Annotated in this window: 53 protein-coding genes (2 of these 53 only partly in view); 25 read left to right on the top strand and 28 right to left on the bottom strand. The window is 50.1% G+C overall.

Features of this window, described 5'->3' with window-relative positions:
* On the top strand, window positions 1-464 hold the 3' end of the coding sequence (locus tag AB4876_RS10050; RefSeq protein WP_368381525.1) for an aminotransferase class V-fold PLP-dependent enzyme. The gene continues 2,011 nt to the left of window position 1, outside the view; 464 of the gene's 2,475 nt are visible here — the last part of the coding sequence; the start codon falls outside the window, past its left edge; its stop codon occupies window positions 462-464.
* 141 nt (window positions 465-605) lie between these two features.
* Window positions 606-1,271 (top strand): nitroreductase, encoded by a 666-nt coding sequence (locus tag AB4876_RS10045; protein WP_368381524.1) that lies wholly within the window; start codon window positions 606-608, stop codon window positions 1,269-1,271.
* A gap of 21 nt (window positions 1,272-1,292) precedes the next feature.
* Here the strand turns inward: AB4876_RS10045 and AB4876_RS10040 are convergent, their stop codons facing one another.
* Both AB4876_RS10040 and AB4876_RS10035 read right to left on the bottom strand, forming a co-directional pair.
* Window positions 1,293-1,772 (bottom strand): response regulator, encoded by a 480-nt coding sequence (locus tag AB4876_RS10040; RefSeq protein ID WP_368381523.1) that lies wholly within the window; start codon window positions 1,770-1,772, stop codon window positions 1,293-1,295.
* Window positions 1,773-1,955: 183 nt separating this feature from the next.
* Window positions 1,956-3,242: an MFS transporter gene (locus tag AB4876_RS10035; RefSeq protein WP_368381522.1), complete on the bottom strand. Its 1,287-nt coding sequence runs from the start codon at window positions 3,240-3,242 to the stop codon at window positions 1,956-1,958.
* Between the two features lie 336 nt (window positions 3,243-3,578).
* Between AB4876_RS10035 and AB4876_RS10030 the strand changes: the two genes are divergently transcribed.
* Together AB4876_RS10030 and AB4876_RS10025 are read left to right on the top strand one after the other, a co-directional pair.
* A complete protein-coding gene (locus AB4876_RS10030) occupies window positions 3,579-5,435 on the top strand; it encodes an autotransporter assembly complex protein TamA (protein ID WP_368381521.1) in 1,857 nt (618 codons plus the stop codon).
* Window positions 5,432-9,286: a translocation/assembly module TamB domain-containing protein gene (locus tag AB4876_RS10025; RefSeq protein WP_368381520.1), complete on the top strand. Its 3,855-nt coding sequence runs from the start codon at window positions 5,432-5,434 to the stop codon at window positions 9,284-9,286. The genes AB4876_RS10030 and AB4876_RS10025 overlap by 4 nt, the downstream gene beginning before the upstream one ends.
* A gap of 6 nt (window positions 9,287-9,292) precedes the next feature.
* On the opposite strand, the gene AB4876_RS10020 is transcribed toward AB4876_RS10025, so the two are convergent.
* Complete coding sequence (locus AB4876_RS10020) at window positions 9,293-10,084, bottom strand: SDR family oxidoreductase (RefSeq protein ID WP_368381519.1); 792 nt, start codon at window positions 10,082-10,084, stop codon at window positions 9,293-9,295.
* 283 nt (window positions 10,085-10,367) lie between these two features.
* Between AB4876_RS10020 and AB4876_RS10015 the strand changes: the two genes are divergently transcribed.
* Window positions 10,368-11,027, top strand: coding sequence for a TetR/AcrR family transcriptional regulator (locus AB4876_RS10015; protein ID WP_368381518.1), 660 nt, complete (start codon window positions 10,368-10,370; stop codon window positions 11,025-11,027).
* 9 nt (window positions 11,028-11,036) lie between these two features.
* On the opposite strand, the gene AB4876_RS10010 is transcribed toward AB4876_RS10015, so the two are convergent.
* Both AB4876_RS10010 and AB4876_RS10005 read right to left on the bottom strand, forming a co-directional pair.
* The gene (locus AB4876_RS10010) at window positions 11,037-13,535 is read right to left on the bottom strand and encodes an ABC transporter permease (protein WP_368381517.1); all 2,499 of its coding nucleotides are present in this window, start codon (window positions 13,533-13,535) and stop codon (window positions 11,037-11,039) included.
* Window positions 13,526-14,263 (bottom strand): ABC transporter ATP-binding protein, encoded by a 738-nt coding sequence (locus AB4876_RS10005; protein WP_301029653.1) that lies wholly within the window; start codon window positions 14,261-14,263, stop codon window positions 13,526-13,528. Before AB4876_RS10005 ends, AB4876_RS10010 begins: the two co-directional genes overlap by 10 nt.
* An 88-nt stretch (window positions 14,264-14,351) precedes the next feature.
* Between AB4876_RS10005 and AB4876_RS10000 the strand changes: the two genes are divergently transcribed.
* Both AB4876_RS10000 and AB4876_RS09995 read left to right on the top strand, forming a co-directional pair.
* Window positions 14,352-14,930, top strand: a complete 579-nt coding sequence (locus AB4876_RS10000; protein WP_368381516.1) for an arylesterase — start codon at window positions 14,352-14,354, stop codon at window positions 14,928-14,930.
* Between the two features lie 43 nt (window positions 14,931-14,973).
* Entirely contained in the window at window positions 14,974-15,453 is a 480-nt protein-coding gene (locus AB4876_RS09995; RefSeq protein ID WP_368381515.1) for a thiol-disulfide oxidoreductase DCC family protein, read from the top strand.
* A 142-nt stretch (window positions 15,454-15,595) separates the two neighbouring features.
* On the opposite strand, the gene AB4876_RS09990 is transcribed toward AB4876_RS09995, so the two are convergent.
* From AB4876_RS09990 to AB4876_RS09980, 3 genes are all read right to left on the bottom strand, one after another.
* Window positions 15,596-15,934 (bottom strand): hypothetical protein, encoded by a 339-nt coding sequence (locus AB4876_RS09990; RefSeq protein ID WP_368381514.1) that lies wholly within the window; start codon window positions 15,932-15,934, stop codon window positions 15,596-15,598.
* Window positions 15,927-16,301, bottom strand: coding sequence for a hypothetical protein (locus tag AB4876_RS09985; RefSeq protein WP_368381513.1), 375 nt, complete (start codon window positions 16,299-16,301; stop codon window positions 15,927-15,929). The genes AB4876_RS09990 and AB4876_RS09985 overlap by 8 nt, the downstream gene beginning before the upstream one ends.
* 487 nt (window positions 16,302-16,788) lie before the next feature.
* On the bottom strand, window positions 16,789-18,153 hold the full coding sequence (locus tag AB4876_RS09980) for a class II fumarate hydratase (protein WP_368381512.1): 1,365 nt from the start codon (window positions 18,151-18,153) through the stop codon (window positions 16,789-16,791).
* Between the two features lie 160 nt (window positions 18,154-18,313).
* Here AB4876_RS09980 and bioA point away from each other — a divergent pair, with 160 nt between their 5' ends.
* Window positions 18,314-19,618 (top strand): adenosylmethionine--8-amino-7-oxononanoate transaminase, encoded by a 1,305-nt coding sequence (bioA, locus tag AB4876_RS09975; protein ID WP_368381511.1) that lies wholly within the window; start codon window positions 18,314-18,316, stop codon window positions 19,616-19,618.
* A 6-nt stretch (window positions 19,619-19,624) separates the two neighbouring features.
* Window positions 19,625-20,443: an ion transporter gene (locus AB4876_RS09970; RefSeq protein ID WP_368381510.1), complete on the top strand. Its 819-nt coding sequence runs from the start codon at window positions 19,625-19,627 to the stop codon at window positions 20,441-20,443.
* A 185-nt stretch (window positions 20,444-20,628) separates the two neighbouring features.
* On the opposite strand, the gene AB4876_RS09965 is transcribed toward AB4876_RS09970, so the two are convergent.
* Window positions 20,629-21,204, bottom strand: a complete 576-nt coding sequence (locus tag AB4876_RS09965; RefSeq protein ID WP_368381509.1) for an outer membrane beta-barrel protein — start codon at window positions 21,202-21,204, stop codon at window positions 20,629-20,631.
* Between the two features lie 73 nt (window positions 21,205-21,277).
* The gene (locus tag AB4876_RS09960) at window positions 21,278-21,694 is read right to left on the bottom strand and encodes an EF-hand domain-containing protein (RefSeq protein ID WP_368381508.1); all 417 of its coding nucleotides are present in this window, start codon (window positions 21,692-21,694) and stop codon (window positions 21,278-21,280) included.
* Between the two features lie 324 nt (window positions 21,695-22,018).
* Here AB4876_RS09960 and AB4876_RS09955 point away from each other — a divergent pair, with 324 nt between their 5' ends.
* From AB4876_RS09955 to AB4876_RS09945, 3 genes are read left to right on the top strand one after another with little or no spacing between them, the layout of a single operon-like run.
* A complete protein-coding gene (locus tag AB4876_RS09955) occupies window positions 22,019-23,485 on the top strand; it encodes a HAMP domain-containing sensor histidine kinase (protein ID WP_368381507.1) in 1,467 nt (488 codons plus the stop codon).
* 14 nt (window positions 23,486-23,499) lie between these two features.
* Window positions 23,500-24,024: a hypothetical protein gene (locus AB4876_RS09950; protein WP_368381506.1), complete on the top strand. Its 525-nt coding sequence runs from the start codon at window positions 23,500-23,502 to the stop codon at window positions 24,022-24,024.
* Window positions 24,021-25,391, top strand: a complete 1,371-nt coding sequence (locus AB4876_RS09945) for a sigma-54-dependent transcriptional regulator (protein ID WP_368381505.1) — start codon at window positions 24,021-24,023, stop codon at window positions 25,389-25,391. The genes AB4876_RS09950 and AB4876_RS09945 overlap by 4 nt, the downstream gene beginning before the upstream one ends.
* A 2-nt stretch (window positions 25,392-25,393) precedes the next feature.
* Here AB4876_RS09945 and AB4876_RS09940 read toward each other — a convergent pair whose 3' ends face one another.
* Window positions 25,394-25,855 carry a hypothetical protein gene (locus AB4876_RS09940; RefSeq protein ID WP_368381504.1) on the bottom strand — a complete coding sequence of 154 codons (462 nt, stop codon included), beginning with the start codon at window positions 25,853-25,855 and terminating at the stop codon, window positions 25,394-25,396.
* 125 nt (window positions 25,856-25,980) lie between these two features.
* Window positions 25,981-26,316: an EthD family reductase gene (locus AB4876_RS09935; RefSeq protein WP_368381503.1), complete on the bottom strand. Its 336-nt coding sequence runs from the start codon at window positions 26,314-26,316 to the stop codon at window positions 25,981-25,983.
* A gap of 193 nt (window positions 26,317-26,509) precedes the next feature.
* Here AB4876_RS09935 and AB4876_RS09930 point away from each other — a divergent pair, with 193 nt between their 5' ends.
* From AB4876_RS09930 to AB4876_RS09920, 3 genes are all read left to right on the top strand, one after another.
* A complete protein-coding gene (locus tag AB4876_RS09930) occupies window positions 26,510-27,052 on the top strand; it encodes a DUF2058 domain-containing protein (RefSeq protein ID WP_368381502.1) in 543 nt (180 codons plus the stop codon).
* Between the two features lie 21 nt (window positions 27,053-27,073).
* Window positions 27,074-29,206, top strand: coding sequence for a DNA helicase RecQ (gene recQ / locus AB4876_RS09925; RefSeq protein WP_368381501.1), 2,133 nt, complete (start codon window positions 27,074-27,076; stop codon window positions 29,204-29,206).
* 105 nt (window positions 29,207-29,311) lie between these two features.
* Window positions 29,312-30,265 carry a GAF domain-containing protein gene (locus tag AB4876_RS09920; RefSeq protein WP_368381500.1) on the top strand — a complete coding sequence of 318 codons (954 nt, stop codon included), beginning with the start codon at window positions 29,312-29,314 and terminating at the stop codon, window positions 30,263-30,265.
* 69 nt (window positions 30,266-30,334) lie between these two features.
* Here the strand turns inward: AB4876_RS09920 and AB4876_RS09915 are convergent, their stop codons facing one another.
* Window positions 30,335-31,048: a YebC/PmpR family DNA-binding transcriptional regulator gene (locus AB4876_RS09915; RefSeq protein WP_368381499.1), complete on the bottom strand. Its 714-nt coding sequence runs from the start codon at window positions 31,046-31,048 to the stop codon at window positions 30,335-30,337.
* A gap of 214 nt (window positions 31,049-31,262) precedes the next feature.
* Window positions 31,263-31,565 (bottom strand): hypothetical protein, encoded by a 303-nt coding sequence (locus tag AB4876_RS09910; RefSeq protein ID WP_368381498.1) that lies wholly within the window; start codon window positions 31,563-31,565, stop codon window positions 31,263-31,265.
* A 513-nt stretch (window positions 31,566-32,078) separates the two neighbouring features.
* Between AB4876_RS09910 and AB4876_RS09905 the strand changes: the two genes are divergently transcribed.
* From AB4876_RS09905 to AB4876_RS09865, 9 genes are all read left to right on the top strand, one after another.
* Window positions 32,079-32,813: a twin-arginine translocation signal domain-containing protein gene (locus AB4876_RS09905; protein ID WP_368381496.1), complete on the top strand. Its 735-nt coding sequence runs from the start codon at window positions 32,079-32,081 to the stop codon at window positions 32,811-32,813.
* A gap of 95 nt (window positions 32,814-32,908) precedes the next feature.
* On the top strand, window positions 32,909-35,278 hold the full coding sequence (locus AB4876_RS09900; protein ID WP_368381495.1) for a TonB-dependent receptor: 2,370 nt from the start codon (window positions 32,909-32,911) through the stop codon (window positions 35,276-35,278).
* Between the two features lie 61 nt (window positions 35,279-35,339).
* Window positions 35,340-36,077, top strand: a complete 738-nt coding sequence (locus AB4876_RS09895; RefSeq protein WP_368381494.1) for a hypothetical protein — start codon at window positions 35,340-35,342, stop codon at window positions 36,075-36,077.
* Window positions 36,078-36,277: 200 nt separating this feature from the next.
* The gene (locus AB4876_RS09890) at window positions 36,278-36,793 is read left to right on the top strand and encodes a hypothetical protein (protein WP_368381493.1); all 516 of its coding nucleotides are present in this window, start codon (window positions 36,278-36,280) and stop codon (window positions 36,791-36,793) included.
* A gap of 431 nt (window positions 36,794-37,224) precedes the next feature.
* Entirely contained in the window at window positions 37,225-38,268 is a 1,044-nt protein-coding gene (locus AB4876_RS09885) for a ferritin family protein (RefSeq protein WP_368381492.1), read from the top strand.
* Window positions 38,265-38,555, top strand: a complete 291-nt coding sequence (locus AB4876_RS09880) for an MmoB/DmpM family protein (RefSeq protein WP_368381491.1) — start codon at window positions 38,265-38,267, stop codon at window positions 38,553-38,555. The genes AB4876_RS09885 and AB4876_RS09880 overlap by 4 nt, the downstream gene beginning before the upstream one ends.
* 23 nt (window positions 38,556-38,578) lie before the next feature.
* Window positions 38,579-40,090 carry a ferritin family protein gene (locus AB4876_RS09875; RefSeq protein WP_368381490.1) on the top strand — a complete coding sequence of 504 codons (1,512 nt, stop codon included), beginning with the start codon at window positions 38,579-38,581 and terminating at the stop codon, window positions 40,088-40,090.
* 29 nt (window positions 40,091-40,119) lie between these two features.
* Window positions 40,120-41,139, top strand: coding sequence for an FAD-binding oxidoreductase (locus AB4876_RS09870; protein WP_368381488.1), 1,020 nt, complete (start codon window positions 40,120-40,122; stop codon window positions 41,137-41,139).
* Window positions 41,140-41,296: 157 nt separating this feature from the next.
* Window positions 41,297-42,088: a hypothetical protein gene (locus AB4876_RS09865; RefSeq protein WP_368381487.1), complete on the top strand. Its 792-nt coding sequence runs from the start codon at window positions 41,297-41,299 to the stop codon at window positions 42,086-42,088.
* On the opposite strand, the gene AB4876_RS09860 is transcribed toward AB4876_RS09865, so the two are convergent.
* The 3 genes from AB4876_RS09860 to AB4876_RS09850 form a co-directional block, all read right to left on the bottom strand.
* Window positions 42,080-42,364 (bottom strand): hypothetical protein, encoded by a 285-nt coding sequence (locus tag AB4876_RS09860; protein WP_368381485.1) that lies wholly within the window; start codon window positions 42,362-42,364, stop codon window positions 42,080-42,082. The genes AB4876_RS09865 and AB4876_RS09860 overlap by 9 nt on opposite strands.
* 76 nt (window positions 42,365-42,440) lie before the next feature.
* The gene (locus AB4876_RS09855) at window positions 42,441-43,172 is read right to left on the bottom strand and encodes a hypothetical protein (protein ID WP_368381484.1); all 732 of its coding nucleotides are present in this window, start codon (window positions 43,170-43,172) and stop codon (window positions 42,441-42,443) included.
* A 151-nt stretch (window positions 43,173-43,323) separates the two neighbouring features.
* The gene (locus tag AB4876_RS09850; protein ID WP_368381483.1) at window positions 43,324-44,244 is read right to left on the bottom strand and encodes an alpha/beta hydrolase; all 921 of its coding nucleotides are present in this window, start codon (window positions 44,242-44,244) and stop codon (window positions 43,324-43,326) included.
* An 864-nt stretch (window positions 44,245-45,108) separates the two neighbouring features.
* On the opposite strand from AB4876_RS09850, the gene AB4876_RS09845 reads away from it, so the two are divergent.
* The gene (locus AB4876_RS09845) at window positions 45,109-46,029 is read left to right on the top strand and encodes a glutaminase (RefSeq protein WP_368381482.1); all 921 of its coding nucleotides are present in this window, start codon (window positions 45,109-45,111) and stop codon (window positions 46,027-46,029) included.
* A gap of 93 nt (window positions 46,030-46,122) precedes the next feature.
* On the opposite strand, the gene efp is transcribed toward AB4876_RS09845, so the two are convergent.
* From efp to AB4876_RS09790, 11 genes are all read right to left on the bottom strand, one after another.
* The gene (efp, locus tag AB4876_RS09840) at window positions 46,123-46,695 is read right to left on the bottom strand and encodes an elongation factor P (RefSeq protein WP_368381481.1); all 573 of its coding nucleotides are present in this window, start codon (window positions 46,693-46,695) and stop codon (window positions 46,123-46,125) included.
* Window positions 46,696-46,745: 50 nt separating this feature from the next.
* The gene (gene earP / locus AB4876_RS09835; RefSeq protein WP_368381480.1) at window positions 46,746-47,879 is read right to left on the bottom strand and encodes an elongation factor P maturation arginine rhamnosyltransferase EarP; all 1,134 of its coding nucleotides are present in this window, start codon (window positions 47,877-47,879) and stop codon (window positions 46,746-46,748) included.
* A 148-nt stretch (window positions 47,880-48,027) separates the two neighbouring features.
* On the bottom strand, window positions 48,028-48,717 hold the full coding sequence (locus AB4876_RS09830; protein WP_368381479.1) for an SCO family protein: 690 nt from the start codon (window positions 48,715-48,717) through the stop codon (window positions 48,028-48,030).
* Entirely contained in the window at window positions 48,714-49,058 is a 345-nt protein-coding gene (locus AB4876_RS09825; RefSeq protein WP_368381478.1) for a cytochrome C oxidase subunit IV family protein, read from the bottom strand. Before AB4876_RS09825 ends, AB4876_RS09830 begins: the two co-directional genes overlap by 4 nt.
* 10 nt (window positions 49,059-49,068) lie before the next feature.
* Window positions 49,069-49,746: a heme-copper oxidase subunit III family protein gene (locus tag AB4876_RS09820; RefSeq protein WP_368381477.1), complete on the bottom strand. Its 678-nt coding sequence runs from the start codon at window positions 49,744-49,746 to the stop codon at window positions 49,069-49,071.
* Window positions 49,747-49,750: 4 nt separating this feature from the next.
* Window positions 49,751-50,431 (bottom strand): cytochrome c oxidase subunit 3, encoded by a 681-nt coding sequence (locus tag AB4876_RS09815; protein ID WP_368381476.1) that lies wholly within the window; start codon window positions 50,429-50,431, stop codon window positions 49,751-49,753.
* Window positions 50,431-52,197 (bottom strand): cytochrome c oxidase subunit I, encoded by a 1,767-nt coding sequence (locus AB4876_RS09810; RefSeq protein ID WP_368381475.1) that lies wholly within the window; start codon window positions 52,195-52,197, stop codon window positions 50,431-50,433. Before AB4876_RS09810 ends, AB4876_RS09815 begins: the two co-directional genes overlap by 1 nt.
* A complete protein-coding gene (locus AB4876_RS09805) occupies window positions 52,194-53,612 on the bottom strand; it encodes a c-type cytochrome (RefSeq protein ID WP_368381474.1) in 1,419 nt (472 codons plus the stop codon). The genes AB4876_RS09810 and AB4876_RS09805 overlap by 4 nt, the downstream gene beginning before the upstream one ends.
* A 707-nt stretch (window positions 53,613-54,319) precedes the next feature.
* Window positions 54,320-55,966 (bottom strand): putative bifunctional diguanylate cyclase/phosphodiesterase, encoded by a 1,647-nt coding sequence (locus AB4876_RS09800; RefSeq protein WP_368381473.1) that lies wholly within the window; start codon window positions 55,964-55,966, stop codon window positions 54,320-54,322.
* Between the two features lie 9 nt (window positions 55,967-55,975).
* The gene (locus AB4876_RS09795) at window positions 55,976-57,205 is read right to left on the bottom strand and encodes a sensor histidine kinase (protein ID WP_368381472.1); all 1,230 of its coding nucleotides are present in this window, start codon (window positions 57,203-57,205) and stop codon (window positions 55,976-55,978) included.
* On the bottom strand, window positions 57,198-57,671 hold the final stretch of the coding sequence (locus AB4876_RS09790) for a DUF3369 domain-containing protein (protein ID WP_368381471.1). Its footprint extends 507 nt past the window's final position; only the last 474 of its 981 coding nucleotides appear in the window; its start codon lies beyond the right edge, outside the window — the gene reads right to left on this strand; it ends in the stop codon at window positions 57,198-57,200. The genes AB4876_RS09795 and AB4876_RS09790 overlap by 8 nt, the downstream gene beginning before the upstream one ends.

Here is a 57,671-nt window from a genome sequence, read left to right as displayed (position 1 = left end):
TTTCGCCCGCTGGCGGCATGGACTTTTCAATTTTTGCCGGGGTCGGTGCCGCACTAGACTTACACCGCAAAATTGGTGAAACCAGTATTCGACAGCGCTGCCGCTATCTGGCAAATAAACTTCAACAAGGCCTCGACGAACTACTGTCGAGCTACAATATTCAGCACCGCTTCTTGAGCAGTCAATATGCACTAAGCTGCGAAGCCGGTGTAATTACCGTGGCCTTCTCAGACTACGATCCCTATCCGCTCTACGATGCGATGAATCAGCGGGGTGTACATTGCAAGTGTATAAAAGACACCTGCAAACAAGGCGAGCCTCGCCGTCTGCTGCGCTTTGGCGTACCTTTTTACGAAACCGAAACACGGCTTGAGCATGCCCTGTCTGCAATGGACGAGTGTATCAAGTGGGTAAATATGGCGGGGGGCCGCGCATTGGCTAGCCAACATAGTCCTTCTGGCTAGCGCTTGTGTATAATCACTTCACATACACATAACAACCTGCAGCAGTTAAACTTGTGCCAAGATGACGTATCTTGGCACAGTTGTTTTCACTGCAAACTTTTGTCATTCTTCACCACTTTATTGACCACAGGGTAAACACCAATGAATGTCTCCGATGCCATCGCCGCACGTCGCTCGATTCGTGGCTTTAAACCAGAACCGATCGCGCCGGAATTGCTGGAAAAAATATTTGCCACCGCGAGCTTAGCCCCCTCCAACTGCAATACCCAGCCTTGGCATACCGTTGTGGTATCTGGCCAAGCCAGAGTAGATTTACAAGCCGCTATTATGGCCGAGATGAGTGCCGGTAAAGCACCCTCGCCCGCCTTTATTCCCGGCGACCAAAATTTAGCTGGCGTATACAAAGAGCGTCAGTACGAATGCGCGTTTGGCTATTACGGCACCATGGGTATTGAGCGTCACGAAAAAGACAAGCGCTTTGCATTGATGATGAAAAACTTTGAGTTTTTCGACGCCCCCCACGTCGCCTTTATCTCCATGCCCACCACCATGGGCCCCGTAAACGCGGTCGATATTGGTATTTACCTGCAAACCTTAATGCTGGTTTTAGTCGAGCATGGCTTAGCAAGCTGCCCCCAGGGTGCACTAGCACTGTACCCAGACGAAGTTCAAAAAATTGCCAACATCCCCGAAGGTAATGCCATTATCTGTGGATTGTCATTTGGCTATGAAGACGTCGGCGCCCGCATCAATGACGTTATAATGGACCGCGCGCCACTGGCTGAGACCGTGCAGTTTATTGGCTAAAACTAATGACGCAAGCGCGTTTTAGGCCTTTGGTGATACCCGAGTAAACCCTGCAGTCTGGTTTGGCGCAGCTTTACTCGGCTGCAGCCGCTGCAAGCTGCGAATGCCAGCTTGCAAGCGCACCCGCAACTCCTCGCGCCATGCTGGCTTAGTTATAAAATCATCAGCCCCAGAGTCCATTGCCGCAATTAAATCAGCGCCTGCACCTTGGGCCGTAAGCATTATAAAATATGGCTGGCCAAAAGCCGGATCTGCAGCAAGCCGCTGGCAAAAATCAAGCCCGTTTACACCGGGCATACGCCAATCGCTAAGAACAATATCTGCCCTATTTTTTCTGAGAAAACGCAGCGCCTCAGCCGCATTTTCTGCAGCGATAACCACCAAGCCCATACTCTGCAATACCATCTGCAAACGCATGCGCTCTAAGTCATTGTCTTCTACAACCAAGACCTTGACCGCTCGGTCACCGAGGTGCATCTTTGTTTTATCAAAAAATTCCATACATCACCTACCGCCTTAAGCTTACTAAACTGAACCTAGCTTAAGTAAAGCAAGCTCTACGCCACCGCGTAATTTACAGCTAAGCAACTGAATTAATAAGAAATATTCTCCGCCAGAATTTCGGAATGCAAATTACAAATCCGATGTGCATTGCAATTTGCAAAGCATATAGCAGGATCAAGGCTAAACTACTGGTCCGTCGGGAGGCATATCGCCACCGGAGTCGCCCTCTAAGTTTGCCAATGCATCTTCATCCATACGTGGGTCGAGTTCAAAAATTACCGGCGAGGTCACCGACACGGGGCGGAAAGGTTCCGTTTCATCCACAATCGGCATCTCGTGGGATTTACGACGAATCGCAATCCCCAAAGTAAAGCCAAGCAAGCTCAGAGCCGAAAACACAAACAAGCCCGGCGGACCAAGTAGCGACATCAGCAGCGACGCCAGTGGCGCTCCCAAGGCCGAGCTAACGCCAAAAATAAACAGAATCCCGCTACCGATCAGCACAAAGTCGCTGGGTTCGGCGTTGTCGGAGGTGTGGGCCAAACAGATCGAGTACATGGTCATTGCCGACGCGCCCCACAGCACGGCGAGCAGCAATAGGAAATTTCCACTCGCGGGAATAAAGGCCAGTGTCAACGACACCCCAGCGCCAAATATACTGGTAAAAAACAAAACTAAACGCCGATCGTAGTGATCCGAAAGACGCCCCAGCGGCAACTGAAATAAGGCCCCACCCAATACCGCGCCACTCATAAACAAGGTTAATTGTGAAGTATCTAAACCCAAACCCTGTGCATACACCGGCCCCAAGGCCCAAAACGCGCCAGTAATCAAACCGCTGCACACCGCGCCTTCCATGCCCACATGAGATAGCTGCCACAGCCGTTTAAAGTCCAGTTTCACTACTTGCATAGGTGCCGGCGCCAAGGTTAGCGTTAGCGACACTGGCACAATCGCCAGCGACAGCAGCACTGCAGCAAGGCCAAATAACATTGGCCCCGACGGATCAGCAAAGTTAATCATTTGCTGGCCCAAAATAATCATACTTAAATTAATTACCGTGTAGGTGGACAGCAAAGTGCCCCGGGTTTCGCGAGTAGCGCGGTCGTTCAGCCAGCTCTCAATGACCATGTATAAGCCCGAGATACAAAAGCCCAGCACAAAGCGCAAGGCCAGCCACACTTCAAACACCGGCAGGGCATGAAATAAGAACACAATAGCTGAGAAAACTGAGCCCAATACCGCAAAGCTACGAATATGACCAACTCGACGCACAATATGCGGGGTCATTAAGCTACTTACCACAAATCCAACAAAGTAGCAGGACGCGGTAAAACCGATTTCAGTTGGGCTAAATTGCTCAATCTCGGCCCGCAGTGGCAGCAGGGTTAGCATCATGCCGTGGGCGAGTAGCAACAAAGCGTCAGATAGCAGCAGTGCCGTCAAAGGCAGTAGTAAACGTCTCATCAATCGTCCATTTAGGGAACTACAACCGCGGTACTATATGGCGGCTCAGAGTTTCTATATGCTATAGCATGCACACTAAGTATTAACAGGTTTTAACTACTAATGCTCTTCCGGAATGAATACCTAGCAGTAGTCATCGACTAAGCAATAGTATGCGTATCACAAACGGCTGCAGCCCGATAAAATAACATAGCGACAAACTGTCAAATCTATATGCGGCTTTTAAAATTAACTGCCATAGTTAGCGTAGCGCAGTAATCTGCTTCAAACGCTGCACCACTACCAAAATAAACCCAACAACCATTGGGCAATACATAACAGGCAATATCAGTATTTATGTCAAGAGTCTTGGGTTTAAGCTTACAGTCACCGCCCTCTGCCATCACACTTTTCCTATTGCTACTGTGCTCGGTATTCGCAGCCGCACCGTCTTGGGCGGCTACAAACCAAGTCAGCTTAGAGATACGTGGCGGTAAAAGTGAGCTACAAGACAATATTCGCGCCCACCTCGACCTCAGCGATATTCACTGTAATAGCTCTGAGCTAAGATTGCGCAGCCGCCTGCGCGGCAGCGATCAAAAAATTTCCAACGCCATGCGAGCACTTGGCCACTACCACGGTAACTGGACACTCCTGCGCGAGCAGAGCGCGGTAAAAACCACCTTGCTCAAAAGTAATCCATTAAGCAAAGCCGTTAAAAAAATTGCTGGCAGCAAATCCGCCACCCCCGACACCGAACCCGAAAGCTGCTGGGTACTGACCCTAGAACTTACCCCTGGACCACAAACCCTGATTAGCCGGCTTGATGTGCGCATTATTGGCGAAGGCGAAAATGATCCAATTTTCACCAAATACCTCGCCAAGCTTCCGGTAGCAATTGGCGACCCTGTTCAGCACGATGTTTACGAAGCGATTAAAAATTCCATCAACCAGCGCGCCCGCAATGCCGGTTATATTGACGGCCAATTTCAAGAACATCGCATAGAAGTAAATACCGACACCCATAGCGCCACCATTGCGCTGGTTTTTAATAGCGGCAGTCGCTATCGCTTTGGCGAAGTGGCTTTTGGCCCCTCACTACTCAGCACTGAGCTTATGCGGCGCTACCTGCCCTTTCAAAGCGGCGACCCCTTTGACTCGAGCAAAGTCGTGCAATTACAAAACAATCTCATCAGCAGCAATTATTTTGCATCGGTCAATATTGACCAAGAAAACCCAAATGCCGAGCAGCAGCGCATCGACCTTAATGTCCAAACTGCAGAAAAGCGCAAATACGAAACCACTGCCGGTATTGGCGCCTCTACCGACACTGGACCACGTGTTAGCTACGGACTGCGCAATCGTCGCATCAACGACGCCGGCCATACCTACCAAATTGCCAGCCAGTACTCACCGGTACTCTCAAACCTCAGTTTTCAGTACACCATACCGGGCAGCAAACCCCTCACCGATAAAGTTCAGCTATCTACCGGTGTCGAACGCAAAGATACTGACACCACCGAGAGCCTGAGCTACCGCGCCGAAATCGCGCAAATATCCCTGCGCAGCAATAACTGGATTCAAACCCTGAGCCTGAAATTTTTGCGTGAAGACTACGACATTGCCGACGAGCGCAACACCTCCACCCTGCTAATGCCCGGTATCGCGTGGTCGCGCAGCGAGGCCAATGATCGCCGCTATCCCACTAGGGGTTGGCGCATCAATACTGCCGCTCGAGGCGCACTACAAGGCGTGGTATCCGACGTGAGCTTGGCGCAAATAGAGTTAGACAGTAAAGTGATCCTCCCGCTGTGGGGGGGGCGCGTAATTAGTCGCGGCGGCTTGGGCGCAACCATGTTAGATGACTTTTCAGAGCTACCTGCCTCCCTGCGATTTTTCGCGGGTGGCGACAATAGCGTGCGCGGCTATGGCTACGAAACCCTAGGCCCGGAAAATGCCGAAGGCGAAGTTGTCGGCGGCAAGCATCGCATCACCGGCAGCATCGAGTACGATCACCGCGTGTGGGGAGATTTTGCGCTGGCCACTTTTTTTGATGCCGGTAACGCCTTTGACACCGACACCTTCACCCTCTACGAAAGTGCCGGACTTGGCCTGCGCTGGCTATCACCCATTGGCCCAGTGCGGGTCGATTTTGCTTTTCCGTTAAAAGACGGCGGCTTCCAATTTCACTTATCGATGGGGCCTGACCTATGAAACGCCTCGCCCGCTTACTACTGCGCAGCGCAGTGCTACTCGCCGCGATCGCGGTGCTATGTGTAGCAAGTATCTATCTGATTCTCGACACCCAGCGCGGCAGCGACTGGCTGCTTAAGCAAAGTTTGGCCTTGGTATCTCCAACCGCCAGTTTCAACACTTACAGCGGCAGCTTCGCAAAAGGCGTACATATAGAAGGCTTAAAGTTGCCCATTGAAGGCCTCACCATTGAGCTGGAAAGCCTGCACAGCAGCTGGAATTTATGGGGTGTTTTAGGTGGCCGGCTAGCCATTGAAACGCTTCACCTTAAAGAACTGAGTATTCACATTGACCAAGCAAATGCGGCGGCACCAGATCCAAACACCGAAGCAGCTGGACCCTGGCCTCACTTAAGCCTACCAATCGCGATTAATCTTGCCGATCTGCGCATTGACGGCCTGCATATTATTAACGCCGATAGCCGTCAAGACATTGAGCGCATCCGCCTCAGCGGTAACCTCGGCCTAATTAATACCACTATCGAAAACTTCAGTGTTGATACCGCCAAGCAGCAGCTCAGCCTGGAAGGAAAAATCAGAAACCGGCCGCCCTACGCCATGAACATAGGGATTCGCTGGGCGGCTAGCCTAGACGACATGCCGCCACTGAGCGGTAACGCAAAGCTTAAAGGCAACCTCAAGGAACTGCGGCTAAAGCATCAATTAATACAACCCAGCGCAGTAGACACCCAGTTAAGCGTCAAGCTGCCCTTTGACCCAGAGCATCTAGAGATCGATGCCAAGGCCATTAGCCTGGCACTGAGCAGTCAGTGGCAGGATGTCATCATTCCACTGACCAGCAGCGAGTCAGGGCTTAAGCAAAGCCAAAGTGCGGCCTCAAACTCCAAACCGAGTGTGAACTTCCTCAGTTCAGGGACAATAAGACTCGATGGTAGCTGGCAAGACTACCGGCTCGCTTTAGACACCCAGCTCAGTGCGCCCACGAAAAACCCGGCAGACGCGCAAAAACCCCAAGTCCAAAGCCCTGCGCAAAGCCAAACACCGAGTGCGGAAAGCAACGACCCAGTCGAGATGTTAAGCACCCTGTTGGAACAGCCTGGCCACCTCAAAGCCAATATCAGTGGCAATCAATTAGACCTGCTTATAAAAAAGATCGCATTAAACACTGGCTCTGGCGCCCTTCTGCTGGCCGGCAAGGTAAATGCAAATAGCTTGCTCGCCAGCGACAGCCAAGCTGCCCCTAATCTGGGTAATGCACCAGCGAGTTCAACCGCGCAGGCCATGCAATGGCAGCTCACGCTAAGCACCACCGACCTCAGTACCATTAAGCTGTTGCCCCAGTGGCCGGCCAAGCTTAATAGCAAGCTCAGCAGCCGCGGCAGCTGGCAGGGAAATAACTACCAAGCCAGCTTAACTATCGACAAACTTAACGGTGAATTTTTAGGCCGCGCTCTAAATGGCAACGGCGCGCTTCAAGTGAGCGACCACCATCAGGAATTTAAAAACCTCAGTTTGCAGCTCGGCAACAACCAGCTGCAGCTTAATGGCCGCCTGGCAGACACCAGCAGCCTAGACTGGATGTTAGACGCCAAAGATTTAAACCAGCTGCGGCCAGATCTCGGCGGCGCACTGCACAGCACCGGTAGTTTGCGTGGTGGCCCGCTCGCCAAATTACTGCAAGCACCCGCAGCCAAAAACCCTAATTTTCCGCAAATTAGCGCCGAACTCAGCGCCAGCAAGCTGCGCTATCAAGGCTATGCGGTTGCAAGCGCAGAGCTAGCCCTAAAGCTCAGCTCAGATCAAAGCCTGGTATTGAATGCCAACGCCGCCGGACTTAGCGCAGCGCCACTAAGTAACGCCGCCCTGAGCTTACAAGCCAACGGTAATATCGAGCACCACCAACTCGCACTCGATCTAAAGGATGCAGAAAGCCAATTATCACTAAAATTAGATGGCGGTCTCAATCGCGCCTTTAAACCCAGCAAGCAAGCGGCGGCTAAGCCTGCGTGGCAAGGCCGTATTCAAGAGTTTGCTGCAAACCACCCTCAGCTTGGCCCTTGGCTATTGGGCAAACCAGCTGCACTCCTCGCGGCAAGTGGCGCAGTCCAGCTTAAGGATTTCTGTTTAACACAGGAGCAAGACGCCACCCCCGCAGAACTGTGTAGCGACCTCGCCCTCAACGATAAAGACATCAAGCTGAAGGGGCATATCCACGCCCTATCGCTAAATCGCCTCAGCGCCAGCCTACCTCCCGGCTCCTCGCTACAGGGTGAGCTAAACAGTGAATTTAATGTCGATGGCGCACTTACAGGCAATATCGCCGATTTAAAAGGCGAGCTTGCCCTCAGTGCCGACCCTATACTGATTCGCTACCAAGCCGGTGTTAACGAAGACATTCTCGAGCATCACGCCAGCCTTAACGCGCAGGCCACACTCAGCGAGCAGCAGCTGCGCAGCCACCTTAACTTTAATATTGCAGAAGTCGGCAGTTTAATTGCCAGTATCGGTACTGCTAAGCCGAGTTCCACCAGCAATATCAATTTAGGCCCAGACACTAAGATAAACGGCGAGATCACCAGCCAGTTCGACAATTTGCAGTGGCTGGGCGGTTTTTTCCCAGAGTTAGAAAAGCTCGACGGCCGCCTCAACGCCGCGATGGCAGTTGCTGGCACCTTGCAAGCACCAGTGATCAGCGGCGACATAAATCTCGACGAACTCAACATGCAACTACCCGCTGTCGGCCTTGCATTAAAGACCGGCACTGCCCAGCTGAATTTGGCGAACAATGGCAACTGGCAACTCGACGCGGGCATCACCTCGGGCACCGGCCGTATCAAGATTGTGGGCGAGGGTTCACTGGGGCAAAACGTGCAAAACGCCCCAACAGAGCAAAGTGGCCCCCGCGGCAACATCAGCATCAGCGGCGAAAACATCACCGCCGTTGATCTGCCCGATGCCTCGGTCACGATCTCCCCCGACATCAATATTGGCATTGCTCCCGAGCTGATTAAAATTCGCGGCAGCTTAAAAATTCCCAAGGGTAAATTTGTCCTTAAGTCACTGCCTGAACAAGCCACCTCGGTATCGGCCGACGAGATCATCATAAGCAGTAACGAGCAAGCGAGCATCGGCGCGGGCACGCCAATCGACACCCTAATCAGCATCACCCTCGACGACAGCTTTGAGTTTTCCGGCTACGGCTTTAGCACCCGCCTCGGTGGCAAACTCCGCGTGGCGCAAAAATCCCAATCTGCGGTGCAGGCCTTTGGCAGTCTGTCGCTGTATGACGGCATCTACAAAGCCTATGGCCAAGACCTAAGCATTCAGCGCGGTTTATTATTATTCCAAGGCCCCGTAGACAACCCTGGTTTGAATATTAGCGCGGTACGCGAGGTTAAAACCTATACCGTCGGCATTAATATCGGCGGCTTTGCCCAGGATATTCGCAGTGAATTATTCTCTGATCCCGCCATGCCGCCCACCGATGTTATTTCCATGCTCATTACCGGCAAGGTGCCTGGTGAAATGAGCCAGTCGGATGCCAACCAAGTAATGAATGCCGCCACAGCGCTGGGCATTTCCCAAAGCAAAGGCATCACCAGCACCCTGCAAAACACCTTTGGTATGGATGTGTTAAATTTACAGGGTGGCGAAAGCTATGAAGACAGCTCACTGGTGGTAGGCAAATACCTCAGCCCCGATCTGTTTATTAGCTATGTACAAAACCTGTTCACCCCTGCGGGCAGTATTCAGCTGGACTACACCTTGAGCAAGTCGCTGGGCTTAAAAGCCCAGTCGGGCAAGACCCAAAGTGTCGATCTGCTCTACCGTATTGAACACGGCAAGGATTAAGCGCCGCTACCACACGGTTTTCATAGTGCCACCGTCAACCACAAGGGTTGAGCCGGTAATGTAGCTGGCCGCGGGCGACAGCAAAAATGCGCCGGCCTTGCCAAACTCGACGGCCTCGCCGTAGCGACCAAGGGGAATTGCACGCTCGTTCGCACTGCGCTGTTCATCAACACTAATGCCCTTGGCATCGGCTTGGTTACTATCGAGATTTCGCATGCGGTCAGTGGCAATCGTGCCCGGCACCAAATTATTTACCCGAATATTCTCCGCCGCCAACTGCTTAGACAAACTCTTGGCCAAGCTCGTCACCCCAGAGCGCATCACATTCGACAGCAGTAAATAGTCAATGGGCTCTTTCACCGACGACGAGGTTAAAGTCAAAATGGCGCCACCACCGGCTTTGCGCAGATGAGGCAGGGTTTCACGCACCATGCGCACCGCGCTCATCAGGGTAAGGTCAAAGGCCGCCTGCCAATCTTCATCGCCGAAGGCATCAAACTGACCGGCCGGCGGCCCACCAGCGTTTACCACCAAACCATCTATCCGTCCAAAGTCGCGGCTGGCATCAGCCACCCACTGTTTAATACTGCCTCCATCGCGGGCATCCATGGCATAGCCTTTTACCTCATACCCAGTGCGTTCCGCTAGGTCAGTCGCTGCTAACGCAATTGCAGTGGCATCGCGGCTGGAAATAGCCACGCGTGCACCATTTAGAGACAGCTGTTCAGCAATTGCCAAGCCTAAACCTTTGCTCGCGCCCGCCACCAAAAACACTTTTCCTGCAATTTCCAAATCCATATTGAATACTCATTGAGCTGCAACACAATAAACCGGCCTATTAAGACCTATAATTGCTACTTTAAGCGCTAAACATGCTGGATACGAGGCCCAGACTCAGAATGGGTCAAGACGACTAGCGTGAAATTCGTTAGAATAGCGCCCCAATTAGATCGGCCTAATATTTGCTTTAAACTTAATTTAGTTAAACCTAAGCAGTTGCATTGCCGATAAAACCGAAAAAACACATGACATCAGATATAATCGCTGTCAACATTACCACAGAATGACGGGCGAATTAAATATGACAACTGACACAAGTACCACCACGAATTATCACCACGGCAATCTCCGCCAAGAACTTTTGGAGTTGGCCGAAAAACACCTTATTAATAGCGGCATTGCTGAGCTGAGCCTGCGCGCGCTAGCGCGCGAGATCGGCGTTTCGCAAACCGCACCTTACCGCCACTTCAAAGACAAAAATGCGCTGCTGGCCGCCTTGGCCACCGAAGGCTTTCGGCGCTTTTTTATTATCTGTGAAGAGAGTGAAAATGAACCGCGGGCAGATTTAAGCTTGCTGCTGTTTGGCTTGAGCTATGTAAAGTTCGCCAAGTTGCACACCGAAATGTTCCATTTAATGTTTGGCCCTGTATTGCAGCCCCGCAGCGACTATCCAGAGCTGTTTGCCGCTGGTCGCGAAGCTATTTACAAGGTGCGGGCAGGTGTTGAACGCGGTTTTAAAACTGATGTTATTCGCCAGCTAGACGATGTTGCCTCAATGGCGCACACCGTGTGGGCCGCAGTTCACGGCGTGGCAACCCTGATGCTTGACCACGGTGACACCTACGGCTACCACCGCGACCTTGACCTGCAGGCAGAAAAATCGCTGCGCATGATGATCGCGGGTTTGTGTACCGACCCCACCGAAATCTCCCAGTTACCCCAAGCAAAACCGGCAGTTTAAGGCGCGCATTTACTGCCGCGCCAAAACTTGGAGCGGCGGCGTGCTTATCACCACTCGGCAATACAGCCAGCCGGTAATGGCCATGGTCATGGCGCCCAGCACTGGCACCACCATAAATACGCTGCCATGCCACACCGGAGCCATATCTAAAACCCAGCGCTGCACGCCATACAGGGCAATATTACTGCCCAGCGCCGCCAATAGCCCCGCCAAAAAGCCCACCGCTGCAAACTCCAGCAATAAACCATTGGCAATTAACTGCCGACTGGCGCCGAGCGCCCGCAGTATCGCGTTCTCTTGCAGGCGGCTGTCGAGACTAGCTTGCACATTGGCCACACTCACCAATAAGGCGCAAACCACCACCAAGGCCAATACCAGACCAATGGCCGCACTCACTTGCCCAACCACGGTATTCATTTGCGCGATAAGGGCATCAATCTCAATTAAGGTCATGGTTGGAAAGGCCCGCAACAAATCTGTTAGCAGCGGCTTTTCTGCGGCCGGTAAATAGAAGCTGGTGATATAGCTACCGGCGTAGTCCCGCAAACTGTCTGGCGGAAATATAAAATAGAAATTGGGCCGCATACTGCTCCAGTCTAAGCTGCGGATGCTGCTCACCACCGCCACTAGGCTTTGCCCGCCAATATTAAAACTAAGCTCGCTACCTAGGCTGAGCTGCAACTGCTTGGCTAAATCTGCTTCCACCGACACCGGCACTCGCTCCGCCGCGACCAAGTCGGATGCTGTCCACCACGTACCAGCTTCAATGCGATTGTCGCTCGGCAAATCCGCCGCCCAGCTCAAATTGATTTCGCGGTTCACATTGCCCCGCTCGGCATCAATATCGGCAATATCCTTAATCGCGCGCTGGTCAATGTGCGTTAAACGCCCCCTCACCATCGGATACAATCCTGCGTTACTAAGGCCGTGCTCTTGAAAAAAGCCCTCTAGCGGCGCTATTTCAGTGGGCTGAATATTGATTAAGAAGTGATTGGGCGCGCCCTCTGTAAGCTGCATTTGCCAATCGACTAATAAATTGGCGCGCAACAGTCCTAGGCTGGTCAAGGTCATCAAGGCCAGCGCAAAACTGGCCACCTGAAAGGCATTAGCAAAGCGGCGCCGATATATCGCCGCCAACGCCAAGCGCAGTGCGCCCCGTGACCGCCCCGCACTTAGCCGCCGAGCTTGGCTCACCAGCCACAGCACCAAAACCGTGGCGAGCAAGCCCAAGGCAATACTCGCCACCAACAGCGCTGCACTGAGCTGAATATTGCCGCTATACCACCACATCAAGCCGCCAATACCCGTTACCCCAATAAGCGCACTGGCCACCATGCCCTCGCTGCTGTCTTCGGTGTCGCGACGCAGCACCCGCAGCGGCGCCACCTTGCTCAAGCGCCACACTGGCGGCAGCGCAAACACCGCCGTACACAGCAGCGCCGTTATTGCGCCCACCAGCAGGGGTCGCCACACCGGCGGCGGAATATCGATGTCGATCAAGCCCTGCAAGCTGGCAAACAAGGCCCACTGCAAACCGTGACCAAGCAGCCCACCCAGCACAATCGCCGCAGCGCACAGCAGGGCGAGCTGAGCCAAATAATGATGCAAAATTTGCCGACGACGGGCGCCGAGGGTTTTCATTACTGCCACATTGTCGCTATTGCGCTGGCCGTAGCGGCGCGCGGCCAAGGCAATCGCCGCCCCCGCCAACGCCACGCCCAAGCTCGCCGCCAACAGCAAATAACCTTCGGCCCGTTTAAGCGTTGTGGCCATGGCCGGCTGGCCGTCGCGCACATCTTCCCAGCGCTGGCCAGCTTCTAGCTGCGGCGTTAGCCAATTTTCGTAATCTGCCAATTGCGCTTCGCTGCCGGCAAATAAATAGCGATAACGCACCAAGCTGCCTGGCTGCACGACCTTGGTGGCCGCTAAATCGGCCAAATTAATCATCGCGCGCGGCGCCAGCATCTCATTCATATTGCCGCGATCTGGCTCGCTAATTAAAGCGCGACTCACCTTAAAGTCGGCCTCACCCACCCCAGCTTCGCCGGCGGTCGTTAAATCCAACAGGGCTAACAGCCGTGAATCTAACCACAGCTCACCGGCACTCGGGCCATGCTCCACCAGTTGCGCATCACCAAAGGCCGCGTCACTCACACCAAGCTGGCCAATTAGCGGGTAGCCTTCGGAAACCGCCCGTATTGACGCCAACTGCATTTGCTCGCCGGCGTAAATCATAGAGCGAAAGCTCGCCACAGTTGCGGTTTTTAAGCCGCGCTGCTGGGCCTCAAGCAGCCAGCTATCTGGCACTGTGCGCGCGGTTTTCAGCACGCGGTCTGCCGCTAAAAAATGGTGGCTCTGCTGCTCCATACCTCGGCTTAGACGCTCAGAAAAACCAGCAATACCAGTGACAATGCTTACCGCCAAGGTCAGCGAAAATGCCAGCAGGCCCAATTCGCCCCCGCGCCACGCTCGGCGAATATTACGCAGTGCTAGCATCATCAGGCGCATGGCAGCTCGCCGGATTGCGCTGGGGAGCTTTGCTTCATTCCTGTATCCGCAGACTCGGCATTGCTCACTGCCTCGGTCAACACACCGTCGTGCATCACAAACTGGCGGCCACAGCGCTGGGCAAGCGCCATTTCATGGGTTACCAAAACAAGGGTGGTGCGGGTTTCGCTGTTTAAGGCAAACAGCAGCTCAATAATACGCTGGCCGGTTTGCTCATCTAAATTGCCGGTGGGTTCGTCGGCAAACAAAATATCTGGTTCCACCGCAAACGCCCGCGCCAAGGCGACCCGCTGCTGCTCGCCGCCAGACAGCTGACGCGGGTAATGATGGCCGCGATCAGCCAAATCGACTTTTTCAAGAAAGACCCGCGCGGCAGTCTCCGGCGAGGCATGACCACTCAGCTCAAGCGGTAGCATCACGTTCTCTAGCGCCGTTAAGCCAGGTAATAGCTGGAACGACTGAAACACAAAGCCAACATGCTGCGCCCGCAACGCGGCGCGCTGATCCTCAGTCATTAAACTGATGTTTTGACCATGCAAATAAATATCGCCGCTAGTGGCGTTGTCTAGCCCCGCCAACAAACCCAGCAGGGTAGATTTACCCGCGCCAGACACCCCGATAATCGCCGCGCTCTCCCCCGCCTTGATTTCAAGGTTAATCCCTCGCAATATGGCAAGCTCTTGGGCACCGCTGGTGACTGTTTTACAGAGATTTTGAACTCGAATCATGTTGAAACCTGTGTTTTCATTTTATTCCCGCGCTATTCACCTTGGCCAATGGTCAATGCTTCTTAGAGTGTTACTCGCGTGTTTGATATTGACGTGCCTGCCACGCTTGGCTCAAGCCGATGCGGCCAAAGAAAATATACTGGTACTTGGCGACAGCATCAGCGCTGGTTACGGCTTTGACCCTGCACTGGGCTGGGTGACGCTTCTCAGCAAACACGTCCCAGACACCTACCATGTGGTTAATGCCAGTGTCAGCGGCGAAACCAGTGCCGGCGGCCTAAACCGCCTACCCGCGCTATTAGCTGAGCACCAGCCAAGCATTGTCATCATCGAACTCGGTGGCAACGACGGCCTGCGCGGCTACCCCGTGATTAACTTACGTAAAAACCTGCAAGCCTTGATCAATTTAAGTATTGAAGCTGGCGCCCAGCCACTGTTGCTCGGCATGAAAATTCCACCAAACTACGGCAAGCGCTATACCCAAGCCTTTGCCGATAGCTATAAGCAAATCGCCAAAACCAACGATCTGCCTTGGGTAGATTTTTTCCTCGACAACATCGCCACCAACAGCAAGCTCATGCAAAGCGATGGCATACACCCCAATGCCGATGCCCAAGCCTTGATAGTACAGAAGGTACTGCCAGCACTAACACCCCTGCTGAATTAAGTTTTGGTAAGACAAGCCAGTTAAGGCGAGGAAAAGAAAACCCATGAGTGGCAAATTTGGCCAAGCAAGTCCACCGCCGCCCGCATTTTTAGGGGCCGATGACAAGCTCGTGGTCTTCGATGGGGTCTGCAAATTCTGCCATTTTTGGAGCCGCTTTATTATTCGCTTCGACACCAGCCAACAGATCAAACTCACCACCGTGCAATCCCCTGCTGGCGCAGCCATACTTAAACACTACGCTTTAACAAACAGCCACATCGAATCTGTTTACTATATTGCCAACGGCCAGATCTTTGAAAAAAGCACCGCCGTACTGCAAATCATCAAGCAACTACCGTGGCCGTGGCGGCCACTGCTGATATTTATCATCATTCCCCGCCCCCTTAGAGATGCGCTGTATAGCCTTATTGCCCGCAATCGCTACCAATTGTTTGGCCGCTATGGGCAATGCCCGCTGCCGAGCGCCGAACAGCAGGCAAGGTATTTTGTGTTGAGAACAGAAGAGGAATTGAGTCAAAAATAACAAGTACGACCACTTAAACACACAGAATATATTCTTTAATACATTAATTGAGTGGCGCCAAACGCCCGCAGCACGCGCGGCTTTGTAGTGTAGGCGAAGCCGCAACGGAAAAGCCGTCGCTGTGCCTGCGATTGTTAGGCATTTACTTGTACCTACCTTTCTTAGATTTAATTACCTCAACGACATTATCGTGTTTTGAACCAGGAATTAAGTCTTTGAGGTGAAGAACGCCATCGCTAGAGTATTGCAGGTGAACTCTCCAGCCTGAAATTTTATCCACGTCAGCCCTATAAACAGCCTGCTTAACTCCAGTAACTTTATGTAAACGGGTAACTGGAAACTCCCTTCTTTTGTGACACTCGTTGTTTTCCAACTCTGCCAGCGCCTCTAAAAATTTGAGACGGTGCTTTTCATCCGGGAGAACTTTTTGCGCTTCGAAGATGACTCCGTATTCATCTAAGAGAGACTTTATTTCAGCCATTATCGCTCTCCCTAGGACGGAACTGCTGATAGAGGGATTCGGCGATAGAGTTAAAGGTCCGTTCCATATCATCATGCTTCACAACTCGAAAGAGCGTGATGATCTTTTGATCAAAAAGAGGATCTTCCTCAATTGTTAAAATCACTCTTATTTGAGGCGACACCCGAAGAACGTAAAGGCTTGACTCTAGTCCCTCCGGCATATTTATTTTGTGAGGTCGGTAAATGTGCTGAGTTGAAATGTCCAGCGTAGAATCAAATTTTGCCGCATATCTATCAAGTGCAGCTACTACTCGATCTTTTTCTCTCGCACCAAGCTTCTTAAGGTCCTTTTCAAAAGGGCGGGTAATATCGAATTTTATTTCCATAGTTCCAGATTTTCTGTCTGCCTAACAGCTTTGTTATGACGACTCGCGCCTTATATCACTTTGGCCCCTTATCAAAGAAGGGGCTTCAGCAGCGATTGAAAATTTAAAGGGATTCAAAAAGATGGCGGCAGTGTTAGTAACGCGTACTAGGCAAACGAAGACTACTTCCCTTTATTTCTGTTAAACATCCCTTTCCCCTGATCATATCCCATTTTTTATAAATTTCAATGAGTTAAATAGCAAGCCGCGGTGTTAATGTGCATACCGCTACTGTTCACACTTTACGATGGCGCAGAAGCGGGAGCCATCCGAGTGCGGTGTTTGTTGCAGCTGCCGTGGGTTTAGATTCTGAATCAAGTTCAGAATGACGGGGCTGCGTTCAGAATGATGGGACCGTGTTCAGAATGCCGGTCCATAGATGCGTTAACAACAACCAACAGCATGAATTTTTAATGTTTAAGCCATGAAACCTACGGCCTTTAAAAGCTCAAACCAACTTTTCTGGGTCTAGCAACATCGCCAATTCTTCGCGGCTTAAATCGGTCATTTCCACTGCCACGTCCAATACTGGCCGTTGCTCGGCGTAGGCTTTTTTGGCTATTTCTGCGGCCGCCAAGTAGCCGATAACGGGGTTAAGTGCAGTAACGAGGATTGGGTTGCGGGCGAGGCTATCGGCCATTACTGCCTCGTCTATGGTGAAATCGGCAATGGCTTTGTCGGCCAGTGCAAGGCAGGCATTGCTCAGCAGGTCGATGCTTTGCAGCAGGTTATAGGCAATGACCGGCAGCATAACATTCAGCTGAAAATTACCAGACTGCCCCGCCACAGTGATGCAGGCGTCATTGCCAATCACCTGGGCGGCGGCCATGGCCACGGCTTCGGGAATGACGGGATTTACCTTGCCGGGCATAATACTGCTGCCGGGTTGTAGTGCCGGCAGACGAATTTCGCCCAGCCCCGCCAGTGGGCCGCTGTTCATCCAGCGCAGATCATTGCTGATTTTCATTAGCGCCACCGCCAAGGCCTTTAGCTGACCAGAGGCGGCAACGGCGGCGTCTTGGCTAGACAGCGCCTCAAATAGGGAATCATTGGGTTTAAAGCTCAGACCTGTATCAATACTGATCGCAGCGCAAAATTTCTCGGCAAATAAATCGGGTGAATTTACGCCGGTGCCCACTGCTGTGCCGCCTTGGGCTAATTGGCAGAGTTGCTTTTGAGTATCTAGCAGGCGCTTGCGCGCCTTGTGGCACTGCGCTGCCCAGGCCAAAATTTCTTGCGATAGCGTAATCGGCATGGCGTCCATAAGGTGGGTGCGGCCGGTTTTAATAACACCGCCAAACTCGCCAGCCTTGTGTTTAAGTGTTGCTTCTAAGTGTTCTAGGGCCGGCAGTAATTGATTGTGCAGGGCCAGCGCGGCACTGAGATGAATCGCCGAGGGAATCACATCGTTGCTGCTTTGACTCATATTAATATGGTCGTTGGGGCTTACCGCAAGGCCGCTGCTCTCGCTAGCCAGATTCGCCAGCACCTCATTCACGTTCATATTGGTGCTGGTGCCGGAGCCAGTTTGAAACACATCGACGGGAAATTGGTCGGCAAACTCCCCCGCTAAAACCTGATCTGTTGCAGTGATAATCGCCTGAAATACGTCCTCGGCGAGCAGCTCCTCTTCGTGGTTTACCATGGCTGCGCAGCGCTTAATACGTACCACTGCGTGAATGAACTGCTTGGGTAGGGTCAAGTCACTGATGGCAAAATTGTCGAGGGCGCGCTGGGTCTGCGCTCCGTATTTAGCAGTACCTGGCACTTTTACTTCGCCCATACTGTCGCGCTCTAGCCGAAACGTGGTCATGGTAGATCCTCCCTAGCGAGTACATAAGCTGTTTAAAACCGTATTAACATAGCGCCCTTATCACCTTGGTTTAGCACTACGGCTTAACACTATGGCAATGATAATTCGTGTTATGTCCCCATAAGCCCTAAAATATAGCGGCATTAACACGGAGATCAATATGCCCACCGACTACCAACACGCTAGCACAGAACAGTGGCTAAAATGGGACAAAGACCATATTTGGCACCCTTATTCCTCGGTGCTAAATCCGCCCGCGATGATTCCGGTGGTCTCCGCTAAGGGCGTCAGACTGACCCTTGCCGATGGCCGCGAGCTTATTGATGGCATGTCGTCGTGGTGGTCGGCAATACACGGTTATAATCACCCAGTGTTAAATACGGCAGCCAAAGCCCAGCTCGATGATATGTCGCATGTGATGTTTGGCGGCCTGACCCACCCCGCTGCCGCCAGCCTTGGCAAACGTTTGGTAGACATAACCCCCGCCCCGCTCACGCGGGTATTTATCTCCGATTCCGGTTCGGTGGCGGTAGAAGTCGCCATAAAAATGGCCCTGCAATACTGGTATTCCGTTGGCCAACCCACTAAAACCCGCTTGCTAGCACTGCGCAATGGCTACCACGGCGACACCTTTGGCGCGATGGCCACCTGTGACCCCGTTACTGGCATGCACCATTTGTTTAATAAGGTTTTACCCGAGCACTTATTTGCCGAGGCCCCGCAAACCGCCTTTGGCGAACAGGCCACTGACGCCGATATGGCCAGTATTAAAACCCTGTTACAAAACCACCATCATGAATTGGCCGCGGTTATTCTGGAACCTGTGGTGCAAGGCGCCGGCGGTATGCGGTTTTATGGTGGCGACTATTTAAAACAATTGCGCGCGCTTTGCGACGAGTTCGACGTATTGTTAATTCACGACGAAATTGCCACCGGCTTTGGCCGCAGCGGCAAGTTGTTTGCCTGCGAGCACGCGGGCATAAGCCCCGACATTATGTGTGTGGGCAAGGCCTTAACCGGCGGTTATTTGTCATTGGCGGCAACCCTGTGCAGCGAGAAAATTGCGCAGGGCATATGCGAGGGCGAAGCTGGCGTGTTTATGCACGGCCCCACCTTTATGGGCAACCCGCTGGCCTGCAGCATTGCCAATGCCAGTATTGATTTGCTCTTGGCAAGTGACTGGCAAAGCAATATTCAACGAATTGAGGCAGGTCTCAACGCTGGTCTAGCTGCCGCCGCAAACCTAAACAGTGTTGCCGCCGTGCGCTGCCTTGGCGGTATTGGCGTTATCGAAATGAAGGCGCCGGTCAATATGGCCAGCCTGCAGGCGCGCTTTATTGCCAAGGGCATTTGGATTCGGCCCTTTGGCAAACTGGTTTACACCATGCCTCCTTACATTATTAGCGACGCTGATCTGGCCCTGCTTTGCCAGCAGATGGTCGCCGCCTTGGCTGCAGAGGAATAACAAAAAATGAGTAATGCCAAATTCAAAACATGGCTCCATGAGATTATTTTTGGCACCGAACCCGGCCCCGGCCGTAACTTCGATATTTTCTTGATCGTCGTCATACTCAGCAGCGTTGCGGCCTTATTTATTGATTCCGTCGCGTCAATTCACGAGCGCTATGGCGATTTATTATTTGGCGTTGAAGTTTTTTTTACTGTTTTATTCACCTTAGAGTACGGCGCACGCATCTATTGCTCACCCAATCGCCGCGCCTATATTTTCAGCTTTTACGGTTTAATCGACCTACTCGCAACAATACCTACGTATCTATCAATATTTATTCCAGGCGCCCAGCATTTGCTGATCATCCGAGTATTTAGAGTGCTGCGGGTTTTTAGAGTTTTTAAGCTTTTTCACTATATGAGTGAAGCAAATGTGTTATTGCGCTCGCTGCTAGCATCACGTCGAAAAATTTCGGTTTTTCTCGTCTCCGTACTCACGGTAATTGTGGTGTTTGGCGCTTTGATGTACTTGATAGAAGGTCCTGAGAATGGTTTCACCAGTTTGCCGCAAAGTATGTACTGGGCAATTGTAACCGTGACCACCGTTGGCTACGGCGACATCGCGCCCCACACGCCCCTTGGCCAACTTGTGGCAGCCATGGCCATGATCACCAGCTACGCAATTATCGCGATTCCCACTGGTATTCTCAGCGCAGAATTAATTCAAGAGAGTCAGCGAATGATCACCAACCGCCAGTGCGATAGCTGCAAGAAATTTGGCCACGAAAAAGAATCCCATTACTGCCGTCACTGCGGCGAAAAACTACCGCCACCACAATAAGCGAATTAAAAATTGAAGGGCAAGAAGAAAGCATAAAAAAGCCAGCCGCGACAAGGAGGGGGGACGATCGCGACTGGCTGAGGGAAAGCTTACGCTCTATAAAACTATTGCGCCCAGCGCTATTGGCATAGGGCTAAGAAAATCAGACTTATAAAACAAACAACTTAATAAGCCTGATGCTCTCCTTAAAACATAAATCTTGCGCCGAGTTTCACCGTGTCCATATCGCCTTCCCAATTTGAGGCCGGCGCAGGAAAGCTAGAATCATCCAAATCAACTTTGTAGCGGTCGTATTCCAGCGCTACAACAAAATGCTCGCTCACCTTTATATCGGCACCCACACCAACGAAAGGTTCATCGCCATCATAGCTTTGTTTAAGGCCAGCAACACGGACGTCTGCATCCCAAAATAATTGGCCCGCTTTTGCGTAAATACCAAGCTGCTCCGTTAATGGCAGCCGACCCACAACCGCGAGACCGTAGCCGTCGACATTGGCCTTGCCTACGTCGCCACCGAATGAGCCAAAATCAATATAACTGGCTTCAAAACCGAGAAACTGATTAACCTGCGCACCAATCAGCGCTTCTTTAAAATCATCATCTTCATCGAAGTCGCCACCACGATCCTTGTAACCACCGTAATTGGCACCAACATAAGCGTGTGGACCAGCGCTTGGATTTGCAAAAGCGGTCGATGCTAAAGTTGTGGTGCCGACAACGGCGGCAAATAAGGCCAAACTATGTGAATAGATTGCTCGCATAATGTCTTCCTCTATGAATTACAAAAAATATCGAGAATTTCTATGGGCGGGCCAACGGCCCGCCAACTATGGCTTATTCAGCTTCTTCTTCAAGCTTTTGAATCGCATCCTGGCGATCCATATACTCATCGCGGCTCACTGCGCCATTAGCGTCACTGTCTATTGCGCTAAAGTATTGACGAAGCGACTGCTCAGACTGCGCCTCTTTCTCATCTAGTGCACCGTCGCCATTTTGGTCAAGCGCGGTAAAAATTGCATTGCTGGCATCATCGGAGCCCTGCATAGAACCCTGGCCCTGCAAAGCACCTTGTCCCTGCGAACCTTGACCTTGGAGGTTTAAGCCGCCACTGCCTTGCTGGCTGCCCTGCTGAATATCGGTGTTTACACCGCCAGACCCCGTGCCGCTGCCTTGAATAGCGCCAGACATTGGCTCTGCCAAACAAAATGAACTTAATGCCAAACCTGCAAAAACTGTTGCTATCTTTTTCATGGTTTTCTCCTTAACTATTGCCAATTTAAAAAAATAATTGGAATAATTTCTGTTTTATCAAATTCACCAATGACAGCGATAATGCTTCCCTCGTTGAAAGCGCTTTAACGCGGTGTCGACTAGAGTATTGCAACCCCTATGCCAATTTTATTTTTCCTTTAAATACAACAACTTAATATAAAGACAAGAACTAAGCAGGGTTTGATGGGGTCAAACTGTTGGTTTTTTGCAACACGTGCAAATAATTAAATATTTTAATTAATAATTTCAGTAAGTTAGATAGTCTTCTTTTTGCAACACTGAAATAAAATGGCATTAAACGTAGTGAAAAATATATTTAACAGTCGAAAATTAAGCCTTACCCAGCAATGGATAAGTACAACCTTGCTGTCGATGCTGCCGCTGGTGATTGCAGTAGCGTACGCCGCGTGGGAGATGAGTTTCCAAGCGCGCGCCCAACAACAGCTGGTTATGGATCAAGCGCAGATATCCCAGCTCAGCGTCGCCGTTCAAGAACTCAGTAAGGAAATTGAGCGCTCTGCGAGGCAATACCAATTGCTGCAAGACGCCAGCCTGTTAGAAATACTGCAAATAAAGCAGTTTCAGCTTAATTCAAGTCTCGACGAGATCACTGACCAACTACCTGCCCTTAAGAATTCCGACACCATCAACCGTATCGACTCCATTAGCGCCGACATTAATTCAGTGTCGCGCAGCAATGACGCCAGTCAAAAGCAGCGCTTAGAGTCACTGTACACAGATTTAAAAGAAAGCAGTAATACGCTATACCAACAGTTAACAAAGGCTATTCAAAGCAATTTGCGTAAAGCAGAGCAGGAACTTAACAACGTACTATGGCGGGTCCTCATCACGGGTTTACTGGCTCTGCCCGCCAGTTTGCTCCTCCTCGGTGCCAGCTCTATTATTGTTACTCGGTCAATACGCCGCCTATCTCTTGCTATCCACCATCTCGGTGAGCGCAGCTGGGACCAAACCATTGAAATAGACGGTCCATCCGATTTAATCGAACTTGGCCATCGCCTCGAATGGATGCGCCAGCAACTGCTTAGCACCGAACAACAAAAAGCCCAGTTCACCCAGCACATCACCCACGAACTAAAAAGCCCACTCGCTGCCATAATGGATGCTCAGGCCCTACTCGCCGAACAGATTCCCGGCAAAATCAACGAACAACAAATGGCGGTGCTAAAAATATTGCGCAGCCAAGCGGATAACTTACAGGAGCTTATTCAACAATTACTTAATTTCAATACCGTGTCTCAGGGCATCGCGGCCCACCAAGAACAGGTTGATTTAAACGCTATGAGCAAAAAGCTCATTGCACGGTATCGCAGCTTTTTACCCGACTCTGCGATCCAAATTAGCTGCAGCAATGACGCTGGGCTTTTCACTGGCAACACCCAGTTGATTGAAATGATTCTGAGTAATCTATTGTCGAACGCTATTCATTTTTCCAGTACTGCTGGCGCCGTTGCGGTGAACTGGGGCCATTGCAATATTGACGAACAGGGTCGTCCTCTAGTAAGTGACGAGGCCGGCAGTCATTGGTGGCTGCAAGTAAGCGACGACGGCCCCGGTATAGAACTTGATGAACAAGAAGCCGTGTTCAGGCCCTTCTACCAAGGTAAGAACAAGCGCCAAGGCGCCTTAAAAGGCAGCGGTATCGGGCTCGCTATTGTTAAAGCCTGCGCCGAACAAGCTAAGGCAACGCTTAATTTAAAATCCAGTAAGAATAAAGGCGCAGAATTTACGCTCTGCTTTCCAAAATAATGATGGCGCAAACTATGAAAAAAACCTCACTACTAGCACTTATTTCACTATTGGGCGGCTGCGCACTAATCAGCCCTAGCGGCGAAGACACAGCGCAACATACGCCAACACCGCTCAACAAAGCTTCGCCTCACCGAGTGACAATAATACCAGCGCCCCCCGAACCCGCTATTGCGCTGCTCGCAAAGCGTCAAGCTTGGTGCCTACTTCCCGAACCGGAACGAATACAAGTCGATGCGGTATTACGCGCAAAAAGTAATAATAGCAGCCTATTCCAACGTTTAATGTTGACCAGCTGCGCGCCGGAAAAATATACCGAACAAAGCCAAGATCTAATTCAAGCGCTTGATTTGGAAAAATTAAGCGAAGCCGAACGCGCATTACTGGCGCTTATTGACACGGCCAATCGCGACCTACTCCACACCCAACAGCAACGCGATACATTGCGGACCAAACTGCGCGAAACCATCGACGGTATCAGTAATATTGAAACCAAAATTAATAGTAGTGAAACCCAGCAGCAACGAGGTCAACAATGAATACTCAAAGCCGCATAAAAATCTTATTGGTCGACGACGATCCCGGTGTTTTGCAATTGCTGTCGATGCGCTTGGAGGCAATGAATTTTGACGTTATCTGTGCCGACAGCGGTGACAACGCGCTGGCGAAGCTACAGCTGGCGTGCGCCAATATTGTTATATCCGATTTGCGCATGGACGGCATGGACGGCATTGAGCTTTTTGAAAAAATTCAGCAGCTATACCCCGGACTGCCGGTGATTGTGCTCACCGCCCATGGATCCATTAAAGAGGCAGTTAGCGCGACCCAAAAAGGTGTTTTTAGCTTCCTCACCAAGCCCGTAGATAAAGATGAGTTGCTGAGCAGTATTCAGCAGGCCCTCAATTTAAGTAGCGACATCGCATCGAGCAGTGGCATTGAAAACAATATCATTACCTGTAGCGCGAAAATGCAGCAGTTGCTGGAGCAGACCAAGCTCCTCGCGCAAAGCGATATCAATATTATGATTCGCGGCGAAAGCGGCACCGGCAAAGAGCTATTGGCCAGCGCCTTACAAGCGGCGAGCAGCCGCGCAGACAAACCTTTTATCGCCATTAACTGCAGCGCAATTCCCGCTGAATTATTGGAATCTGAGTTATTTGGTCATGTCAAAGGCGCGTTCACCGGCGCCAGCCGCGACAACAAAGGCTTGTTTGCGAGTGCCGACGGCGGCACAGTATTTTTAGACGAAATTGGCGACATGCCCGCGCCCCTGCAAGTGAAATTACTGCGCGTATTACAGGAACAAAAAATACGACCGGTGGGCAGCCATCAAGATATTAACATTGACGTTCGGGTGCTGTCGGCAACCCACCAAAATCTGGAAGAAGCGATTAGCGAAGGCCGGTTCCGCGAAGATTTATACTACCGCCTAAATGTTGCCTCACTGTGTTTGCCCGCATTACGAGAACGGCGAGCTGACATACAGCTATTAGCTAAACACTTTCTAGAAAAAATAGCGGCGCGCAATAACAGTAGCGCCAAAAAATTCTCACCGGCGGCGCTGGGCGCGCTAATGGCCTACGATTGGCCTGGCAATATACGCCAGCTGAGTAATATCGTTGAGCAGCTTGCAGCACTTGCTCCAGCGGCCATTATTGGCGAGGCGCAAACCATTGCCGCCCTCCCGAAATCCAGTATACCGACCAAGGAAATGCCGCCCCTCGCAGATGCCCGCAAACTGTTTGAACGGGAATATTTAGAGCAGGTACTCCTACAGACCCAAGGCAATGTTACCGATGCCGCGCGGCAAGCTGGTCGAAATCGCTCAGACTTTCATAAGCTCATTAAAAAACACCAGCTCAACCCCGATTTATTGCGCAACGCGAAAAAGCTTAGTGGCGAATAAAGCTAGGTATATTCTTTGTTTGCGCTGCGACCGTCGCCATCGGCTCGCAAATAACCTTTGCTGCTCACCCAGCCCTGCGGGGTGTAAAAACCCCATTTCCGAATTTTTGGCCCTGTTATAAACAGGGTTAGGCTGTCGGGAGTTTTCAATAATAGGCGATGTGGTGCGCGACCTAATCTTGCGGTGAGGGAGCCAGTGCTCAAGGTCCGTGTACTGGCCGGCATTTCCTCTTCGATCTCGCCGCGCAGCACCATCGAGTAATTGAATAACCACGGGTGGTCGTGCAAATTAACATCGGGATCATTGCCGGTCACATGGTGCAGGTAAACGTTGAAAAGGCGGTTTCTGGGCACAATATGCCAGCGCCGCAGATAATCGACGCCAATAACCTTGGTGGGTGGACCTTGAATAATTTTTTCTGCTTTCGCCTGGCAAAGCGAGAGAATTAAAGCCGGTACGCGCATAACATGGTGCTCTTATTGCTAATCTCTACAAACCCCGCCCGCATACTACCACTCGTGGCAATACAGGCAATGGCTTAGCCGCCAAATGGCGTCGGCAGCGGCATAAAGACCAGCAAGCGCTTAGCTTAAACCACTGCCATGGCCTCGAAATGCGGCACCACTTCGCTGATTTGAATACGAGGTATTTGGTCAGTGTAATTGGGGAGATCAGCCATGATCTTGGCCACATGGGGTGAAAAGCCAGCCTGAAACTCGTCAATAGACACGCAGTAGACGTGACCCATTGCAATATATAGCGGTGGAATGCCGGCCTCTTCGCCAACAATGCCCCGATCTATGCTGTAAGACAGGCAATAATCGCCCATTAACTCCTTAACCATTGGAAAGTGCTGATCGCGATAATAAGCATGGTCAAACCGCGCACCTGGGGCATAAGGGTACATTACACTAACTTTAATCACGGCCGAACTCCTTGTATGTCGATCTCCATTGCCAAAGCTGTTACCGCCTTAAGCTGGGCTATTGATACTGCACCGTATTTTTAGCAGGTACCTAGCGACAGCAGCAAGTATTATTGGCTGAATTTTACCAAGCTCTGGCCTCGCTAATCCCTTAGAATAGCGTAATCCCCCACACAACCACCGGAGGCTAGGTATGGCGTCATTACAAGAGCAGCTTCTTAAAGCTGGCATGGTCGACGAGAAGAAGGCCAAAAAGATCAAGCAGGAAAAGCGTAAACAAGCCAAACAGCCCAAGGGCACGGTTATTGTTGACGAAACGAAAGAAGCCGCCAAACGCGCTCTGGCCGAAAAATCGGCCCGCGACCGCGAGATGAACCGTCTTCGCCAAGCCGAAGCCGACAAAAAAGCGATTCACGCCCAAATCATTCAGCTCATTACCCTCAACCGCATCGACCGCAGTCGGGGCGATATTGCCTACCAATTTACCGATGGCAAGAAAATCAAAAAAATCTTTGTCGACAGCCTACTCCAAACTCAATTGGTTAAGGGCGTCATTGCACTGGTTAAGCTTAAAGAAGGCTATGAGCTAGTGCCCGCCGCCGTGGCCGAAAAGATTAAGCAGCGCGACGAGTCGGCCATTCTGGTACACAACGATAAAGCCACCAGCACTGCCGACACCGTAGAAGAAGATGACCCTTACGCGGCCTACCAAATCCCCGACGACTTAATGTGGTAATTTGTTATTTTAAACCCTGATATGAACACGCCAACAAACACCAGAAGCAGCGCTTTGCAGGTGCTGCAAAGCGTCTATGGTTACGAGTCATTTCGCAACCAGCAAGCGGATATCGTCGACCATATCATTAGCGGTGGCGACGCCCTGGTGTTAATGCCCACCGGTGGCGGTAAGTCTCTGTGTTTTCAGGTGCCGGCGCTGGTTCGCGAAGGCACCGCAATTGTCATTTCGCCCTTAATCGCGCTAATGCAAGATCAAGTGATGGCCCTCCGCCAAAACGGCATAAAGGCTGCCTTTTTAAACTCCAGCCTCAATGGCATGGAGGCTAACGAGGTAGAAAACCAGCTGATGAATGGCGAGCTGGAACTGCTCTATATTGCCCCCGAACGGCTAATGATGCCGCGCATGCTGCAGTTATTAGAGAATGCGCCGCTGTCGCTATTTGCCATTGATGAAGCCCACTGCGTGTCGCAGTGGGGGCACGACTTTCGCCCCGAGTACATCAAACTTACGGTACTCCACGAGCGCTTTCCCGACATTCCGCGCGTCGCGCTAACGGCGACTGCCGATGGCCCAACCCAGCGTGAAATTATCGAACGCCTGTCTCTGCAGAATGCGCGGGTTTTTAACGACGGCTTTGATCGACCCAATATTCGCTACCGCATCACTGAAAACCAAGGCACCGCGCGGGAGAATTTACTGCGTTTTATCCTTAATGAACACGAGGGCGAAGCGGGTATTGTCTACTGCCTATCCCGCAAGAAAGTCGACGAAATTGCCCTGTGGTTGAGCAGCAAAGGCATGACCGCCCTGCCCTATCACGCGGGTTTGAGCAACGAAGTTCGGCAGCAACACCAAGAGCGCTTTCTGCGTGAAGACGGCGTGATTATTGTTGCCACCATCGCCTTTGGCATGGGTATCGATAAGCCCGATGTGCGCTTTGTTGCCCACCTTAATTTACCCAAAAGCATTGAAGCCTATTACCAAGAAACCGGCCGCGCCGGCCGCGACGGCCAACCCGCCAATGCGTGGATGGCCTACGGCCTGCAAGATGTAATTACCCTGCGCCAAATGCAGGGCAACTCCGGCGCAGAGGAAAGCCGCAAACGATTAGAGCAGCACAAGCTCGACGCCATGCTCGGCCTCTGCGAACTCACCACCTGCCGCCGCCAAGCCCTGCTCCGCTATTTTGACGATGTTCTCGACCACCCCTGCGGTAACTGCGACAACTGCCTAACGCCACCAGAAACTTGGGACGCCACTGTCGCCGCCCAAAAAGCCTTATCTTGTGTTTACCGCACAGGGCAGCGATTTGGCGTGAGCTATTTAGTTGATGTGCTGATGGGCAAAGAGCACGACCGAATCAGCCAATTTGGCCACGACAAAATTTCAACCTACGGCATTGGCACCGAGCTCAACGCCACCGAGTGGCGCACCCTATACCGGCAAATCATTGCGCGGGGCCTACTGCGTGTAGACGTAGAAGGCCACGGTAGCGTCCAGCTCACCGACACCGCCCGCCCAGTATTGAAGGGTGAAACACTACTCACCCTCCGTAAAATGGTAAAAGTAAGTAAAAACGAACGCCGCAAGGCCAAGACCTATACCGGCTCGGGCAACGCAGTATTGTGGGAGGCGCTACGCGAACACCGCAAAGCGCTGGCCAGCGAGCAAGAGATTCCGGCGTATATGATTTTTCACGACGCCACACTCGCGGAGATGAGCGAACGCCAGCCCCAAACCCTAGAGCAACTTAGCCGTGTTTCCGGAGTTGGCCAGAGCAAGCTAGACAAATACGGCGCAGGCTTTCTTGAGGTTATTCTCGCCAATATCAACGCCCAGCCCGCCGAAGACATCAACGACACTACTGCCATTAGTATTGCCCTGCTGAAACAGGGGTCTAACCCAGACGCCATTGCCAGCGAGCGCAAGCTCGCACTCACCACCGTTTACGGCCATCTCAGTCAAGGCATTGCCAGTGGTGAGCTCAAGCTCAGCGACGTCGTCACCTTGAGTGACACCGCGTTAAAAGAAATCCAGTTCGCCTTTGAGCACAGCGAAGACGGCAAAATGAAGCCAATTTACGAAATGCTCGACGGCGAATACGATTACAACGTGCTTAAATGTGTTAAAGCCACACTACACACAAGCTAAGCGGCGCAGAAATCACCCGTTTTTGCAGCGAAAAAGCAGGTAAAGTCGAAAAAGTATGCTTAACTTACCATTGATAGCACACCGATCTAACACAAGGCCTACGCTGTGAAAACGCCCGAGCTACCCGTTAATGAAAAATCGCGCCTCGCTGCCCTTAGTGCGCTTAACATTCTGGATACCCCGCCAGAAGATCGCTTCGATCGCTTAACCTTAATGACCAAGCAAACCCTCAAGGTGCCCGTTGCGGTAATCAGCTTAATAGACGAGAACCGTCAGTGGTTTAAATCTTGCGTGGGCTTAGACGTCAGCGAAACACCGCGCGACATATCCTTCTGCGGCCACGCCATTCACGGCGATGACATTTTTATCATTCCCGACGCCACCAAAGACGAGCGCTTCGCCGACAATCCGCTGGTAGAAAACGAGCCCAAAATACGTTTTTACGCAGGCTGTCCGTTAAAGGCTCTAGACGGCAGCAAGCTCGGCACCTTATGTATTATTGACCAAAAGCCTCGGCAACTCAGTGCTGAAGAACAACACATCCTCAAAAATTTTGCGGCCATGGTTGAGCGTGAACTATTTACCGTTCATTACGCAACCCGTGACACCCTAACCAATACCTATAACCGCGCCGGCTTTACTTTACTGGCCCAGCAGCAACTTGACATCGCAGACCGCGAAAAAACACCAATAACCGCCATTTTTATGGAGCTGACGCCAAGTTCTAGCAACGAGCCATTCAGTGTCAATCCGGACCACGCGATACGTATATTTAGCGAAAATATTCTGACAACACTGCGCGACAGCGACCTTTTTGCCCGAATTGACGAACATCGTTTTGTAATATTGCTGCGCGACACCCCTCTAGACGAGGCTCAGAATTTTGTCGAAAGACTGAAAAGTACAAACTTGCAAAACCCGAATAACGAAAAAAATAGCCCACCCTTCACCTCTATACGCTTAGCCGTTAATGTATTTACGCACCATACGGTAGCGATGCTACTAAGCGAAGGTGAGGCGATGCTCAAGGATAAAACCAAACACCGTGAGTGGCGCTAGATACGAGTGTATGTAGTGGCCGCCGAGATGAGTGAGGGCGACTTGGCAAAGCTAAGCCGCCCCAGCAATTTACAATTCGACGTTATGATAAACGTTTTGCACATCGTCTAAATCGTTAAGCATGTCCATAAACTTGTCGAACATAGCCACATCATCACCTTCGATGGTGGTAGTGTTTTGGGGCAAGAACTGAATTTCATCCACATCAAAGTCGGCTATGCCCATCTCAATTAAGGCTTGCTTGGCTTTAAAGTAATCAGTATTTGGCGCAAATACCGAGATTTTACCGTCTTCATTTTCAATATCGCTGACATCCACATCAGCTTCCATCAGGGCTTCTAGCACCGCTTCTTCATCATCACCGGCAAAAACGAAAATGGCAGAGTGATCAAACATATGGCTAACACTGCCCTGCGTACCAATTTTACTCTTGGTTTTAGTAAAGCAGAGCCGCACGTCGCCAAAAGTGCGATTGGCGTTGTCGGTTAAGCAGTCGATAATCACCATGCAATTACCCGGGCCATAGCCCTCGTAGCGCGACAGAGCAAAATCCTCACCGCCGCCGCCCTTGGCCTTGTCAATGGCCTTTTCGATCACATGGGTGGGTACCTGATCTTTCTTGGCACGCTCAATCATACCCCGTAAGGCTAAATTTCCAGTGGGATCTATACCACCGGCTTTGGCGCACACATAAATCTCGCGACCATACTTACTATAGACTTTGGCCTTGGCGTCTGAAGTCTTGGCCATGGAATCTTTGCGGTTTTGGTAGGCTCTGCCCATTGCGCTGCTCCGCTTTATTAACAAAGACGCCGATTTTACAGACAGGGGTTTGCTTAGGGAATCTTTTCGTCTAATTAAAGCGTGCTAATTGCAAAGCTCCGCTACCGTGGCCGCTCTGCGCTAAACGGTGACCAAGCACCATTCTGACGGATCCAAAACAGACCCACACGGTAAACTCCACAAGTTCCGCCCCTTTACCGGCCCAGCAGCCTAATTAACAAGCTAAGGGTTTAGCCGCTAAAAACGCAACATGGTAGCGCTGAATAAGCGCAAATACGGATGTTGAGGGTATTGGTGCAGACTCATCCAACAAAGGCAGTCGCCCCCCCTCTTCCCCCATCAAACCACGCAGGGTATTTAGAAAGCGGTTAACCACCAGAGAGCGACCAACAAAAAATTGCGCGTCACTATTTTCCGCCAAGGTTTCTTCAAGGTCCTGTTCCATGGCCTCCAGCAGAGGCATATAGAGCTCATAGTCTGCCAGCGCTACTTGGCATACAGTGGAAAGTTCAGGCATAAGCAACCCTGCTGTTAATTGTAAAAATGTTTAAAAACAAGAACCAAGTCATATCGAAGTGATATTTAAAGATTAAGGCCTTGCATTTTTATCATACTCGTTCAAATATAGGCGTTAGTGAGTAAGTTATCAATAATAATTAGCTTTAAGGCACACCCTAAGACTTGGCCTCCACCGACTAAATCCAGCAGGCCGATTAAGCCACAATTGCACGTCACAAAAAATTAGCCGAAACTGCGCCATCACTATTTGTATCAACTCAAATAGCGAGAAACCAAAAATACTAAAACAGGCAATAGAATAGATATCCATTTTTTAATACTGAAATAATTAGCTTCAAAAATTAAGGATATAAATTATCAAACCATTGTTTTTAAACATAAAAATGCAGTACTGATATTTATATCAATAAGCTTGTTGACAATACTATCAATATGGGTAGAATTATTTTGGCTTAAGCTCAATAGCTGAGCAAGCACCCCACATAAAACGAATAAGGTGAGGATAATATAAATGCACCTAGGATACCTAAACTGCGCCGATGAACTGGATGAGTTGGACGCAAACAATCGCCGCTCATTCCTTAAAAAAAGCGGTGCCGCTTTACTGATTGCCGGCGCGTCGCCAGCGATGGCGTTTACGGCCCCAAAATCGGCAAAAGGCAATGGCGGCGGATTTGATAGCAAAGGCCGCATGGGTATGTCGACCGGCGAAGACTGGATAGATACCTTTTTTAATGGCGGCGCTAAAGAAATCATCCATTACTATGCCGATGATTTTGTGTTTGAAGATATCACCTTCTTCCAAACTATCGAAACCAAAGAAGAACTCTACCGCGCCTTTTTACCCTTTGATAATAACGGCCCCGACTCCCCTCTAGGTGTTCACCAGTTCGATATTATTCGTTACGACGGCGGCCCTGCCGGCGATCGCACGGCCCTGCTGCGCCAAGGTGTCCCAGAGGGCTATAGCGAGAGCGAATGGAAAATGTGGAGCGCTGCAGCCAGCACCGGCGCAGACCACGACTACGATGAATGGGCAGTAATGAACTGGGTATGGAAAGCCAGTCACAATATGGACTTCCTAGGCTTGCCCGCCAAGGGTAAAACCACCCACACCCGCGGCATTACCTTTCACTGCTATAAAAACCGAAAAATTGTTCGCGAATTTACTTACTGGAACTTCCGTGACGTTGCGATCCAGCTCGGTGCATTTCCCGAACCAAACAAATTCTGGCTAAAAAAATAATCGTAATTTGTCGCGACCAACTGCGGTCGCGACATTTCAATAATCAAAACAATAACTGCGCGCCTGCGCTACAAAACCAATATGGGTGTTCTCAAATGACAAGGTTTCGTTTTAAACCAATTGCGCTCGCTATCGCCGCGCAATCCCTCGCCCTTGCGCTTCCTGTTCACGCGCAAGTTGAGCAAGCAGAAAAGGAAAAGCCAAAAAAATACTCAAGGGCATTAGAGGAAGTCGTTGTTACGGCACAAAAACGTGAGGAAAATGCGAACGACGTTCCCATTTCTATCCAAGCCTTCAGCCCCGGGCAGCTAGCTGCATTTGGCGTAGAAAACACCACTGACTTGATGAAGATTACCCCTGGGCTCGACATGGGTACCCAAGCGGGCGACTTTACCAGTGTCTTTATGCGTGGTATCGGCTCCGAAGCATGGCTGAGCTCCGACCCCAGCGTCGCAACCTACGTAGACGGCGTCTACTACCCCTTCTCACCGTCAGTAGCGCAAAACCTAAAAGGTGTGGAGCGCGTTGAGGTTCTAAAGGGGCCGCAGGGCACCTTGTTTGGCCGAAACGCCGTGGGTGGTGCGATCAACGTAGTTCTTAAAAAGCCCGATTTTGAAGACACCTGGACAGAGATATCAGTGTCTGGAAGCAAGGCCGAAGCCCGAGACATTTACGATGTAGGCATGTTCGTCAACGTTCCTCTTACCGATAACGTCGCCATGAACTTTGCGTCCACCTTCTCCCAAGATACAAAAATTTATAGCGACGACAGCACCATAAACGGCAAGCCGATTCCGGCTGACAAATTATTTGGCGCGCGAATGATGCTGCGCTGGCAGATGTCTGATCGGGTCGATACCCGCCTGACCTTGCAGGGCGCAAAGCGTGACGGCACATCTACTCTTGCCGCAAATATCAGCCCCACCCCGCTTGGCACTGCGGTCGGCATCGACGGCGAAGATGGTCGCAACTACAAAGTAGACCCCGATTTACCTATTTTTGGCCACCTGCAATCGTTTGTTATTTCAAGCCAAACAGATTGGTTTTTCGACAGCTTCGACATGAAACTGTTGCTAAGCCATCAGGCGCATAGCAATCCCTACAACTACGACTACGACGGCACCTCATTTCCCGGCGCATCATTTGTCGTACACCGCCACGAAGCTGACATTGACGAGGCTGAAATTCAGTTCCTATCAAACGAAGGTACGCCTTGGTCAGATTGGCTAACCTTAACCGGCGGCGCGTTCTACTTCAAAAATGAGCAAGGTTTTGACCCAGTTGAACTAACCGTTGGCGGCTTAGATCCAACTAATTTAAGCTCGGTGGGCGTTGAAGTTCCGCCAGAATTAGCCGATCTACTTTCATCAGTAACCGAACCATTGCTGGGCGGCGTAAAAACGCCTATCTATGCACTGTCTAACATCGGCTTAGTTGAAACCGAGTCTTGGTCGGTATTCTTACAAGCTACTGCCAACATCACTGAATGGATGGCGTTAACCCTCGGCGGCCGCTACCAAAACGAAGAGCGTGGAGTAGCTCAATCGGAAACCTCAATTCGTTTGGCTAATGGCACTCAGCGCACTTTAGTTAAATGGGAAGAAGCACGGGACGAAAACGACGAGCCACACGCACTAAGCGATGTAACAAAAGGCTTCACACCAAAAGTCGCGCTGGATTTTAGACCCTTCGACGACGGAACACTCTTCTATGTTTCATACCAAGAGGCGGTAAAAGCCCACTCGTATAATGCATTTGCTTTTTACTTAGCCCCCGCTTACGTAGAGGCAGAAGAAACCGTAGCTTACGAAGTCGGCTTAAAGACGACTTTGTTTGACGATACTGTTCAAGTAAACTTGGCGGCATTCCGATATGAAATAGAAAACCTGCAGACCCAGTCGATCTCGCTCACCAATGGTGGTGCATTGTCGCTGGATACGGCCGGTAGTTCGGAATCCCAGGGCTGGGAGTTCGATATTAAAGCCGATATTTTCCCTAGCATATTTGGCAACTTAATCGGCACTGTCAACGGCACCTTCCTCGATGCAACCTATACCGACTATGTCGATGGCGCCGGCCACGATCCTGAGACGGGTGTATTTACCCAGAACAATGATTTCACTGGCAATAACGTTACGCGCTCACCCGAATTTACCGGTTCTGCCTCACTGGCAAACACCTGGCTTATTCCGGGCGGCCCACTTGAAGCTACCGTTAGCTACTACTACAACGACGGATTCTTCTATGCAGCGACCAACGACCCGCGCTATTCGCAGCCTAAATACGACCTTTGGGGCGCTCACTTGAGCTACCTGCTAGAGGACGCAAACCTGCGCATTACCTTGTCAGGCCAAAACCTAAAAGATGAGTTTTATACCGCCGGCATGCTCAAGCTCGACTTTGGCGCAATGGCTTCACTAGGTACGCGGCGCACGCTTGGCCTACGCTTAGATTACGAGTTCTAAAAGATCACCGCGCAGCAATATAAAAAACAAAGTGAATCGATAAGTTCAAAAGGTGAACACAGTGAAAAATTTGATACGAAACATTATTGCGCCAACGAGCGCGATACTATTATTGGCCTCAGGGTCGGCCTTCGCACAATACGGTGAAGGCGGCGGTACTAGCGCAACTACAAGCAGCAGTGGTACTAGCGGCAGCACCGCATTTACAAGCTATCTCGACGTAATGTATAGCCTGCAAAATAGCGATGACGACGTACGCGGCACCACAACCACCCAAGGTGGTGGCGGTGGTGGTCTGGGCGGCGTACTGGGCGGTGGCGGCAACAATACCGAGCCCGTCCGCGACCCTGTTTTGGATCAAGGCCAAGGCATTACAGTACTCGCCGGCTTTAGGCGCAAAGGCTGGTATGGCTTTGAATTCGGTGGCAGCTACGCCAAGGACGAAGACGTACAAAAGCAAAGCTTATTGTTTAACACCCTCATCTATCCGTTTGAGAATAATTTTTATATCAAGCTAGCCAGCGGTGTTACCCGCTATGTGGAATACCCATTAGCACAGAGCGTTGATGCCTTCGAAGATAGTGATGATGATTTTATCACTATCAATTACGGCGCCGGCATCGGCTACGTGTTTCCATTCGAGCTTAGCGACACCCCCTTAGGCATCCGCGCCGAAGTGGTTTATCACGTTGCAGACCGCTTTCTGGAACGCGAGAACGATTTTGAAGAAGACATAAATGCCCCCGGCAACCTGAAAGAAATTCAGTTCAATCTCGGCATACGCATCCCCTTGCGATAGCAATTTGGGTGTGGAGAACGACACTAGTCGCCACCTCCACACCCTTTAGAAACCAGCAACGAACTACGGTAACTATTAATCCATTGTTAACAGCTGAAACTGTGATGCAGTTACTCTTTATAAATTGACCAAACCATTAATAACGACTTTAATTAGCCGTAGATTAAATAAACCGTCCAATTCGAATAACGAGGTTATATATGAACACCAGTAAATTGAAAAGCAACTTACTTGGCATTAGCTTCGCTGCAGCTATGGCAGCACTTCCCCTTACAGCCTCTGCACAACTACCCTCAGCTGGTGGCTTAAACAGCATTGCGAGCTTAAGTGGTGGCATGGGCGGACTAGATGGCCTAGGACAAATTACTGATATCGCAAGCACAGGAACAGACGCCCTCGGTGTCGAGCTTCCCGACTTTGGCTTTGGCCTACTTGACGGTGGTTTGGCGACATTAAGTACGCTCGGCGCCGACACTCTCATGGCCATTGTGGGCGGTGGCGGCATTAACGCAATCCCGTTACTTGGCGGCGACATCTCAGCTTTTCTTACCCCAGAAGGGCTGGTTTCGGGCCTTAGCGCACTTGCGGCCGATCAAGAGTTACCAATAGCCATACCTGTTGTTGGCCCTCATCCACTCAAGCTTTACGCGCCAGTGGTACTAGCAATTGTGAGCAGCCAAGGTGTTCCGGTTGGCGATATCCCGATGCCCTTCTAATTAAACCTGACTACTCGCACGGCTTGTTTTCACGCACTTATTCAATGTGATTACTTCGCTATTAGCGCGAGTCGGCGAGTATAAAAGGTCGGAATTAAAAGCTAAGAAGGCTTATATTTCGACCTTTTCTATTAACAAACAACAACATTTAACGCTGCTTTAAACATTGATAATAAAATATTTTTTGAACATTACACCTTAAATTACGCTCTGCAATTCGAGTGCGACAACAATTTAATCTAGTACAAATCATCAGTACGACCTACTACCCCGCTATACCGACAAGTATTTAAATATCAGCAATCGAAAACTGAACTTCTATATTGACAAATTTATTAATATCTATATTCTTATTGATAGTATTATCAATAAGAATATTCAGCTAAACATGGCGCTCTATATTTGGCGCTAATTAGAACAAGGAGAACATCATGGGTGCAGGATCAGGCGTGCGACCACGCGCAGCAAAAAAATCCGGTTTTGTTTATATCAAGCCCGCCAAACGCAAGGCCTCACAGTATGAAGAAATCACCCTTCACACCCAGTGGGACCCCCGCAATTTCGCTTGCGCCGGATGGTTTAACCTCGACAAAAATGGCCAGCCACCTTGGCGTGAAGATGCCACCTTACTAAAGGCCACTGATTGGTGGGAATTTCGTGACCCGAATGCCGAGTGGTTCCGTCCGTTCGTAAAGCGCCAAGCTGATATTGGTCGCTCTATTGAACAGACCATTGCTGGAGCCAAGCGCGCTGATACCTGCGCAGCCTTTGATCCCTCCTGGACCGAGTTTTTACAAACCCACTATGCAGCCTACCGCTTTGCAGAATATGGGCTTTTTCTGGTGCTGTGCCAAGCCCAGCGCGAAGCTGGCTCTGATGTAGTTGCGCAACCGCTAATTTTCCAAAGCGTGGAAAAAGATCGTCACGCTCAAGATATCACCTTGTACTGCATGGAGCTTGAGTCCCAAATCGAAGGCTTTAGCGATGCACGCGCCAAAGATATTTGGATGAATGCACCGGAGTGGCAGGGTTTGCGCAGAGTAACCGAGTATTTACTCGCCTGCCGCGATTGGGGCGAAATTCACTTTGTGGTGAACTGCCTACTAGAACCGCTGGTTTCTTCCCTCATTTGTCGAGATCTGATTTTGCGCAATGCGCCCCGCCACGGCGACGTTATCACCTCGGTTATTGCCCAAGCGGCGGAATCCTGCCGCGAGAACAATGCCGCCAGCACCAAGGCATTCATTGAGCTGCTACTTAAGCAAGCGCCGGAACACAACCTCGCCGTGATCGACAGCTGGCTCAGCACATGGTTGCCACTGGTTGAACAAGCCGCCGAAGATATCACCCCCCTGTTTAGCACCTTGGCCCTCTGCTCAACTGAAGGTAAAGATGCCCTTGCTACCGTTAAAGCCGATTTCTCAGCACTTATGACAGACCTCGGTCTCAACAACAGCGTAGAGGCAGCGGCATGAGCACAATCAAAGCAAACCACACTGTTTCCGCCAAGCTGATGGGTGGCGAAGAAGCTGGCATCATTTGCGACCTGATGGAAGAGCTCTACGAACATGTCGACATCATCGACAGTGGCTCCTACGTTTCGATTGAAACCCAGCAAGAAGAACTGATTTTTGACATGGAAGAAATTGCCGAAGTGATGGGCCACTCTTATTCGGTCTCTAACTTTTTATCCATTCTTGCTACATACAAAGGCTTTATCGAAGTGAACGACGACAACGTCGTAATCCGCGATAACGGCTAAGCAAACTTTACAGGAGCACTCTAATGAAAATAAGTGAAGCTTACGACCGCGTTAAAGCGATTGACTGGGAACCGAGCTATATTACTCCCGAGCAAAAAACTGTCGAAACCACCAAATTCCATATTCACGGCACCAAGCCCAACGACCCCTTTAAAACCTTTGTGCGCGAATACTGCGAGCAAGAGCAAGAAAAAGACGACCGTCACTACGCCCTGCTCGAGGCCGCCGCTCGTTTAAATACTGGTGAGCCCGACGCACGCTGGATGGAAGGCATGAAGTTCGGTCTATCCAATTTGGTGGGTGTAGAATATGCCGCCGCCCGCGCCATGGGCCGCATGGCCAGAACCGTAGCACCGGTTGAGCTACGCCAAGGTTATATGATGCAGATGCTCGACGAGATGCGTCATTCCAATTTAGAAATGAACGTTATTCGCCACCATATGCGTTCTTGGAAAGACCCTGTAGGCTTTGACGTTGCTGCCAAAGCCGGCGCCAGTAGTGTCGGCAGCAGTATTTTTCGCTCTATGGTTGAAGACCTTATTACCAGCGACCCTGTTGAAACCTCGATCGGCCTACAGGTATTTGTAGAGACTGCCTATACCAATTTATTTTTTGTAGGGCTGTCGTCGCACGCCTCTGCCCATGGCGACGATATGCTCGCCTCTACCCTACTTACCATCCAATCTGACGAAGCCCGCCATATGGCAAATGGCTGGTCTACGCTGTCATCGCTATTACAAGATGACCGCAATATACCTATGATCCAAAAGGCCATGGACAAGTGGTCTTGGCGGATTCACTGCAGCTTCGGCCTAGGTAATATGCTGTTTGGCGATTACTTTGTAAGAAAGCGCACCGAATCGGCCAAAGAGATGACCATGCGCTGGGTGTTTGATGACTTCTACGGCGGCTTTTACCAAAAGCTTGAAAAATTCGGCATTAAGCCACCGCCGCATTTAGATGAAATGATTAGCGACCTCGACTGGATGTCGCACTCCGCCGCCATCTATATCTTTGGCGCATGGCCAACGTTCTTCCATCGCTACGATGGTCTTAACGACGACGATTTTGAATGGTTTGAGAAAAAATACCCCGGTTTCTACGAGCATTTTGGTGGCTTCTGGGAAGCCTACGGTAAGTGCACAGACCCAGAAGAGGGCAAACTTATTCTGAAAGAAATGGGTGGCTTACCCAACTTCTGTCAGGTCTGCCAGCGGCCCACGATTTTCCCACGTCCAGACATTAGTCAGCAGCGCGCTATTAAGCTCAAAGATCAAACCTTTATTTTCTGCTCGGACGGCTGCCAAGAGATATTCTTAGAAGAACCCAATCATTATGTGGGTTTTAAAAACTTCTACGACCTCTACGAAGGCAAGGAGCTGTCAGAAATTATTCAAGAGCTGGGCTTTGTTCGCGCAGATGGTAAAACCCTAATGGCCCAGCCCGAGCTAGAGCCAAAACGATTGTGGACATTAGACGATGTGCGCAAGGCCAACTACATCGTTGAGCGGCCACAACCGCCAGCATTTCGTTAATTAACGACCGGCAACGCGGAGGTTATTTCGTGAGTTACACCATTTCATTAGAACCCTTTGGTGTTGATTTTGAATGCGGCGAAGACGAGACTATTCTCGACGCCGCCTTCAAAGCCGGCTTATCCCTTCGCTATGGCTGCAAGCACGGCGGCTGCGGAGGCTGTAAACACCAAATCGCAGAGGGCGAGGTTGATTATAACGACCACGCCACCGCTATTTCGGAAGAAGAACAAGAGGCAGGCATCGCACTCCTATGCTGCGCCTATCCAGAAGAAGATGTCGTTATAAGCCTAGATGACGACTATAAGCTTGACGACCTCACGCCAGAATTCCCCGTGCGGGTTTTTGACGCAAAAATCGCTAACATCAACTTTGTCACCCACGACACCGTGCACCTGCGCCTTGCGAGCAATGGCGGCGACAATTATGGATTTCACCCGGGCCAATACCTGGAGATTCAAGTACCCGGTAGTGACGATTTATGGCGCTGCTACTCGATGGCCAATTTGCCGAATGCCGAGGGCAGCACCGAACTCGTCGTTAAAGTAATTCCTGGCGGCCAGTTTAGTGAATACTTAAAAACCGCAGAAGTAGGCGCAGCAGTGAATTTTCGGGGGCCCTACGGCCAGTTCCAGCTATCGGAAACCCAATCTGAAATCATTCTTATTGCCGGTGGCTCCGGTATGGCGCCAGTCATGTCGATGCTACGCCAATTGGTGGATGAAAAGTCTGAGCGTAAGGTTTCATTTTATTATGGTGCCCGCGCTGTTAAGGATCTGTACTTTGTAGATGAGATAAGGGAATTAGGCGCACAACTGGCTGACTTTCAATTTATTCCCGCCCTATCTGAACCCTCAGCAGAAGACAACTGGACTGGCGAGTGCGGATTTATCACCGACGTCATAGCTCGCAATACCGGTTCGTTGCGTGCTGCAGAAGGCTATTTATGCGGGCCACCGCCGATGATTGATGCGGCAGTAGCGGTATTGAAAGACAAAGGCATGTTCAATAGCCGCATCCGTTTCGACAAGTTTGTACAGAATAGCTAAAGGCTCCTTATATTCACCTCTCGGTAGCGCCACCTCAATCGCGACCCGAGCCTCCTTGGGGATGGTTTTACCATCCCCTTTTTTAATACAACAAATTCAATAAAACCATGCAAATAATATATTCAAAACAACAATAATTACGAGTAAGGATAAAGCAATGATAAATAGCGTACCTACACCGCCCTTCGAACACAGCCTCAATATGAGCATGCAAACGGTAATGACGGTGGGCACTTGGGGACTCACATTATTTTTTGTTATTAAAGCCATAAAAATGTCTCGGCAGCAAAATTCACTGTTGCCGATTTTCATTATATTAGCGGGTGCCGCGGGCAGTATTGCCGAGCCGCTATACGACATCGCCTTTCATTTAATTTGGTATATTCCTGGACAATGGAGTTTATTCACCGCCTTTGGCCTGCCGCAGCCCGTGTGGGTAATGAGTGCCTATATCATCGTATTTTGCGGTCCGGCGCTGTATATCACCGAAATGCTCCACCGCGGTATGAATCGCCAGCAATTTTACAAAACCTTTGCTATTGTTCTCGCCACAACCGCAGTATTTGAAGCCATAGCAATTAACGGCGGCACCTACGCGTATTACGGACCGCAGCCGTTGCGCTTGTTAAATTATCCGGTGTGGGTCGCGATATTAGAAGCCGTTTTTATTATGAGCTTTAGTATCGCCGCCGCACTACTCCGTTGCCACGCCACGAGTAAAAGGCAACACTTATTAGTCTTTGCGCTATTTCCCTGCACATTCTTCTTTGCTAACTTTGGCACCGGCTTTCCAAGCTTAATTGCGCTGAACAGCAGTTCACAGCCGTCAATGGCACTTATTTACGCATGTTTTGCCGTCACATTGTTGCTAGTTGCACTTGCGCTGGAGTTGCTGTGTTTGTGCCTTCCAGCCACAAAAACTCAAAATTTAACCTTGGGCTTAAGCTAGAAGCGATACGTCTATCTTTTGGAGCACCGTTTTGGTCTCAGACCGCTCAATCATTTTGACTAGCGCAGACTGAATAGCCTCATCCTCACGAGCATCGGTTTTACTTACAAACCGCTGCTCCTGAGTCTCGCCGCCCTCCTCCAAGGTAAATAACACCACAACCTCGGTCGCCAGCTCAGTTGTCCGACCAAAATACTCAATCGCAATTTGCGGATAGCCGTGAAAGCCCATTTTTACTTTTTTAGCGATCCGCTTTTTCGACTTATCTAAATTCATATCTCGCTCTACTAAGTGGGGTGTAAATGATGTTAATTCACAGATCGTGATGCCCGTATACTGATACTAACCCGCCCTACCACTTCATTTTATACTCAAATCCCATTGCCACATTATTCACATCGCTGCGCCGGTATTCATTAAGCCGGTACTCAGCAACTGCGTAAAAATTTTCGAAAAGTCGCAGACCCAATTGCGCCTCAGCAACCACCGGATTACTAGGTATTGTAGCGGGTAAATCTTCATTAAAGGTATGGTCTATAAAACCGGCTAAATAGAGGCGCTCACTGAGCCGTGGGAACTTCAGACTAAACGCATGCTCTAGCTGCCAGACGTCCGCTTCGCTGTCGTCGATCTGCAGTGCATGAAGGTTGATAGAATAGCTAAGATGTACAGCCTTAAAAAAAGGCATCAGAAATATCGAGTCACTCAGCCGCCAGCGAACCCCGAAGCGCAAACGGTCATTATCTACACCGCTGCGCAAATTACCCTGTACGGTAAGATCAAGCGGCGCAGTGTCGGTGATCCGCCAACGTAAATTCTGTTCAGTGTAATACGTTGTGGTATCACTTAATTCACTGTCACCAGGCTGATTGCCAATATTAGTCAAACTGAAATAAGAAAATCGATTCGGCAGTGAGGCGGCAATATTTAAGGTAAAGACATTGTCACTATCGACGTCCGCCAAATAGGGATAGAAGTTAAAGTCGAGAAAGCCGCCACTGGTGTTTTTCATCTCAGCAGCTAGTGAAAACACGGGGAGCACCAAGCCGAAGATAATCACGGCTAAAGAGTAAGAACATTTCACTGCACAGACCTCTTAATAATGAGCCAACCTTATAAAGGTAGCCCAATAGAGAATCATTGAGCGGAAATTATCAAACGAAAGATACAGATAATAGCGCCCAAAGCACCTAAGGCAGCTGTAGGCTAGGCCGAACTAGGGAATATTGAAAAAATTAGGCAGCCGACCAATGCTTGTTCATAAAATCGCAAACTTTATTGAGCGCAATACGGCTATCTGGCAGAAATGACATTAATTGCACATCGTGACAGTGGCCAGGCCACAGATCCATTTCAACATCTACACCAGCCGCCTGGGCTTTGGCGACACCCTCGGTAGCAACGTCCCTCAGTAGCTCGGTACTACTGGCCGAGAAGTACATGGGGGGGTAGCCCTCAAATGAGGCGAGCAAGGGCGAAACAGCGGGATCGGTGGTTTGATAGTCGCCAAGATAAAGACTGCGGAAGAACAAAAAACTACTCAAACGGAACAAAGGGTCACGACCTTCATTTTCATAGAAGGACGCGCCGTTTAAGCCCCAATCTCCCGCTGGCGACAATAAGCTCGCTGACGCCGGCAATGGCAAGCCGGCATCCCTTGCCATGGCCAACACCGACAGCACCAAGCCGCCACCAGCAGAGTCGCCGCAAAAAGCTATATCTTTGGCCGCCACGCCCATGTCTAACAGCATGCGATAGGATTCAAAACAATCATCGATCCCCGCGGGGTGAGGGTACTCTGGCGCCAAGCGATAATCAGGCAGTATGCCTACCGCGCCAACATTAACGCACAAGCCCGCCAGCATCGCCCGGTAGGTATGCGGCGAGCGCAAGCAGTAAGCCCCACCATGAAAAAACAATATGTGCCGTCCCTGCCCAGCGGCCTCGACATGGCCTAAAGGCTGAAGAATATCTGCATCACAGTGACTCAGTGACTGAGCGCGTATCAAACACAGTTTTTCCGCCTTGCCTTCGGCCCGTTTATCCAGGCCCGCCATACGCTTGCGTAACACATGCAATTGCGCCTGATTCCAGATTGGCCGCCGAATCAACATCAGTACAAAGTTTAATAGCCGACTGCGGATACTTTGTTTCATGAAAATCCCTTTATTCATTATTGTCAGCTTACAAATATACCACTGCAACGAGACTACGGCACATCAAAGCTTAAAATTGCAGTAACGACAGGGTTTACAAGCTATTTGTGGCTGAAAGCCTCTATTGGGCAAACGATAGACTGCTGGACACAAGCAATGATGAAACGACTACTTCACGCAGCGCCATTCTCTACTGTAAGATCAGCCGGCAAGATAGTAAGCAGTGTCTATAAAGCAAAATACTCTAGGGGAACAATACTGCTAAGATCATCTGTAATACAGGCACAGTCAGTAATATCGCTACTGGATACCACGACTGAAGAAAAGGATTCGGCGGCGCAAGCTTCTCCCTGCTAGCAATTGCCATATAACGATTCACAATATTCAAAATATATACCTCCGACAAAGCAGCCATGCTGTTCGACGAGAAAACTGTATAGCGCGCCACAACGACGCCAAGACATACTGCCAGTATTCGCCGGTACGGGGGTATCCGTAATCTGCATTTTTGCGGACCAAATCACAGCTTTGCTGCTATCCATTGTGCCCGCAAGCGCAAGATGGATGCATTTTTCTGGCCAGCAAAAAATCTAACGCCCAAAATAAGCCATAAAAATAGCAATATTCATTAATACAATCTTTTGGTTTTAATCCCATTAACACGGCAGATCAAAGTAGACAGCGACCGTGTCAGACTCACCCTCACGACAATAGTTCCAAGTTGCCGCCATAAAAACTCAACCCACTAAGCAGGGCCCTTTTACGCTCTTAAAACCAACTCATTATAGAAAAACACTGGGTTGGCCGATTCCCCACGAATATACTAGGCCATATTCGCTTAAGCAGAGCCAAACGCACAACGCCATGCAAGATATTTTAAACGACATCTACACCACCATGCTGAGTCGCACCGATCGCGGCCAAGTTGCCAATTACATTCCGCAGCTAGCCTGTGTCAATCCCGAGCAATTTGCTATCACGGTGGCCCTTCCCGACGGTCAAGTCTTTAGCGCTGGTTGCGCTGAAACCTTGTTTTCGATTCAGAGTATATCCAAGGTCTTCACCCTAACAATTGCCCTTGGCAAACTCGGTGACGCCGTATGGTCGCGGGTGGGCCGCGAGCCCTCTGGCGACCCCTTCAACTCAATTGTGCAGCTGGAACACGAGAACGGCAAACCCCGCAACCCCTTTATAAACGCGGGGGCGATTGCGGTGGTAGACGCCATTATGATGGGCCACCAACCTCGGGAAACCCTTGGCGAGATCTTGCAGTTTGTGCGCTTTCTGGCCAATGATGAAAGCATTGGTATTGATGAAAAAGTGGCGCAATCTGAGCTAACTACTGGCGACCGCAACGCCGCCTTAGCGCATTTTATGGCCGCTTACGGGCGTATGAAGCATCCCGTCGATCAGGTACTGGGCACCTATTTTCACCAATGTGCTATTTCAATGAACTGCCTACAGTTAGCTAAAGCCGGTATGTTCCTCGTCTCTGATGGGGTTAATAAGCACACCGGTATAAGAGTGGTTTCAGCTCAGCGGGCACGCCGAATCAACTCGCTAATGCTGATGTGCGGTCACTACGATGGTTCTGGCGAGTTCGCGTATAGAGTGGGCCTGCCAGGCAAAAGCGGTGTCGGCGGTGGTATTTTGGCTGTGGCGCCAGGCAAAGCCTCGATAGCCGTGTGGTCACCGGGCCTAGACAGTATTGGCAATAGCAAACTGGGCACGGAGGCGCTAGAGATGCTGGTGCAACATACTGGCTGGTCCATCTTTGGCCATTAAGGCCTAGTTCAAACGTAAAAAGCCGGCTTTCGCCGGTCTTTTTACTTAACAGCAACCTATGCACCGAGTTTAAGCCTAGGCTGTAAACACCCCTTAAAATGGCGCTTTGGCGCGACATTTATATTCGCCATTGCGGGTATCAATCTCTATCCAGTCGTCAATTTCACAGAAATCAGCGACTTTAACTTCGGTGCCATTGCTTAACTTAGCCGGTTTCATCACCTTGCCAGAAGTGTCACCTCGCGCAGAACCTTCGGTGTATACAATCTGACGCACAATGGTGGTCGGCAAATCGACAGAAATAACCTTGCCTTCAAAGAACACGGCCTCACAAATATCGGTCATACCGTCGACGATATAAGGCAATACGCTCTCTATATCATCTTCGCTTAGCTCGTACTGATTAAATTCATCGTCCATAAACACATAAACGGAATCGGCAACATAGGAGTAAGTCACCGCAATACGCTCAAGAATAACGGGCTCAACCTTATCTTCAGACTTGAATACAGTCTCAGTGGTAGAACCGCTAAGCAGGTTCTTTAACTTCATTTTCACAATAGCGCTGTTACGACCAGATTTGGTAAACTCAGCTTTCTGGACCATCCACGGCTGGCCGTCGATTAGCATCACGCTATTCGGTTTCATTTCTTGTGCGGTTTTCATACTTGCATCCGGATGAGGATTAATGGGATGCCATCAATTGCGGCTGCGTATCATAACCAGTTTTGATGAAATTGCACTAGCGAATATGCAAGATTTTCACCTTCGGCTAGCCGCGCACTCCAATCTGCTGTATGTCCCGCCAGCACTGGGCTGGCGGCATCATAGCGACGCCAAGATTGCGCCATATTTCGGCCTTCATTCCAATCCATACTAAGGGCACTCAGCACCTCGCTACACGCGCCGTCTAAACAGACACTAAAACGGTCTAAAAAGGCCTGCAATTTGTCGATATGCACCTCATCTTGCTGGGGGTAAATATGCCAAATAAAGGGCCGCGCCGCCCACTGGGCACGAATAAAAGAGTCCTCACCGCGCACAAAATTAAGATCACAAGACCACAGCAAATAGTCATAGTCTTGCTGGCTTAAAAATGGAATCAGCTGCACGGTTAATGCACCGCGCTCGTAGGAGTGGTCTCGACTTATGTGTTCCAGCCCAAAATAGCTCTTTAGCCCAGCGCTTACGCAGCCCTCAGGCACCAAGAGCAAGCTCGGCTGAACACTCTCTGCCAGCGCATCTAGGAGGCTGCTCAGCGCTGAATTCTCATAGCAAAACAGCGAAATCAGGCGATGACCGGATGCTCTTGCAACGCCGATATCGTGCAGAAATGCCTGCTGCGCGGCAATATCACATTGAAAAGCGCGGCGCCGCGCAATAAGGCCTGCCTCTCGCAGCAGACCGCCACTACGGGTACTAAAGCCTGGAAAAAAGAAGTATTTCTGTAACCCCTTACCCTGTGGCGATGGCAGACCATGACAGTCGTCGACCCACGCTTCGGCACTCAAATATTCTAAATTTAGCCACAGTGATGGCCGTTCGCGGCCCTGCATACCCGCGATATAGGCCGGAGGCAATTCGCAGGCAAACGCCTCGATAACCACATCGGCTGCCGCCACTGGCGACCACTGGGCTGCCCAGTAATGAACAGCCACACCCTGTACCTCTTGAACCGCGAGGCTAGCATCCGCGCTCGGGCACAGCCTCACAAAGGCGCCGAGGTCATCCACCCAAAGTCGCACGTCTAAATCATGTTCGGCAGCCAATTGCCGCGCCAAACGCCAGGTCACGCCAATATCACCAAAGTTGTCGATAACGGTGCAAAAAATATCCCAGGTAAAACGCATTCTATGCCCGTGTGGAGAGAGTAATCATCGCGGCGAAGCTCCCTCATTTTGGGGCTAGCTTTGCACTAAGTTGCGGAAACGGCAGTCGCGCTCAATATACAGGCTATTTTCACTATCACGAAGCTGATTCAGTTACGTGATCCAATTCTCAGCCCTGCTGAGAAAACCATTCACGTAAGGCGATATAATCGCTAAACAAACTTTCAGGATCATAGTGTTTACTGCCATCTCGAGCACTGATTGGTGCCAGTGCCGCGCGCAAACGGGCTTGGTCATCTAACAGATACAATCGAAAACCGTGGGCCACGTCATACTCCGCAGTGCCTGCTCCATCAGTTTCATCTACTGTTGCTAGGAAGCTACTCATACCTAAACTTCGCTCAAAAATGAGGGCCTCATCTGCAGACTCTGCCCGTAATCCAATAAAACGAGCATCAAACCACGGCACGTAATTCGCAAGTTTATCGACGGTATCTCGACTGGGATCAATAGTGTAAAAAAGAACGCGTAAATCGCGGTACTCTCCGCTCTTATCAAGGCGTTTTTGAAACTGCGCCAAGCTCGACAACATGGTTGGGCAAATATCTGGGCATTGCGTATAACCATAGCTCACCAGCTGCCACTCCCCCTTTAGGTCAGCGGTATGGACAAGTTCGCCGCGGTGATTACGCAATTCAAAGGCCGCTAGCGCCTGTGGCTCGGCTAAGATCGCGCCGTTTATTTCGGGCGCTTGCTTATGCTGTATATTGAGTACTATTGCCGCAAAGACCACGCTCAGAACAACAACAATAAGCTGTAAATACCGCAATTTTCGGTCAATCAAAGGCGCGGCACTCATGTCCCCCCCGACATAAAGGTAAGTCGGCTAAGAAAGGTGTAATCGGCCTCTATTGCCATGAAAGCAATAAACACAATTATGGTGATAACCGGCAAGCCCAAGGCCAACTTTAGGGTGCTCGGCTCCCAAGCAAAGTGCATAAACACCGATATAATCAGCCCAGCTTTTAAGAACATAAACACCAGTATCAACGTCCAGCGCAAATAGCCGTGAAAGTGAAAATAGTCTACGGCATAGGACATGGAGCTAAGTACAAACAGCAGTATCCACACTTTAAAATACAGGCCAATAGGATGTTGCTGACCCTCGCCATGGCTCGCTGTTTCAGGCTGACCGCTCATGCTGACCTCCTTACCACAAATAGAAGAACGCAAAGATAAAGACCCAAACCAGATCGACAAAATGCCAATACAGCCCCGTTATCTCAACAATTTGAAACCCCTTCTCATCGTAGTGCCCTCTGAGTACTTTAATGGCGACTACCGTTAAATAGATCACCCCGATACTCACGTGCATGCCGTGAAAGCCGGTAATCATAAAGAAGGCCGAACCAAACTGAGCCGCGCCCATGGGGTTGGCCCAGGGCCTGACGCCTTCGTCTAGAATCAGCTTACTCCACTCAAAGGCCTGCATGCCCACAAAGCTGGCACCAAGAATGGCAGTGGCAATCATTAACTTAAAAGTCGCGGCCTTATTGCGCTGGTAGGCGCAGTTCACTGCCATGGCCATGGTGCCACTGCTGGTAATTAGAATAAAAGTCATTATCGCGATGAGTAGCAAAGGAATGTCGGCACCGCCAACGTGCAGGGCAAACACCTCACTGGTCAGCGGCCAGCTGTCGGTCGCCGACATTCGCACATTCATATAGCCAATGAGAAAAACACTGAATATAAAGGTGTCACTGAGCAGAAATATCCACATCATCAGCTTTCCCCAAGAAAGCTTAAACACTTCCCTGTCGGCGCTCCAATCAGTGACTAAACTCTGCCAGTAACTGCTTTTGGTATTTACTGCGGGAGTACTTGCCATAATGTCATCCCAGGCCGCAGGCTGCGGCTATCAATGCATAGGTTTCTGGTGTGCGGGTTAACATAAAAAATAACACCAGCCACAGGCCGAGTAAGTAATGCCAGTACAAGGCGCAAGCCTCTATTGCCGCATGCCGGTTTTGTAGGTAGCCGTCCCGCCGCAAGCTGTTCACAACCCGTCCCAACGCAACGAGGCCGCCAATAAGATGCAAGGCGTGCAAGCCGGTTAAAATGTAAAAATAACTATTGGCAGGATTAGCTGCTACGCCGTAGCCCATACTCTGTAAAAACTGCCACACCGAAATTTGCAGAATGATAAATAGCATCGCCAGCAAAGCACCCGCCGCCAGCGAACACAGTAAGCGCAGACTTTGGTCGCGACGCAGCGCATACACTGCATTCTGCATAGCCACACTCGCCAGCACTAGCACCCCAGAGTTAATCCACAGCCGCCAAGAGTGAGTGAAGGGCTGCCAGGGCTCCCCCGCTAGGGCCAGAAAATCATCGTATTGAGATCGGCTAATGAAGGTGACAAAAAACAGCATAAAAAACACGCTGATAATACCCAGTAAAAACCGCAGCGAGATTTTAACCGCAGGTGTATAAGCAGTGCGCCCCCACTGGGCAGCCGTGCCGTGGGCTTCGGGAAGCCAAGGCTTTTCAGACAATATGCCAAACCAGCTCATTACTCGCCCTCCCCGCTACGCCGACCGCCGGCTTCGTATTCCACATCCTCTTCTGCCACGTGCTGGGGAATAAAATCTTGCTTAGCCCCGGGCACACTGTAGTCGTAGGCCCAGCGGTGCACCGTGGGCAATGCGTCACCCCAGTTGCCGTGTGCCGGCGGCACATCTGGGGTATGCCACTCCAAAGAAGCAACACCCCAAGGATTGCGCACCGAGCGCGGCCCAGAGCGCAAGGTCCAAATCACATTTGCAACAAACACCAGTTGAAATAGAGCAACAATAATCGCCGCAATCGTAATATCTTCATTTAAAACATGGGCCGACTCAGGAATAAACGAGGTGTCGCCCAGCGCGTAGTAGCGCCGCGGCACCCCGAGAAAACCCAAGTAATGCATAGGTAAATAAATAGCGTAGGTACCCAAAAAGGTGCCCCAAAAATGCAGTTTGCCAAGGCCGGTATGCAGTTGCTTGCCGCTAACGAGCGGGAACCAATGGTACAAAGCGGCAAACAAGACCATGATGGGCGACACCCCCATCACCATATGGAAGTGGGCCACCACGAAGAAGGTGTCTGACAGGGGTAAATCCACCACCACATTCCCCAAAAACAGGCCACTTAAGCCACCGTGGGTGAAGGTAAAAATAAAACCAATCGCAAACAGCATCGGCACCGTGAGATGAATATTGCCCTTCCATAGGGTGAGCACCCAGTTATAAACTTTGATCGCGGTAGGCACCGCAATAATTAAGGTGGTGGTGGCAAAGAAAAAACCAAAATAGGGATTCATACCACTTACATACATATGGTGCGCCCACACAATAAAGCTGAGGCCGCCAATGATCACAATTGCCCACACCATCATTCGGTAGCCGAAAATATTTTTGCGGGCGTGCACACTCAGTACGTCGCTCACCATGCCAAAAGCAGGCAAGGCCACGATATACACCTCTGGGTGGCCAAAAAACCAAAACAAATGCTGGAAGAGGATTGGGCTGCCGCCCTCGTGGTTAAGCGGCTCGCCCAAAGAAACGATGGCGGGCATAAAAAAACTCGTACCCAAAGTGGCGTCGAACAACATCATAATGGCGCTAACTAATAGCGCTGGAAACGCCAGCAAGCCGAGAATAGTCGCGGTAAGAATGCCCCAGATCGTTAAGGGCATACGCATCAGTGTCATACCGCGAGTACGAGCCTGAAAAATCGTCGTTACGTAATTCAAACCGCCCATCGTGAAGGCCACAATAAATATCGCCAACGACAGCAGCATGAGCACAATACCGCTGCCAGCACCTGGCGTGCCGGCCAAAATAGATTGCGGCGGATACAGGGTCCAACCTGCCCCCGTCGGCCCACCCAGAACAAAAAAGCTGCTCATTAACACGATGACAGATACCAGATAAAACCAGTAACTGAGCATATTCAAATAGGGAAACACCATATCCCGAGTGCCAACCATCAGCGGTATCAGGTAATTTCCAAATCCGCCGAGTAGCAAAGCGGTAAGCAGGTAAATCACCATAATCATGCCGTGCATGGTGACAAACTGGAGATACGCATCTGGCGTTATAAAATTAAACTGGCCGGGAAAGCCCAACTGCAAGCGCATAAGTACCGACAATAGTAAGGCGATCAAACCGACAAATATCGCGGTAATCGAATACTGAATGGCAATTACCTTATGGTCTTGGCTCCAAATATACTTGCCAATAAATGTTTTGGGATGATGTAAATGGGCTGTCTGATCAGCAATCGCAATATGTGTCATGGTTGTTGCGTCCCCTCAACAATTTGTGCCTCAGCAAGCTGTGTTTGGTAGTGCCCTGGCACCGGCAAGCTAGCGATGTAAGCCAGCAAATCTTGTAAGCGCTCAGGGTTTTGAATGGTGCGAGTCATTAAGCGCATCTGCGACCCATACTGATCTTGGGGATGCTTACCCCGCCAACCCATGCTGAAATATTTAAGCTGATTGTATAAATACCAATCCGCTTGCCCAGCTAACTGCGGCGCCTGTAAAGCCCGAGTACCTTGACCATTAGTGCCGTGACAAACCACGCAGGCCTGAAATACTTGTTCGCCACGCACGGCATCGCCAGCCAAGGTCGGAGGCGCAGCTATCGCTGGCAGACTCTCGATATAGGCTAAAAGATTGCGAAGGTCGCGGGGCGCTGTCACTGATTTTGCCATCGCCGCCATTTGTTGGCCGCCGCTGTCTGCTGGGTGAGCACCCCTTATTCCCTCGCGGTAGTAGCGTAATTGGCGCTCCATATACCACGGTTCTAAACCACTTAAGTTGGGTGCTTGCATGGCCGCTAAACCACCGCCATCCACGCCGTGGCACGCCGAGCAGGTGGCGTATAATTTTTTGCCTGCCACTAAATCAATATCGTAGTTACGCTGGGTTTGGGCAAAGCTCGGCTGACGACTTAGCCACTGCAGATATGCAGCCTCCTCCTCAACGATCACCTGAGCGCGCATGGTGAAATGGGCTACCCCACACAGCTCCTCACAGAGAATATCGAAGCTCCCTGTGCGACTGGGCTCAAACCACTGATAGGTCACCGTGCCTGGCACCAAATCCATTTTGATACGGAACTGGGGCACCGCAAAATTGTGTAACACATCGTTAGATCGCAACAGCAGCTTTACTGGCTTACCTACTGGCAAATGTAATTGATGACTGTTTACAATTAGATCATCTTGGCTATTGGGGTCTTCGGGATCAATTCCATAAGGATTATGAGCCGTGACAAAGCGCGCGTCTGCCCCGCCCAGCTCGCCGTCTGGCCCTGGGAAGCGAAACGTCCACTGCCACTGCTGACCAATCGCCTCTACATTGGTGGCCTCACTCGGCACATTCACCACTTTGGCCCACGCAATTAACCCAGGAGTGAGCATGGCGATAACGCCAATGGCGGTGAGTATCGTTAACCAACTCTCTAGTTTTTTACTTTCTGGCTCGTAATGTGCTTTGTGCTTACCGGTATGCTTATAGCGCCAGACAACCCACGCCAAAAAACAGTTAACCGCGATAAAAACGAGGCCGGTAATCCAAAAGGAAATTTCAATGGTAGTGTCGATGGCGCCCCAATTTGAGGCTATGGGAGTCAGCCACCATGGGCTATAGAGATGGAATACAACGGTGATAACCACCAGAGCTAAAATAATCAGAGCTATTACCATGACGCATCCCTTATCGAGTTCATCAGGTATCAGTAAAACCTAGGCGTTGCAGCCAGACTGCGTTTACCGCATCCCATTTCTTCAAAGCAGCAGCCGTTACACGACTGTATTATTTTTCTATCTGCGAATCCGCTGCTCTGTTAAAACGACAGGTGATACAAGCTTTCTACGATTGGGATAAGCAGCGATGCTGTACCCGGTCCTGCCCGACAATTATTTGATCAGCAACGATTTATCGCACTGTAAGCATAGCGCTAAGTTTTAGATTTACCACCGCACTAGCATTACCTTTATTTTTATGACTATAAATGTAAATACCAAAAGCTCCCTGCCGCACAGCTAATTTGGAATTGCTAACTAAACTAAACTAAATCAATTCTCAATGATTTAAAATTCTCAAAATAATAATAGAGTTCGCATCAGCCAGATCCCAAACATCAGATCCGTATTGCGAAAGCCCTAAAAAAAGATAACTAACACAATAAAAACAATAACTTAATAGCCAAAAAAACATACACTCACTAATCCACGCTAATATAAATTCACTACTACACCATAATTTATTAGCTTAAAACGGTATAAACACACGCGGCGATCGCATGCCAAGCTACGCATTACTGTAAGAATTGGCCATCATGCGAAATTAAATTTTGAAGGGGTAGAAATTAGGCGCACCTCACGTCAGAAACCCGCCGTAGGAAGCCGCGTCAAACCAAATCGGCTAAATCCTGCAAGGGTTGCGGCCGGCCATGCAAGTGACCCTGCGCGAAGTCGACACCAAGACTTTTAAGCTGATCCATTATTTCCTGACGCTCAACAAACTCGGCAATGGTTTTTTTACCAAGTACATGACTTATATCGTTAATGGAGCGCACCATGGCTTTATGCACTGGATTTTTATCCATATCGTGCACAAAAAGCCCATCGATCTTCACAAAATCAACGGGTAGTTCTTGGAGGTAACCAAACGATGACATTCCAGTGCCAAAATCATCTAAAGCAAACTTTCCACCTAATTCATGCACACTGTGAATAAAGCGAGTGACCGCCGAAAAATTGGTTATCGCGACCGTCTCGGTAATTTCAAAACAAATAATCTTTGGATTAATAGTACTGCGCCGTAAACAGCGATAGACAAACTCAAGAAAGGGTTCTTGGCAGAGCGATTGCCCAGATATATTAATAGAGAACATAACGTTGCTACTATTCAATTCTGGATTCCGCTGCACATAATTAAAAAAACTCTTAATTACCCAGCGATCTATTTGAGGCATCAAGCCAAAGCGCTCAGCTGCAGGCATAAACTGACCTGGGCTTAAAATTTCACCGTTGTAACGCATTCTGACCAGCAGTTCATTATAGATGGTCGTATTTTTATCTTCGTCAATTAAGGGCAGTATTTGCTCAGTCACCAAACAAAAATCGTCTGCGGCCAAGGCCTTATTAATACGATGAACCCAATCCATGTCGTCGTGTAAGCGACTGAGCTTTTTATCTTTCACATCGTAAACATGAACTCGCCCACGCCCTTCTTCCTTCGCCGAGTACATCGCCACATCAGCTTGACTCATCACGCTGGCGCGGTCTTGGCTGAATTCATCAATCAAAACGACGCCAATACTAATGGATACCCGGTGGGCGATACCGCTCCACATAAAGGTCATCCGCTTTACCGCCTTTAGCAATCGGGTCGCGACGGAGCGAGCTTCAAAAGTATCGATATTACTTAGTAATATACCAAACTCATCACCGCCCAGACGGCACAAAATATCGCCAATAAACAGCTCTGTGCGCAAGCAATCTGCAATCGCCTTAATTAAATTGTCGCCCGAGACGTGACCGCTGGTATCGTTAATTAGCTTAAACTGGTCAATATCAATATATAACAGCGAATGGGTGCGCGAACTTGTTGCCGCATCGTTGACTAAATTCTCCAATCGCCGTTCAAACTCACGACGCCCCATCAACTCAGTCAGAGGGTCTAAATCGCTTTCCCCATCGCCGTAAAGTATTTCTTGGGTCGCTGCCGCTATAGCAACGCTGTAACCAATAGGCGTTTTTTCGCTATCGAAAACCGACGACACCGACGCCAAATAGCGAGTTTCGCTCCGCGACTGAAAATGCACTAACAATGCCTTTGCATTATTAATATTTTCCGCTAACTGCTCATTCAGCAGTCGTCCACTATGTACACACACAAAGGGAAATACAGCACTGAAACGTTTACCTAACAAATCCTCTAAAGCGATATTCGTCAAGGTCTGACTGGCCGCATTAGCGTAGGTAATCTTCCCTTCAAAATCGACACAGATAAGACTGTGCACTAGGCTATCAAGAACCCACTCCGCACGCATATCTTTAGCCTATTCCGCCAAGGGGATAGTAAAATAAAACGTAGAGCCTTTGCCCAGCTCCGACTCCAACCAAATTTTACCACCGTGCCAACGAACTATTTTTTCGCAAATCGCCAAGCCAACACCGGTTTCTCTTGCGCCGTCTTCGCCACTGTCGCGGTGAAACAAATTAAATAAACCACTGTGATGTTCAGGCGCTATACCAATACCGGTATCACTTATTGAAAACACCCAATTACGCTCATGGGTCGTGGCATTAATGTAAATTTCGGGGGGTGAATCGGCAGAAAATTGAATAGCGTTGCTGATCAAATTTTGGAATATTTGAACCAATTGCCGACGGCAGGCAAATACCGTTGGCAAAGTTTCACAGTGTAGATTAGCGTGGCTAGACTCGAATTCACTGTCCAAATTCATTAGTACATCACTAACCACTGAGTTGCAGTCAACCATTTCACGGCTTTCATTAAAGCGACCTACCGATGTTAACGCGACCAATTTATTTAAGGCCGACTGCATAGCATAGACGTTATCACGAATTTCTAAAAACTCTTCAGCTAGGCCAGGCGCCTCCAGATCTTGGCTACGCGCGCCAATCTTACGCATGGCGCCAACGACGTGATTTAAAGGCATTTGCAAATCGCGAGCCGCTAAATGAGAAAGCTGTTCAATTTCGTTTACTAACCCAATTAACTGGTGGCGACTGCGCGCCAAGGCGATTAAATCTCGGTATGACGACAAAGCCGTATAAATAACTGAAAATAAGCGATCTTGGGTCAGCTCAGTTTTAGCGCGATAATCATTAATATCATAAACTTTTAAGACTCTACGTTCCGGCGCCAAACCGGGTTGGCCAGTACGTAAAATAATACGCACGAAATGATTGCCAAGTTCTTGGCGAATAAAGCGCGCTACTTCTAAACCCGCGTCGTCAGTTTCCATGACAACATCGAGAAGAATAATAGCTGTATCGGGATTCTCCTGTATAACTTGCCGAGCCTGTTCACCAGAATACGCGCTGACAAACTCCAGATGACGGCCACCAAAGCTAAAATCATGCAGCGCCAAGCGCGTTACCACGTGAATCTCTTCCTCATCATCGACGATTAGCACTTTCCATGCGTTTTTAGCTGTCGTCGCCGAATCCTGTGTCAGCATCGTGGTTTGCTCGCTAGCCAGAATAAGCTCATCATTACCTGCCGTTTTGTCCGATATTTTCTTACTTTGACCATTAATCATGCTCGTTCGACTCCAGCAAGGCGATGGTTTCATGCGCGATAGCTACGTTTTTAACAAATAACTCAATCATTGCAATATCAGGCACCGAAAACACATCTTTTGCAGATACATATAGCAACTGTTCTACACCGGACTCAGTAACATAATAACTTACCCAGTAGTTTTCGCCATAATTGCTGCTACGCGTGCTAATTGCTTTTTTAATCCGCTCCGCAATCTCCTTTTCTAAGCGTGCTATTTCGACCGATCCTATGAATTCGGAATAGCATCCCGTTGCCGCCAATACATTGAGGCTGTCGCGGTCGGTACTAACGAGCATTCCGCAAGGCTGGACCAACATGGCATCTTTATTGAGATAAAGCAGAGCGGTTAACTGTTGCAGTACCCCTTCTGCAAAGGCATTCATATTGCGACGCACAAATATGTCGGCTGACGCCTCAATTACCTTAAGCAGCCCTAGTCGGTT

The organism is Zhongshania guokunii (assembly GCF_040892635.1).
In the GTDB taxonomy this organism is placed as follows: Bacteria; Pseudomonadota; Gammaproteobacteria; order Pseudomonadales; family Spongiibacteraceae; genus Spongiibacter; species Spongiibacter guokunii.
The sequence above is the reverse complement of the archived record's forward strand: the minus strand, read 5'-3'. Positions and strand labels throughout refer to the sequence as shown.

Excerpts from the sequence above, each read along its gene's own strand:
- AB4876_RS10045 (WP_368381524.1), top strand. The coding sequence starts at position 606 with ATGAATGTCTCCGATGCCATCGCCGCACGTCGCTCGATTCGTGGCTTT.
- AB4876_RS10040 (WP_368381523.1), bottom strand. The coding sequence starts at position 1,772 with ATGGAATTTTTTGATAAAACAAAGATGCACCTCGGTGACCGAGCGGTC.
- AB4876_RS10035 (WP_368381522.1), bottom strand. The coding sequence starts at position 3,242 with ATGAGACGTTTACTACTGCCTTTGACGGCACTGCTGCTATCTGACGCT.
- AB4876_RS10030 (WP_368381521.1), top strand. The coding sequence starts at position 3,579 with ATGTCAAGAGTCTTGGGTTTAAGCTTACAGTCACCGCCCTCTGCCATC.
- AB4876_RS10025 (WP_368381520.1), top strand. The coding sequence starts at position 5,432 with ATGAAACGCCTCGCCCGCTTACTACTGCGCAGCGCAGTGCTACTCGCC.
- AB4876_RS10020 (WP_368381519.1), bottom strand. The coding sequence starts at position 10,084 with ATGGATTTGGAAATTGCAGGAAAAGTGTTTTTGGTGGCGGGCGCGAGC.
- AB4876_RS10015 (WP_368381518.1), top strand. The coding sequence starts at position 10,368 with ATGACAACTGACACAAGTACCACCACGAATTATCACCACGGCAATCTC.
- AB4876_RS10010 (WP_368381517.1), bottom strand. The coding sequence starts at position 13,535 with ATGCGCCTGATGATGCTAGCACTGCGTAATATTCGCCGAGCGTGGCGC.
- AB4876_RS10005 (WP_301029653.1), bottom strand. The coding sequence starts at position 14,263 with ATGATTCGAGTTCAAAATCTCTGTAAAACAGTCACCAGCGGTGCCCAA.
- AB4876_RS09995 (WP_368381515.1), top strand. The coding sequence starts at position 14,974 with ATGAGTGGCAAATTTGGCCAAGCAAGTCCACCGCCGCCCGCATTTTTA.
- AB4876_RS09990 (WP_368381514.1), bottom strand. The coding sequence starts at position 15,934 with ATGGCTGAAATAAAGTCTCTCTTAGATGAATACGGAGTCATCTTCGAA.
- AB4876_RS09985 (WP_368381513.1), bottom strand. The coding sequence starts at position 16,301 with ATGGAAATAAAATTCGATATTACCCGCCCTTTTGAAAAGGACCTTAAG.
- AB4876_RS09980 (WP_368381512.1), bottom strand. The coding sequence starts at position 18,153 with ATGACCACGTTTCGGCTAGAGCGCGACAGTATGGGCGAAGTAAAAGTG.
- bioA (WP_368381511.1), top strand. The coding sequence starts at position 18,314 with ATGCCCACCGACTACCAACACGCTAGCACAGAACAGTGGCTAAAATGG.
- AB4876_RS09970 (WP_368381510.1), top strand. The coding sequence starts at position 19,625 with ATGAGTAATGCCAAATTCAAAACATGGCTCCATGAGATTATTTTTGGC.
- AB4876_RS09965 (WP_368381509.1), bottom strand. The coding sequence starts at position 21,204 with ATGCGAGCAATCTATTCACATAGTTTGGCCTTATTTGCCGCCGTTGTC.
- AB4876_RS09960 (WP_368381508.1), bottom strand. The coding sequence starts at position 21,694 with ATGAAAAAGATAGCAACAGTTTTTGCAGGTTTGGCATTAAGTTCATTT.
- AB4876_RS09950 (WP_368381506.1), top strand. The coding sequence starts at position 23,500 with ATGAAAAAAACCTCACTACTAGCACTTATTTCACTATTGGGCGGCTGC.
- AB4876_RS09945 (WP_368381505.1), top strand. The coding sequence starts at position 24,021 with ATGAATACTCAAAGCCGCATAAAAATCTTATTGGTCGACGACGATCCC.
- AB4876_RS09940 (WP_368381504.1), bottom strand. The coding sequence starts at position 25,855 with ATGCGCGTACCGGCTTTAATTCTCTCGCTTTGCCAGGCGAAAGCAGAA.
- AB4876_RS09930 (WP_368381502.1), top strand. The coding sequence starts at position 26,510 with ATGGCGTCATTACAAGAGCAGCTTCTTAAAGCTGGCATGGTCGACGAG.
- recQ (WP_368381501.1), top strand. The coding sequence starts at position 27,074 with ATGAACACGCCAACAAACACCAGAAGCAGCGCTTTGCAGGTGCTGCAA.
- AB4876_RS09915 (WP_368381499.1), bottom strand. The coding sequence starts at position 31,048 with ATGGGCAGAGCCTACCAAAACCGCAAAGATTCCATGGCCAAGACTTCA.
- AB4876_RS09910 (WP_368381498.1), bottom strand. The coding sequence starts at position 31,565 with ATGCCTGAACTTTCCACTGTATGCCAAGTAGCGCTGGCAGACTATGAG.
- AB4876_RS09905 (WP_368381496.1), top strand. The coding sequence starts at position 32,079 with ATGCACCTAGGATACCTAAACTGCGCCGATGAACTGGATGAGTTGGAC.
- AB4876_RS09900 (WP_368381495.1), top strand. The coding sequence starts at position 32,909 with ATGACAAGGTTTCGTTTTAAACCAATTGCGCTCGCTATCGCCGCGCAA.
- AB4876_RS09890 (WP_368381493.1), top strand. The coding sequence starts at position 36,278 with ATGAACACCAGTAAATTGAAAAGCAACTTACTTGGCATTAGCTTCGCT.
- AB4876_RS09885 (WP_368381492.1), top strand. The coding sequence starts at position 37,225 with ATGGGTGCAGGATCAGGCGTGCGACCACGCGCAGCAAAAAAATCCGGT.
- AB4876_RS09880 (WP_368381491.1), top strand. The coding sequence starts at position 38,265 with ATGAGCACAATCAAAGCAAACCACACTGTTTCCGCCAAGCTGATGGGT.
- AB4876_RS09875 (WP_368381490.1), top strand. The coding sequence starts at position 38,579 with ATGAAAATAAGTGAAGCTTACGACCGCGTTAAAGCGATTGACTGGGAA.
- AB4876_RS09865 (WP_368381487.1), top strand. The coding sequence starts at position 41,297 with ATGATAAATAGCGTACCTACACCGCCCTTCGAACACAGCCTCAATATG.
- AB4876_RS09860 (WP_368381485.1), bottom strand. The coding sequence starts at position 42,364 with ATGAATTTAGATAAGTCGAAAAAGCGGATCGCTAAAAAAGTAAAAATG.
- AB4876_RS09850 (WP_368381483.1), bottom strand. The coding sequence starts at position 44,244 with ATGAAACAAAGTATCCGCAGTCGGCTATTAAACTTTGTACTGATGTTG.
- AB4876_RS09845 (WP_368381482.1), top strand. The coding sequence starts at position 45,109 with ATGCAAGATATTTTAAACGACATCTACACCACCATGCTGAGTCGCACC.
- efp (WP_368381481.1), bottom strand. The coding sequence starts at position 46,695 with ATGAAAACCGCACAAGAAATGAAACCGAATAGCGTGATGCTAATCGAC.
- earP (WP_368381480.1), bottom strand. The coding sequence starts at position 47,879 with ATGCGTTTTACCTGGGATATTTTTTGCACCGTTATCGACAACTTTGGT.
- AB4876_RS09830 (WP_368381479.1), bottom strand. The coding sequence starts at position 48,717 with ATGAGTGCCGCGCCTTTGATTGACCGAAAATTGCGGTATTTACAGCTT.
- AB4876_RS09825 (WP_368381478.1), bottom strand. The coding sequence starts at position 49,058 with ATGAGCGGTCAGCCTGAAACAGCGAGCCATGGCGAGGGTCAGCAACAT.
- AB4876_RS09820 (WP_368381477.1), bottom strand. The coding sequence starts at position 49,746 with ATGGCAAGTACTCCCGCAGTAAATACCAAAAGCAGTTACTGGCAGAGT.
- AB4876_RS09815 (WP_368381476.1), bottom strand. The coding sequence starts at position 50,431 with ATGAGCTGGTTTGGCATATTGTCTGAAAAGCCTTGGCTTCCCGAAGCC.
- AB4876_RS09810 (WP_368381475.1), bottom strand. The coding sequence starts at position 52,197 with ATGACACATATTGCGATTGCTGATCAGACAGCCCATTTACATCATCCC.
- AB4876_RS09805 (WP_368381474.1), bottom strand. The coding sequence starts at position 53,612 with ATGGTAATAGCTCTGATTATTTTAGCTCTGGTGGTTATCACCGTTGTA.
- AB4876_RS09800 (WP_368381473.1), bottom strand. The coding sequence starts at position 55,966 with ATGCGTGCGGAGTGGGTTCTTGATAGCCTAGTGCACAGTCTTATCTGT.
- AB4876_RS09795 (WP_368381472.1), bottom strand. The coding sequence starts at position 57,205 with ATGATTAATGGTCAAAGTAAGAAAATATCGGACAAAACGGCAGGTAAT.